Origin of the sequence: Novimethylophilus sp. (assembly GCF_036504375.1) — a bacterium.
Lineage (GTDB): Bacteria > Pseudomonadota > Gammaproteobacteria > Burkholderiales > Methylophilaceae > Novimethylophilus.
The window spans coordinates 1-56,010 of sequence record NZ_DASXVH010000038.1; the positions used below are offsets into that span (position 1 = coordinate 1).

Annotated in this window: 59 protein-coding genes (1 of these 59 only partly in view); 22 read left to right on the forward strand and 37 right to left on the reverse strand. The window is 62.6% G+C overall.

Annotated elements, in window-relative coordinates; all coding sequences use genetic code 11:
- The 16 genes from VGK14_RS04950 to VGK14_RS05025 all read left to right on the forward strand — a co-directional run.
- On the forward strand, positions 1 to 1,184 hold a 1,184-nt coding region (locus tag VGK14_RS04950), incomplete at its 5' end, for a hypothetical protein (protein ID WP_331507823.1).
- Positions 1,185 to 1,186: 2 nt separating this feature from the next.
- Positions 1,187 to 2,212, forward strand: coding sequence for a cytochrome c biogenesis protein ResB (locus tag VGK14_RS04955; RefSeq protein ID WP_331507824.1), 1,026 nt, complete (start codon positions 1,187 to 1,189; stop codon positions 2,210 to 2,212).
- A 23-nt stretch (positions 2,213 to 2,235) separates the two neighbouring features.
- Positions 2,236 to 3,009 (forward strand): formylglycine-generating enzyme family protein, encoded by a 774-nt coding sequence (locus tag VGK14_RS04960; RefSeq protein WP_331507825.1) that lies wholly within the window; start codon positions 2,236 to 2,238, stop codon positions 3,007 to 3,009.
- An 8-nt stretch (positions 3,010 to 3,017) separates the two neighbouring features.
- Complete coding sequence (locus VGK14_RS04965; protein WP_331507826.1) at positions 3,018 to 3,965, forward strand: formylglycine-generating enzyme family protein; 948 nt, start codon at positions 3,018 to 3,020, stop codon at positions 3,963 to 3,965.
- 85 nt (positions 3,966 to 4,050) lie between these two features.
- The gene (locus tag VGK14_RS04970; protein WP_331507827.1) at positions 4,051 to 4,803 is read left to right on the forward strand and encodes a tetratricopeptide repeat protein; all 753 of its coding nucleotides are present in this window, start codon (positions 4,051 to 4,053) and stop codon (positions 4,801 to 4,803) included.
- Complete coding sequence (ccsA, locus tag VGK14_RS04975) at positions 4,800 to 5,621, forward strand: cytochrome c biogenesis protein CcsA (protein WP_331507828.1); 822 nt, start codon at positions 4,800 to 4,802, stop codon at positions 5,619 to 5,621. Before VGK14_RS04970 ends, ccsA begins: the two co-directional genes overlap by 4 nt.
- Positions 5,621 to 6,604: a MoxR family ATPase gene (locus tag VGK14_RS04980; protein WP_331507829.1), complete on the forward strand. Its 984-nt coding sequence runs from the start codon at positions 5,621 to 5,623 to the stop codon at positions 6,602 to 6,604. The genes ccsA and VGK14_RS04980 overlap by 1 nt, the downstream gene beginning before the upstream one ends.
- Positions 6,601 to 7,533: a DUF58 domain-containing protein gene (locus VGK14_RS04985; protein WP_331507830.1), complete on the forward strand. Its 933-nt coding sequence runs from the start codon at positions 6,601 to 6,603 to the stop codon at positions 7,531 to 7,533. The genes VGK14_RS04980 and VGK14_RS04985 overlap by 4 nt, the downstream gene beginning before the upstream one ends.
- Positions 7,530 to 7,997 (forward strand): DUF4381 domain-containing protein, encoded by a 468-nt coding sequence (locus VGK14_RS04990; RefSeq protein ID WP_331507831.1) that lies wholly within the window; start codon positions 7,530 to 7,532, stop codon positions 7,995 to 7,997. The genes VGK14_RS04985 and VGK14_RS04990 overlap by 4 nt, the downstream gene beginning before the upstream one ends.
- Positions 7,994 to 8,950, forward strand: a complete 957-nt coding sequence (locus tag VGK14_RS04995; RefSeq protein ID WP_331507832.1) for a VWA domain-containing protein — start codon at positions 7,994 to 7,996, stop codon at positions 8,948 to 8,950. Before VGK14_RS04990 ends, VGK14_RS04995 begins: the two co-directional genes overlap by 4 nt.
- The gene (locus tag VGK14_RS05000) at positions 8,878 to 10,416 is read left to right on the forward strand and encodes a vWA domain-containing protein (RefSeq protein WP_331507833.1); all 1,539 of its coding nucleotides are present in this window, start codon (positions 8,878 to 8,880) and stop codon (positions 10,414 to 10,416) included. The genes VGK14_RS04995 and VGK14_RS05000 overlap by 73 nt, the downstream gene beginning before the upstream one ends.
- On the forward strand, positions 10,410 to 11,630 hold the full coding sequence (locus tag VGK14_RS05005; RefSeq protein WP_331507834.1) for a hypothetical protein: 1,221 nt from the start codon (positions 10,410 to 10,412) through the stop codon (positions 11,628 to 11,630). Before VGK14_RS05000 ends, VGK14_RS05005 begins: the two co-directional genes overlap by 7 nt.
- Positions 11,631 to 11,723: 93 nt before the next feature.
- Entirely contained in the window at positions 11,724 to 12,416 is a 693-nt protein-coding gene (locus VGK14_RS05010; RefSeq protein ID WP_331507835.1) for a hypothetical protein, read from the forward strand.
- Positions 12,417 to 12,574: 158 nt separating this feature from the next.
- Positions 12,575 to 15,004 carry a cyclic nucleotide-binding domain-containing protein gene (locus VGK14_RS05015; protein WP_331507836.1) on the forward strand — a complete coding sequence of 810 codons (2,430 nt, stop codon included), beginning with the start codon at positions 12,575 to 12,577 and terminating at the stop codon, positions 15,002 to 15,004.
- A 2-nt stretch (positions 15,005 to 15,006) separates the two neighbouring features.
- Entirely contained in the window at positions 15,007 to 15,837 is an 831-nt protein-coding gene (locus VGK14_RS05020; protein ID WP_331507837.1) for a hypothetical protein, read from the forward strand.
- Positions 15,838 to 15,839: 2 nt separating this feature from the next.
- Positions 15,840 to 17,507, forward strand: coding sequence for a cytochrome c3 family protein (locus VGK14_RS05025; protein ID WP_331507838.1), 1,668 nt, complete (start codon positions 15,840 to 15,842; stop codon positions 17,505 to 17,507).
- Between the two features lie 58 nt (positions 17,508 to 17,565).
- Here VGK14_RS05025 and VGK14_RS05030 read toward each other — a convergent pair whose 3' ends face one another.
- The 8 genes from VGK14_RS05030 to pqqA form a co-directional block, all read right to left on the reverse strand.
- On the reverse strand, positions 17,566 to 17,985 hold the full coding sequence (locus VGK14_RS05030; protein ID WP_331507839.1) for a DUF1924 domain-containing protein: 420 nt from the start codon (positions 17,983 to 17,985) through the stop codon (positions 17,566 to 17,568).
- A 150-nt stretch (positions 17,986 to 18,135) separates the two neighbouring features.
- A complete protein-coding gene (locus tag VGK14_RS05035; protein ID WP_331507840.1) occupies positions 18,136 to 18,354 on the reverse strand; it encodes a hypothetical protein in 219 nt (72 codons plus the stop codon).
- Positions 18,355 to 18,412: 58 nt separating this feature from the next.
- Positions 18,413 to 19,615 carry a multidrug effflux MFS transporter gene (locus tag VGK14_RS05040; protein ID WP_331507841.1) on the reverse strand — a complete coding sequence of 401 codons (1,203 nt, stop codon included), beginning with the start codon at positions 19,613 to 19,615 and terminating at the stop codon, positions 18,413 to 18,415.
- Positions 19,616 to 19,686: 71 nt separating this feature from the next.
- Positions 19,687 to 20,847 carry a pyrroloquinoline quinone biosynthesis protein PqqE gene (gene pqqE / locus VGK14_RS05045; RefSeq protein ID WP_414691703.1) on the reverse strand — a complete coding sequence of 387 codons (1,161 nt, stop codon included), beginning with the start codon at positions 20,845 to 20,847 and terminating at the stop codon, positions 19,687 to 19,689.
- Entirely contained in the window at positions 20,825 to 21,115 is a 291-nt protein-coding gene (gene pqqD, locus VGK14_RS05050) for a pyrroloquinoline quinone biosynthesis peptide chaperone PqqD (RefSeq protein WP_331507843.1), read from the reverse strand. The genes pqqE and pqqD overlap by 23 nt, the downstream gene beginning before the upstream one ends.
- Positions 21,093 to 21,848, reverse strand: a complete 756-nt coding sequence (gene pqqC, locus VGK14_RS05055) for a pyrroloquinoline-quinone synthase PqqC (protein WP_331507844.1) — start codon at positions 21,846 to 21,848, stop codon at positions 21,093 to 21,095. The genes pqqD and pqqC overlap by 23 nt, the downstream gene beginning before the upstream one ends.
- 16 nt (positions 21,849 to 21,864) lie before the next feature.
- Complete coding sequence (gene pqqB / locus VGK14_RS05060; protein WP_331507845.1) at positions 21,865 to 22,779, reverse strand: pyrroloquinoline quinone biosynthesis protein PqqB; 915 nt, start codon at positions 22,777 to 22,779, stop codon at positions 21,865 to 21,867.
- A gap of 128 nt (positions 22,780 to 22,907) precedes the next feature.
- Entirely contained in the window at positions 22,908 to 22,979 is a 72-nt protein-coding gene (pqqA, locus tag VGK14_RS05065) for a pyrroloquinoline quinone precursor peptide PqqA (RefSeq protein ID WP_081774944.1), read from the reverse strand.
- Positions 22,980 to 23,144: 165 nt separating this feature from the next.
- Here pqqA and VGK14_RS05070 point away from each other — a divergent pair, with 165 nt between their 5' ends.
- Positions 23,145 to 24,698: a mechanosensitive ion channel family protein gene (locus VGK14_RS05070; RefSeq protein ID WP_331507846.1), complete on the forward strand. Its 1,554-nt coding sequence runs from the start codon at positions 23,145 to 23,147 to the stop codon at positions 24,696 to 24,698.
- 82 nt (positions 24,699 to 24,780) lie between these two features.
- On the opposite strand, the gene VGK14_RS05075 is transcribed toward VGK14_RS05070, so the two are convergent.
- From VGK14_RS05075 to VGK14_RS05095, 5 genes are all read right to left on the reverse strand, one after another.
- Positions 24,781 to 25,089 (reverse strand): HU family DNA-binding protein, encoded by a 309-nt coding sequence (locus tag VGK14_RS05075; RefSeq protein WP_331507885.1) that lies wholly within the window; start codon positions 25,087 to 25,089, stop codon positions 24,781 to 24,783.
- 103 nt (positions 25,090 to 25,192) lie between these two features.
- Entirely contained in the window at positions 25,193 to 25,354 is a 162-nt protein-coding gene (locus VGK14_RS05080) for a hypothetical protein (RefSeq protein WP_331507847.1), read from the reverse strand.
- A 5-nt stretch (positions 25,355 to 25,359) separates the two neighbouring features.
- Positions 25,360 to 26,040, reverse strand: coding sequence for an SPOR domain-containing protein (locus tag VGK14_RS05085; protein WP_331507848.1), 681 nt, complete (start codon positions 26,038 to 26,040; stop codon positions 25,360 to 25,362).
- A complete protein-coding gene (locus tag VGK14_RS05090; RefSeq protein WP_331507849.1) occupies positions 26,037 to 26,771 on the reverse strand; it encodes a type III pantothenate kinase in 735 nt (244 codons plus the stop codon). Before VGK14_RS05090 ends, VGK14_RS05085 begins: the two co-directional genes overlap by 4 nt.
- Complete coding sequence (locus VGK14_RS05095) at positions 26,768 to 27,745, reverse strand: biotin--[acetyl-CoA-carboxylase] ligase (protein ID WP_331507850.1); 978 nt, start codon at positions 27,743 to 27,745, stop codon at positions 26,768 to 26,770. Before VGK14_RS05095 ends, VGK14_RS05090 begins: the two co-directional genes overlap by 4 nt.
- 84 nt (positions 27,746 to 27,829) lie before the next feature.
- Between VGK14_RS05095 and VGK14_RS05100 the strand changes: the two genes are divergently transcribed.
- The 4 genes from VGK14_RS05100 to VGK14_RS05115 all read left to right on the forward strand — a co-directional run bounded on the left by VGK14_RS05100 (position 27,830) and on the right by VGK14_RS05115 (position 31,591).
- On the forward strand, positions 27,830 to 29,596 hold the full coding sequence (locus tag VGK14_RS05100) for a glutamine--tRNA ligase/YqeY domain fusion protein (protein WP_331507851.1): 1,767 nt from the start codon (positions 27,830 to 27,832) through the stop codon (positions 29,594 to 29,596).
- A gap of 8 nt (positions 29,597 to 29,604) precedes the next feature.
- Positions 29,605 to 29,964, forward strand: coding sequence for a hypothetical protein (locus VGK14_RS05105; protein ID WP_331507852.1), 360 nt, complete (start codon positions 29,605 to 29,607; stop codon positions 29,962 to 29,964).
- On the forward strand, positions 29,961 to 30,518 hold the full coding sequence (locus VGK14_RS05110) for a flavin reductase family protein (RefSeq protein WP_331507853.1): 558 nt from the start codon (positions 29,961 to 29,963) through the stop codon (positions 30,516 to 30,518). Before VGK14_RS05105 ends, VGK14_RS05110 begins: the two co-directional genes overlap by 4 nt.
- 89 nt (positions 30,519 to 30,607) lie before the next feature.
- Complete coding sequence (locus VGK14_RS05115) at positions 30,608 to 31,591, forward strand: GGDEF domain-containing protein (protein WP_331507854.1); 984 nt, start codon at positions 30,608 to 30,610, stop codon at positions 31,589 to 31,591.
- Positions 31,592 to 31,648: 57 nt separating this feature from the next.
- Here the strand turns inward: VGK14_RS05115 and VGK14_RS05120 are convergent, their stop codons facing one another.
- The 6 genes from VGK14_RS05120 to VGK14_RS05145 are packed head-to-tail and all read right to left on the reverse strand — an operon-like array spanning position 31,649 to position 37,011.
- On the reverse strand, positions 31,649 to 32,155 hold the full coding sequence (locus VGK14_RS05120; RefSeq protein WP_331507855.1) for a hydrogenase maturation protease: 507 nt from the start codon (positions 32,153 to 32,155) through the stop codon (positions 31,649 to 31,651).
- A gap of 2 nt (positions 32,156 to 32,157) precedes the next feature.
- A complete protein-coding gene (locus VGK14_RS05125) occupies positions 32,158 to 33,642 on the reverse strand; it encodes a Ni/Fe hydrogenase subunit alpha (RefSeq protein WP_331507856.1) in 1,485 nt (494 codons plus the stop codon).
- Positions 33,643 to 33,697: 55 nt separating this feature from the next.
- A complete protein-coding gene (locus tag VGK14_RS05130; protein WP_331507857.1) occupies positions 33,698 to 34,252 on the reverse strand; it encodes an NADP oxidoreductase in 555 nt (184 codons plus the stop codon).
- 1 nt (position 34,253) lies between these two features.
- Entirely contained in the window at positions 34,254 to 34,970 is a 717-nt protein-coding gene (locus tag VGK14_RS05135; RefSeq protein ID WP_331507858.1) for a 2Fe-2S iron-sulfur cluster-binding protein, read from the reverse strand.
- On the reverse strand, positions 34,967 to 36,769 hold the full coding sequence (locus tag VGK14_RS05140; RefSeq protein WP_331507886.1) for an NAD(P)H-dependent oxidoreductase subunit E: 1,803 nt from the start codon (positions 36,767 to 36,769) through the stop codon (positions 34,967 to 34,969). The genes VGK14_RS05135 and VGK14_RS05140 overlap by 4 nt, the downstream gene beginning before the upstream one ends.
- Before the next feature lie 53 nt (positions 36,770 to 36,822).
- Positions 36,823 to 37,011: a hypothetical protein gene (locus VGK14_RS05145; protein WP_331507859.1), complete on the reverse strand. Its 189-nt coding sequence runs from the start codon at positions 37,009 to 37,011 to the stop codon at positions 36,823 to 36,825.
- 315 nt (positions 37,012 to 37,326) lie between these two features.
- Between VGK14_RS05145 and VGK14_RS05150 the strand changes: the two genes are divergently transcribed.
- Positions 37,327 to 38,007 (forward strand): helix-turn-helix transcriptional regulator, encoded by a 681-nt coding sequence (locus tag VGK14_RS05150; RefSeq protein WP_331507860.1) that lies wholly within the window; start codon positions 37,327 to 37,329, stop codon positions 38,005 to 38,007.
- Between the two features lie 83 nt (positions 38,008 to 38,090).
- Here the strand turns inward: VGK14_RS05150 and VGK14_RS05155 are convergent, their stop codons facing one another.
- The 18 genes from VGK14_RS05155 to VGK14_RS05240 all read right to left on the reverse strand — a co-directional run.
- Complete coding sequence (locus tag VGK14_RS05155; RefSeq protein ID WP_331507861.1) at positions 38,091 to 40,121, reverse strand: TonB-dependent receptor; 2,031 nt, start codon at positions 40,119 to 40,121, stop codon at positions 38,091 to 38,093.
- Positions 40,122 to 40,169: 48 nt separating this feature from the next.
- Entirely contained in the window at positions 40,170 to 40,976 is an 807-nt protein-coding gene (locus VGK14_RS05160) for a nickel transporter (RefSeq protein ID WP_331507862.1), read from the reverse strand.
- A 210-nt stretch (positions 40,977 to 41,186) separates the two neighbouring features.
- Positions 41,187 to 42,536: a sensor histidine kinase gene (locus tag VGK14_RS05165; RefSeq protein WP_331507863.1), complete on the reverse strand. Its 1,350-nt coding sequence runs from the start codon at positions 42,534 to 42,536 to the stop codon at positions 41,187 to 41,189.
- 5 nt (positions 42,537 to 42,541) lie between these two features.
- The gene (gene nikR / locus VGK14_RS05170) at positions 42,542 to 42,988 is read right to left on the reverse strand and encodes a nickel-responsive transcriptional regulator NikR (protein ID WP_331507864.1); all 447 of its coding nucleotides are present in this window, start codon (positions 42,986 to 42,988) and stop codon (positions 42,542 to 42,544) included.
- 10 nt (positions 42,989 to 42,998) lie between these two features.
- Positions 42,999 to 44,447: a nickel-dependent hydrogenase large subunit gene (locus tag VGK14_RS05175; protein ID WP_331507865.1), complete on the reverse strand. Its 1,449-nt coding sequence runs from the start codon at positions 44,445 to 44,447 to the stop codon at positions 42,999 to 43,001.
- 157 nt (positions 44,448 to 44,604) lie between these two features.
- Positions 44,605 to 45,690, reverse strand: a complete 1,086-nt coding sequence (locus VGK14_RS05180; protein ID WP_331507866.1) for a HupU protein — start codon at positions 45,688 to 45,690, stop codon at positions 44,605 to 44,607.
- Positions 45,608 to 47,068 carry a sigma-54 dependent transcriptional regulator gene (locus VGK14_RS05185; protein WP_331507867.1) on the reverse strand — a complete coding sequence of 487 codons (1,461 nt, stop codon included), beginning with the start codon at positions 47,066 to 47,068 and terminating at the stop codon, positions 45,608 to 45,610. Before VGK14_RS05185 ends, VGK14_RS05180 begins: the two co-directional genes overlap by 83 nt.
- Positions 47,065 to 48,786: a hydrogenase maturation protein gene (locus VGK14_RS05190; RefSeq protein ID WP_331507868.1), complete on the reverse strand. Its 1,722-nt coding sequence runs from the start codon at positions 48,784 to 48,786 to the stop codon at positions 47,065 to 47,067. Before VGK14_RS05190 ends, VGK14_RS05185 begins: the two co-directional genes overlap by 4 nt.
- A gap of 1 nt (position 48,787) precedes the next feature.
- Entirely contained in the window at positions 48,788 to 49,840 is a 1,053-nt protein-coding gene (hypE, locus tag VGK14_RS05195) for a hydrogenase expression/formation protein HypE (RefSeq protein WP_331507869.1), read from the reverse strand.
- Positions 49,837 to 50,976, reverse strand: a complete 1,140-nt coding sequence (gene hypD, locus VGK14_RS05200; protein ID WP_331507870.1) for a hydrogenase formation protein HypD — start codon at positions 50,974 to 50,976, stop codon at positions 49,837 to 49,839. The genes hypE and hypD overlap by 4 nt, the downstream gene beginning before the upstream one ends.
- Positions 50,973 to 51,197, reverse strand: coding sequence for a HypC/HybG/HupF family hydrogenase formation chaperone (locus tag VGK14_RS05205; protein ID WP_331507871.1), 225 nt, complete (start codon positions 51,195 to 51,197; stop codon positions 50,973 to 50,975). Before VGK14_RS05205 ends, hypD begins: the two co-directional genes overlap by 4 nt.
- Positions 51,198 to 51,200: 3 nt before the next feature.
- Positions 51,201 to 52,355 carry a carbamoyltransferase HypF gene (locus VGK14_RS05210; RefSeq protein WP_331507872.1) on the reverse strand — a complete coding sequence of 385 codons (1,155 nt, stop codon included), beginning with the start codon at positions 52,353 to 52,355 and terminating at the stop codon, positions 51,201 to 51,203.
- An 8-nt stretch (positions 52,356 to 52,363) separates the two neighbouring features.
- On the reverse strand, positions 52,364 to 53,299 hold the full coding sequence (gene hypB, locus VGK14_RS05215) for a hydrogenase nickel incorporation protein HypB (RefSeq protein ID WP_331507874.1): 936 nt from the start codon (positions 53,297 to 53,299) through the stop codon (positions 52,364 to 52,366).
- A gap of 12 nt (positions 53,300 to 53,311) precedes the next feature.
- The gene (gene hypA, locus VGK14_RS05220) at positions 53,312 to 53,653 is read right to left on the reverse strand and encodes a hydrogenase maturation nickel metallochaperone HypA (RefSeq protein WP_331507875.1); all 342 of its coding nucleotides are present in this window, start codon (positions 53,651 to 53,653) and stop codon (positions 53,312 to 53,314) included.
- Positions 53,646 to 54,725, reverse strand: a complete 1,080-nt coding sequence (locus tag VGK14_RS05225) for a nickel-dependent hydrogenase large subunit (RefSeq protein WP_331507876.1) — start codon at positions 54,723 to 54,725, stop codon at positions 53,646 to 53,648. Before VGK14_RS05225 ends, hypA begins: the two co-directional genes overlap by 8 nt.
- Positions 54,726 to 54,727: 2 nt before the next feature.
- On the reverse strand, positions 54,728 to 55,246 hold the full coding sequence (gene hybE, locus VGK14_RS05230) for a [NiFe]-hydrogenase assembly chaperone HybE (protein WP_331507877.1): 519 nt from the start codon (positions 55,244 to 55,246) through the stop codon (positions 54,728 to 54,730).
- The gene (locus tag VGK14_RS05235) at positions 55,243 to 55,455 is read right to left on the reverse strand and encodes a rubredoxin (RefSeq protein ID WP_331507887.1); all 213 of its coding nucleotides are present in this window, start codon (positions 55,453 to 55,455) and stop codon (positions 55,243 to 55,245) included. The genes hybE and VGK14_RS05235 overlap by 4 nt, the downstream gene beginning before the upstream one ends.
- A 2-nt stretch (positions 55,456 to 55,457) precedes the next feature.
- On the reverse strand, positions 55,458 to 56,010 hold the 3' portion of the coding sequence (locus tag VGK14_RS05240) for a hydrogenase expression/formation protein (protein WP_331507878.1). It continues 308 nt past the right edge of the window; 553 of the gene's 861 nt are visible here — the last part of the coding sequence; its start codon lies off the right edge, out of view — the gene reads right to left on this strand; the stop codon is at positions 55,458 to 55,460.

Here is a 56,010-nt window from a genome sequence, read left to right on the forward strand (position 1 = left end):
GCACCCACAAGGCGGGGGGGACAGCAGGCAACCTGGGAGCGGACGGCAACGTCGCCTCCGGCGTGCTGCGCGGCATGTGGGGCGTGGAGCCAAATTACGGCGCCCAGACCACCTGGCCGCAGGCACCGACGAGCTATACGGTAAAAAGCGGCGTCCCCAGCGTAAGTACAGTCCGCAGCTCGACCTATCTTACCCGCGAATACCAGCTGTGTTTCAAATGCCACTCCGACTACAGCAATAGCCTGGTCGCGGCGAGTTTTCCATTGCTGCGCGGCGCCGTCTATGGCGGAACGCCATCAGGCATCAGCGGGAACGGGTTGACCGTCTATACCAACGTGGCGGCCGAATTCGCCGCCAGCACCACGGCTACGGACCCACCCTCGACGGGAACCGACCAGGGCGAAAACGGCAACGACCCGGCCTATACGCCGAGCAATCCCAACGGCGCTCCAATTGGTGCCCCAACCAACCACCGTTCCTGGCATCCGGTGGTCATGCCGACGGGACGCACCAGCTATGAGCGCACGGGCAACAACGTTACCGTTTTTTCCAACATTCGCGCCCCATTCAACACCGCTGCCAACATCGGCAAGCAAACCATGCAATGCAGCGACTGTCATGGCGAACCGACGTCATGGACAGTCGGTACCGGCCCGGATCTCACCAAGACTCAGGGGCCGCACGGATCGAGCGAAAATTTCCTGCTCAAGGGCAAGTGGGACATCACGCAAACAATTACCAGTGCGACCGGCGCCAGCCCGACCGCTGTCTGCGGCCGTTGCCATGACCCATCGGGCAACGGCGGGTTCAACAGCGGCGACGCCGGCCATACCACGAACTCCGACCATCAGGCGATGGCCAGATGCCAGTTTTGCCATATTGCCTTACCGCACGGCTGGAAGAACAAGGCGTTTCTGGTTAACTTGAACTGCCTTGGCCCCGAGGCGGGCAAGCCGACCGGGTGTACGAGTGCCTTTGGCGGAACGACCGGTGACACGAGACAGCTCTGGGCTGCTCCGTACTACAACGGAGCCTTGCTGCGGGTTTCCACCTGGCAATCGAGTACCGCCTGGACCGAAACGTCGTGCGGCGGTGGCCGAAGCTGGATGGACGCAGCATGTGCGGGCGCGGCGACCACGCAGCAAGCCCAGACTCCCCCATTACCGGCTGCGGGGGGCTATTAAGCATGGCCGCGTGGCTCGGATCGGCCGGTCAGCATTATTCCAGAGCGCTGGCTTCGCCACGCCTGACTGTGAGCTTCTTCGTGCTCATGGCGGCAGGAGCCCTGCTTACCGTACACGGCGACGCCGACCCGACGCTCGCCATGCTGCCGCCTTTCGCCCTGCTGGCGCTTAATCTGGCCGCGGCAATCGCCACCAATGTCCGCTTTCGCGCCGATCTGCCGCTACTGTTCTTTCACCTCGCCCTTCTGGCTTTGGTGGCGCTGCTGGCGGTGGCGCGACTGACTTATTTCGATGGCGCAACCATTCTTACTTCCGGCACCGCCTTCGAGGGTAATCTGGTGCGCGACCAGCGGGGGCCGCTGCACGGCGATGCGGTGCGCTCCTTGCATTTCGGCAACGAGGGATTTACCGAGAATTTCCCGGAACGCGGCAAGTTTCATGCGACCTACAACCGTGTACGCTGGTGGGACGAGGAAGGAAAAAGCCGCTTCGCCGAGATCGGCGACGATCGCCCGCTGGTGCTCGACGGCTACCGTATTTATGCGACCAGCCGCCGCGGCTTCTCGCCGCTTTTTTACTGGCAGCCGGCGACCGGCGCTGCGGGATACGGAACCGTGCAGCTGCCTGACAGCGACAGTGCCGGGCTTGGCCCGACAACCGAATGGCCTTTGCCGAATGGGCCGAAGGTTTGGGTAATGCTTGAACTCGATGCGCCGTCTGCACAGCTACGGGTTGGACAGCGCGCCGACCTGGGCGCCCAGAAGATGCGCCATCATCTGGTCCTGCGTGTCGGTGAGCGGCGCCTGGAGTTGCGCCCGGGTGAATCGGTCGACGTTGACGGCGGGCGGCTGACCTATGTGCGGCTCGCCTCCTGGATGGGCTATCGCATCGTCTATGATCCGACCGAGCCTTGGCTGGTGGCGACGGTCATCGTAGGAATTGTTAGCTTGTTGTGGTTCTACGCACGACTTCTGCGTCGGTCGGGTGAGTGCGTGCTTTTAGAGGTCAAGCAGTTATGCGACAGATAATTTTTGCAATCGGGATGCTAACGATGAGCACCGGCATCTGGGCCGGGGCGGCAGCGAAAACATGGACCGAGCCGGCGACGGGAATGCAATTTGTCGCGGTGCCGAAGGGCTGTTTCCAGATGGGCAGCGCCAAGCCGGTGCCACCGCCGGCCGATTCATACTGGGCGCAAATCGGCTTTGCGAAAAGTCTTTCGGAGGATGAAGTGCCGCAGCACGAAGTCTGCGTTGATGCGTTCTGGATGGGAAAATTTGAGGTGCGTATCAAGGAATGGCAGCAGATTATGGCCACGGCCGATGCGCCCGGTGACGGCAAGGACCTTCCTGCTGCGAAAGTGACATGGGCGCAGGCGCGCGATTTTGCCGAGCGTCTGAGTACGCGCTCAGGCGGCAAGTACCGCTTCCGCTTGCCGACCGAAGCGGAGTGGGAGTATGCGTGCCTTGCCGGCCGGAAGTATAAATTTGAGCCCAGACCCGATCCGCAGGAGCTTAACAAGGTTGCCTGGTACCAGTTCCGCACCCCGAAGCCAAGCGTAGTCGGCGCCCTGAAAGCCAACGCTTTCGGCCTGCACGACATGCAAGGGAATGTCTGGGAATGGGTGGGTGACGGCTACCTCGCCGACGGCTATACGCGGCACGCGCTCTACAATCCGCGCGTCGAGGCAGACACTGGGCCACGCGTCATACGTGGCGGGAGCTTCCGCACTGAACTCGAGCAAACGCGGTGCGCCAAGCGCGGCCATTATCCGGCCGACGACGCCCTCGATTCAATCGGCCTTCGCCTCGTGCGAGAACAATAGGAACTTCCATGCGCACTTTTTTTCTGGCGGCAATGCTGGCTGCCATTTCGGTGTTCAGTACCGCCGGTGTAGCCGATACCGCCGGCGCGCCGCGGCAGCCGGATTTGCCACGCGAAATCATCATTAACGGTGTCGAGTTCGTTCTTGTCCCTGAAGGCTGGTTTTGGTACGCCGTCGAAAACGGCGAGCGCGAAAAAGCGGTGCAGAAGGGCAAACCCTGGTTCCGCGATGTCAAGGTCTGGCTGGACAGCTACTACATTGCCAAGTACGAAGCCCGTGCGCGCGATCTCAAGCGTTTTCTGGATTCGCGGGATGTCAAGCACCGGACCGAATACGGTAGCGGCGAAACGAAAGGCTGCGCGGTACGACGCAACGAGGCTGGCGAATATTACCTGACCGAGCCCGAGCGCGATCTGCCGGCGACGCATTTATCGTGGAACCTGGCCGACGAATTTACGCGCTGGATGGGCTTTCGCATGCCGACCGAGGCCGAGTGGGTCAAGGCGGCACGCGGTACCGACCGTCGCCTCTGGCCGTGGGGCGACGAGTACCCGGACGATACCTATGCCGGCTTCCGGGCATTCGGCGGCTGTACGCCGGCACCGGTGACGTCGTTCAGCAACGGCAAGTCGCCCTACGGCGCCTACAACATGGCCGGCAATGTCTTCGAATACGTGGCCGACTGGTACAACGAACAGTTCGACCTCGACATAAAAGACGGTGACCGCAATCCGGTACCGGCCGCTACCGGAACGCTAACCGAGGGCATTCCGCGCCCAGTGAAGATACTCAAGGGTGGGCGCTGGGCTTCGAGCGCAAGCTTCATCCATGTCTATGCGCGTACAACGATGCGACCGGACGAGAATTTCCGCTGTTTCGGCGTCCGCTTTGCAGTCGATGTCGAGACTGCGCGCACTCACCTCGAAAACGGCACGGCCACCATTGTCGAGCCATAACATGAGGCGGGTGGCTTCCAGGCTGATGATTCCAGAGCGCGCCACAGTTCGGCCCAGCGGGGCTGTACGTAAGGATTATCGCCGGTTGGCGTTTGCCTCCCTGGTCGCCGTGATTATGGGACTTGGCTACCTCGTCAAGCTGTTGCCTGGCCGCGGCATCGAGGCATCGAGGCAGCCCACCGCGACCGACCGGACAGCATTCGCCGGCCTGCGCGAAGTAAGCCCGGAATTGCGGGCACCACACGCCGAGGCGCCGGAGATGCCAAAGCCGGATGGGCAAGGCGATGAACTCAAGAACGCGCTGAAACAGGCGGAGTCGTTGAATACTGCCGGGAAATATGACGACGCGATCAAAACCATGAACCGGGTGCGCCCACTGGCCGGTAATTCGGCCCGGGCTTATCTGCAGCTCGGGCGTGCCCTGCAGGGCAAGGGGGATCATGCGACTGCGCGCGATTTTTTTACCAAGGCCATCGATCTTGACCCCACGCTCGCGGAGGCCTACTTCGATCACGCCACCGCGTCCGAAAGTCTGGGCGACCTCGAAACCGCGCTTGGCGGTATGCGCAGCTTTCTGCATCTGGTGAAGAATCCGGACCCCTACCGGCTGCAGGTGGCGCAGGCACGCTCGGCGATATGGGAATGGGAGGCCAAACTCGGCCGCGGCCCGTGGGGGCCGACCAAAGGTATCCCGCCCGGCTTTACGGCCGACGAGATCAAACGCGATGGCAAGGGAACCGCCGTCAAGATGCCGAAGCCGGAAACATTGCGTCCGGACGGCACGATGGATTATGAAATCAAGGCGGGCAACCACTTCCCGGATCTATGGAAAAAATGAATATTCTCAATATTGAACTCGCCTCTTTCTGGGCCGCGCTGGTCGGCTATTCCATCGCCACCGCCCTCGCGCTGTGGGGCCTGGTGTTTCGCAAACACCCCGAACGCACGCTGCTGGCCCTGATGACCGTGGCCTGGGGGCTGCATACAGCAGCCATCATTGCCCGCTGGATACGCATCGATCACCTGCCGGTGGGCAGCACCTTCGAAATGCTGTCCGCCAACATCTGGGGGCTGATGGCCGCGGTAGTGCTGGCGTACTGGATCAATCCCCGCCTGCGCGCTTTCGCCGCCATCGTGCTGCCGATCATCATCATCATCATGGGCTGGATGATCATGGTGCCGCGCGATGCATCGTCTTTGCCGCCGACTTACAACACGGTCTGGCTGTTCATCCATATCGGCTTCATCAAGCTGTTTCTGGGCTCGGCATTCGTCGCACTGGGGATAGGCGGCATCGTGCTGCTACGCGCCGCCGACATCGGCCGCGACCGCTTCGCGCGCCTGCCGGATGATCTGTCGCTTGACGGGACCGCCTACCGCTGCATGGCGCTGGCGTTGATTTTCGACACCCTGGGCATCGTCGCCGGCGCCATCTGGGCGCAGGATGCCTGGGGCCGCTACTGGTCGTGGGACCGGCTGGAAGTATGGTCGCTGATTACCTGGCTGTCGATCGCGCTCACGCTGCATGTGCGCACACCGTTCCGCACCACGCCGCGCACCAACTCCATCCTGACCATCGCCACCTTCATCCTCGCCTTCATGACTTTCTTCGGCATCCCGTTCGTGTCCAAGGCCTTGCACCAGGGGCTGGTGTAATGGGCACAACCCTGCCCGCCGATGACCTGTTCCGCCAGTTGGCGGCGCGTCTGGACGCCGCGGTTCTGGGGCAGAAACAGCTCACCGAGCGGCTGCTGATCGCGTTGCTCGCCGACGGGCACCTGCTGCTCGAAGGCGCGCCGGGGCTGGCCAAGACCCGGGCCGTCAAGGTGCTGGCGGCGCTGCTGGCCGGCAGTTTTCACCGCCTGCAATTCACCCCCGACCTGCTGCCGGCAGACCTGACCGGCACCGAGGTATTCCGCCCGCAGGATGGCAGTTTCCGCTTCGAGCGCGGGCCGCTGTTCCACGATTTCGTGCTCGCCGACGAAATCAACCGCGCGCCGGCCAAGGTGCAATCCGCACTGCTGGAAGCAATGGCCGAACGCCAGATCACTGTCGGCCAAGCCACTTACGCCCTGCCGCAACTGTTCATGGTGATGGCGACGCAGAATCCGATCGAGCATGAAGGCACTTATCCGCTGCCGGAAGCGCAGCTAGACCGTTTTCTGATGCACGTCCGCATCGGCTACCCGGATGCCGCGACCGAACAGGACATTCTCGCGCTGGCCCGCGCCGAAGCACGCGCCGGTCTGGCCGCAAGCGATGTGCCGGCGCCGCCGGCGATATCGCGCGAGCAGATTTTTGCGGCGCGGCGCAGCGTGCTCGACCTCTACCTCGCGCCCGAACTGGAGCGCTATATCGTACAACTGGCTGCAGCCACCCGTCATCCCGAAGCTATAGATACCGAACTCGCCGGCATGGTACGTTTCGGCGCCAGCCCGCGCGGCAGCATCGCGCTCGAACGCTGCGCTCGTGCCCATGCCTGGCTGGCCGGACGCGATTACGTCTCGCCGGCGGATATCCAGGCGTTGGCGCCAGACGTGCTGCGCCACCGCGTACTGATGAGCTACGAGGCGGAGGCGATGGGCATGACGCCTGACCGGTTGATCACGACGCTGCTGCAACGCATGCCGGTGCCATGAACTTTCCCGGCGACAACGCTGACTTCGGCGTGGTGGCGTCGCTGCGCGAGTTGATCGCTCTGCGCGAATGCGTGGGCACCGCGGCGCTGCTTCGCCTGCCGCTGTCCGCGTTATCCTCGGGTAGCCCTGCGGCGACGCTCCGCAGCCGCGGCATGGAGTTCGCCGAAACCCGACCTTACCAGACCGGCGACAGCATGCGCACGGTGGACTGGCGCCAGACGGCGCGACGCGGCCGGCTCTACACCAAGCTGTTCGAGCAGGAACACGAGCGCCAGGTGCGCCTGCTGATCGATCTGGGCACCAGCATGCGTTTCGGTACGCGCGTCGCATTCAAGTCCGTGGTGGCCGCGCGCGCTGCGGCCTTGCTGGCATGGACGGCGGTCGGCGCCGGCGAGCGCGTCAGTGGCCTGGTGTGGGACGGCGACGTCCAGCACGACATCCGGCCCAGAAACCGCCGCTACGGGGCATTGCCGCTATTGCATTGTCTTGCTGCCGCGTCGGCGTCCGTGCCGGCCGCGCGCGAAGCGACGCTGACGGTGCCGCTGCGCACGCTGGCAAATAACTTGCAACCGGGCAGCCTGACGGTGCTGATCAGTGACTTTGCGCCGCTCGACGTCGAAACCGAACGCCGGCTTGCCGCGCTTGCCCGATCTACCGAGCTGGTGCTGATGCAGGTCTACGACATATTCGAAGCAGAACCGCCGCCCGGCTGCTACCGCCTCACCGATGGCCGACGCCACCTGACGCTGGACCTGCGTAGCGCTGCGGCGCGCGCCGCCTACAGTTCGGCCTTCGCCGCACGCCGCAGCGCGCTGGAGCAGCTGGCGCAGCGCAGCGGAGCAACCTGGGTACCGCTCGCCACACATGTCGAACCGCAACGGGTGCTCTCGTGCCTGCCAGGTTTTTCAGTCAAGCGCCACGCGGCATGACAGCGCCGGCTCTCAGCGCATTGCGCGACATCCACCTGCCGCCGCCTCCCTTGCTCGCTTCGCCCTGGCTCATGGCCATAGTCATAGTAATGGCCATCGCGCCGGCCATAGCCGCCTGCTGGGTTGCATACCGCACGCTGCGCAGGCGCAGGCTGCGTGCCGCGCTGCGCGAGCTGGCGCGTCTCGAAACCACCTACAGCCGCGATGGCGACACTACCCGACTGGTCAGCGGGCTTTCGCAATTGCTGCGGCGCCATGCGCTGGCCTGTTTTCCCCAGCCCGCTGTCGGCGGGCTTAGCGGCAGCGACTGGCTGCGCTTTCTCGATAATACCGGGGGTGGCGGCAAGTTTGCCAGCGGCGTCGGCACCGCGCTGGCGTCGCGCCCCTACCGCAGCCATGGCGCAGTGGACGAGGCCGCGCTGATCGCGCTGGCACGCCGCTGGCTGAAGGAAAATCCGGCGTGAGCTTCGCCTGGCCCTGGTGCTTTCTGGCGCTGCCTCTGCCGTGGCTGGTACGCCGCCTGCTGCCGCCCGTCGATAGCGCTATGGCCTTGCGCGTGCCCAGCCTGCCTGCCATCGGCGGCGCCAGGCCGGAAACGCCCGCTGGCATGGCGCTATGGATCGCCGTGCTGGCCTGGCTGCTGCTGGTCATCGCCGCGGCGCGCCCGCAGCTACCGGCGGATGCCGCATTGCAGCCGGCCAGCGGCCGCGACCTGATGCTGGCATTCGACGTATCGGCGAGCATGGCAACGGCCGACCTGCGCCTCGGCCGCCGTTCCGTCACCCGACTCGATGCCGCGCGCGCGCTTGCCGACGACTTCCTGCGCCAACGCCAGGGCGACCGCGTCGGGCTGATCGTATTCGGCACGCAGGCCTATCTCCATACGCCGCTGACGTTCGATCTTGCAGCTATGCATGCGGCGCTCGCCACGATGGAAGCCGGTTTTGCCGGCGCCGAAACGGCGCTGGGCGACGCCGTCGCGCTCGCCGTCAAACGCCTGCAGCCGCTTGCGGAGCATGACCACGTGCTGGTCGTGCTGACCGACGGCGTCAATACCGCCGGCACCCTGCCGCCGCTGCGGGCGGCCTGGCTGGCGCGCCGGGCGGGCGTGCGCATCCACGTCATCGGTATCGGTTCCGCATCCTCGCCAGCCGGCAAGCCGGAGCGCGGCCAGGCAGACGGCGTCGATGCAACGACCCTGCGGGAAATGGCGCATCAAACCGGAGGCATTTACCTGCGCGCGACCGACAGCGCAGCCATCGGCGACTTTTTCCACCAGCTCGACCGCATCGAACCGATGGCCCGTGGCGCGGCTTTCATTCGCCCGGTCCGCGAACTCTATGCGTGGCCGCTGGCCGCCGCGCTTGCGCTGACGTGCTGGCTGACGCTGCGCCGTACCAAGACAGCCGCCGCATGACGCAATCGGAGTGGTTCCTGCTTTATCCGTGGTGGCTGCTCGCATTGCCGCCTTTGGGCATATTGCTGTGGCGGATGTCGCGAATATCCGATAACGGTTTGGCGCACTGGCGGCGGGTGATCGATGCGCATCTGTTGCCGCACCTGATCGACGGAAACCAGCCGCGCCGCCGGCAGCCATCAGGCGTAGCCTGGCTCGCCTGCGGTTCTGTTGCCACCGTGGTGGCGCTCGCCGGTCCCGCATTCCAGCGCGAGTCGCAAACGGTTTATCAGCCCGACATGGCACGCGTGCTGGTAGTCGACCTGGCGGCGCAGGACATGACGCCACCCCGCCTGGAACAGCTCAAGCTGAAAATCCTGGAATTGTTGCGGACGCTGCCGGAAGGCCAAACCGCGCTGCTGGTATATGCCGGCGAGCCTTATCTGGCAGCGCCGCTGACGACGGATGTCGAAACCATCGCGCACCTCGTCCCCGAACTTGCACCCGATATCATCCCGGTAGCCGGAAATCGCCCCGAGCTTGCCGTGCGCATGGCGCGCAACATCCTTGCGCGCAGCGCTGCCACGCAACGCGACCTGCTGTGGGTAACCGCCGGAGCGGGGCCTGCCCCGTCGCCGTCGGAACTGGCGGGCCTGCGCCTGTCCGTCCTGCATATGACAGCGGCAGACGATCCGGCATTGGCGGCTACGGCCCGAGGCAGCGGCGGCAGCTATGTGCGGCTGCAAGCCGACAATCGCGACATCCGCCAGCTGATAGCCGCACTCTCGGCCGATCGGCGCTGGAATACGGTTACCGAATCATCGTCGGGCAACAAAGTCGACGCCGGCTACTGGCTGCTGCTTCCGCTGCTGCCGCTCGCCGCCTTGGCGTTTCGTGCGGGCATCCTTACGCTGCTCGCAGCACCGCTGCTCCTGGCACTGCTGTCCGCACCGCAGCCGGCGGCGGCGCTGGATTTATCGTCGCCGCTGGCCGATTACCGCGCCTGGCGCCTGCTCCAGTCAGGCGCCGCTGCCCGCGCTGCAGACGGTTTTTCCGATCCGCGCTGGTGCGCTGCTGCCAGCTATCGCGCCGGCCGCTACGACCGGGCGGCCATCCTGCTGCAACAGGCTCATGACGCCGATTCGCTCTATAACCGGGGCAATGCACTGGCGATGCAGGGACGCTTGGTCGAGGCGCTGGCCGCCTATGACGCAGCGCTCAAGCAGCATGCGGACAAGGACACAAAATACAATCGCGACTTGGTACAGCGCCTGCTGAACCAGTCTGCCGGCAACAGCGCTACCGGCGGAGCACGGCCTCCGCCGGTAGCGGCCGCATCCTTGCCGGCCGGCGATGCCGAACGCGAGGCCGCCGCCGCCGCGCAGCAATGGCTGCGCCGCGTACCGGATGCACCCGAGGGCCTGTTGCGCCGAAAGCTGCTGATGGAGCATAGGCGCCGTCTCGCCGGCGGCGAACGATCGTGGTGAAATATCCCGCCTTTTTGCTGCTTGCGGGAGCCGTGTTCGCGTTGCCGGCCGACGCCGGACCCGGGCAGGATTTGCTGCTCGAAGCGCAAATCGAGCCGGCGCAGGTCTATGTGCAGGCACAGGCGATTTACCGCTTGCGTTTTTATCAGGCTGTGGATGTACGCGATCTGCGCATCGACGGCCCGTCGGCCCGACTGGCGGATATCCGGCCGATCGGCCAAGGTCGCATCTATCAGGAAGTGCGCGGGAACCGGCGCTACCGGGTGCACGAACGCAGTTATGCGGTGCTCCCGTTCGCCAGCGGTCCGCTCGAACTTGCCGGAGCACATGCTGCCGGCCGGGTCGCCACGCCCGGCGCTCAATCGTCCGGTGGGCGCCATGCCGTCAGTGTCGAAGCCTCACCGAGGATAATGAACGTGCTGCCCGCTCCCGAGACGGCAAAAGCATCCTGGCTGCCGGCGCGGCGGCTGACGCTGACAGAATCCTGGATGGCGCCGGACCCCGCACGTATCGGAGCTGCATTTAAACGCACCATACGCATCGAAGCCGCGGGGGTCGATGCCGCGCAGCTTCCCGAACTGCAAGTCGTCGCCCCCGGCATCGCGGTTTATGCCGAACCGGCACGACTGAAGAATCGTTTCGCCGGCGAACTCAATATCGGTTCACGTGAACAGTTATTCAATATGGTGCCGCAGCGCACAGGCGACATCGTCGTGCCTGAATTGCAGCTGCGCTGGTGGGATACAGCTACGGCGATGCCGCATATCGCAAGCCTGCCTTCTCATCGCTTGCATATCGCCGCCGATACGGTGCAGACCCTGCCTGCTTCTGCCGTGCCGCAGCAGGCCGGAGCGCTTATGTATCTCCTGATCGCGGCCGGAATCTTCTGCCTGATTCTGCTTGCAATATATGCGGCACGCCCTTACCTCCACCTCGCATGGCGCCTGTACCGGACCTGCAGGGCCGAGGATGCGCGGGGCGTGCGTGATGGCCTGCTGGCGTGGTCGGCCCTCATCTGGCCTGCTGCGCCGCCGCTGACGCTTGTCGCGCTGGCGCAGCATATCAACGATCAAGCCGCCCGCGATGCCCTGATGGACATCGATCGTCGCCTCTACGGTGGCTCCGACCCCGACAATTGCGATGCAAGCCGACTGTTGCGCGTGGTAGCGCATATCACACGCCAAATCGGGCGAACCGCGCATCGCCCCGGCTGATGTCTTGCCCCCTTGGTGACCACATTTACAAATAGGATATGCAGATATAAAATTCTTATATTTATTAAACACCCTCATTACAAGGACAGACCGATGAAACTGCTGAATCTCTGTCGCGGTTTTCTCATCCTGCCGGCCATACTTCTACTTCCACTTGCGGCGCAGGCAGAGATACATCCGGTGCTGTTGAAGGATGATCCCGAAATGTATGCTCGGGTATATTTCGGCATGCCTTATGAAGAATTCATATCCAGGCTGGGGAGCAGCATTGCCGAATGCAGGCAAAGCATCGATAAATCGGTCGCGGATATCGCATGCAAAATCGGCATCCGCTTTGGCGACGAGCAGCTGGGCGAAGCAACCAGTCTTTTTCGGCACAACGCACTGGTAGCCGTTATCGGAAAATTTGACACTCAACATCCCGAAACGGTCAGGACCGCGCTGACGAATATTTATGGGGATCCGTCTCAGGTGGTCGCTAACAGCGAAAAAAAATTTCGCTCAGTCTCATGCCGCCAACAGTTCATGATCTGGTCATATCAGGATTACCTGATGTATTTTTCCAGGCCGACCAGCACCCAATATGATAAAAACCATCCTGACTTCATGCTGGCCATCGAAAGCGCCGACAGTGGTTTTATCGAAAAAATACGCACCGAATCCCTGCGCAGGTCAGGCGTTGAATTGCAAACCAGAATGGTGAACGTCCGGTTCAAGGCCATGGAAACTCCGCATACACTGCTGCACGCCTTGTCTGTGCCACAGGAAAACACAATTATTCATTGACGCAAAGGGTGCCGGGCGCGATAAAATCGCGTTTCCATGGCTGAACCGGAACCCACCCGCATGCGGCCGCCTTGCGGATCCCACGGTGCTCAATTGCGGGCACAGGTTATGCTAGTATCCATAGTCGATCATATTCAAGAGCCCTGAAAAACCCTTCGGTGATAACTGAACATTTCAAGATAGCTATCATAGGCTCCGGCCCCAGTGGCCTGTCTGCAGCCGCGCACGCTGCGGAACTCGGTATCTCGCACATCCTGCTGGAAGCCGAGCAGCATCCCGCCAACACGATTACCAAATACCAGAAGGGCAAGCTGGTGATGGCCGAGCCCAACGCCCTGCCATTACGCAGTCCGATGTCGTTTGCGGTCGGCACGCGCGAGAAGGTCCTGGAAACATGGATTGACGAGCTGCAGCAATATCATGTCAATTTGCGCCTGGGTGCCCAGGTCGCCTCGATCACGGGCGGACTCGGCGCCTTCAGCATCACGCTCGCGTCGGGCCAGGCATTGAAGGCCGAATACATCGTGCTGGCGATCGGCCTGCAAGGCAATATCCGCAAGCTGGGAGTTTCCGGCGAGGATCTGCCAGGAGTGCAATACCAGCTGGACGATCCTGACGAGTTCGAAGATGAAACCATAGTCGTCGTCGGCGGCGGCGATACCGGCATCGAAAATGCGCTGGCGCTGATGAAGAAAAACCAGGTGATCCTGATCAATCGCCAGGAAGGCTTCATCAACTGTAAGGAAAGAAACTACACGCAACTCAAAGCCGCACTAAAACAGGGCGAGATCGAGTGCCGCCTGGACACCGGCGTCGAAAACGTCGAGTTGGCGGAAAACGAGCAATTCCCGCTGAAGTTCGTCGCCCGCACGCAGCAAGGCATTGAGAGAATCGGCTGCCATCGCGTCATCGCGCGGCTGGGCGCCGATCCCCCGCGCCAGTTGCTGGAAAGCTTCGGCGTGCGCTTCCCCAGCGACGACCCGGCCTCGGTCCCACAACTGTCGGCCAGCTACGAATCCAACGTGCCTGGCCTGTATATCGTCGGCGCATTGGCGGGCTATCCGCTGATCAAGCAGGCGATGAACCAGGGCTACGAAGCGGTCGACCATATTCTTGGCCGGCCGGTGGAACCGGCGGATGAGATACTGCTGAGGGAAAAATTCTCCAGGTGCCAGGAGTTGGGCACGGTGGCGGAAAGCCTGGCCAAAATCCGCCAGAATGTGCCTCTGCTCTCGCCGCTGTCCAATTTGCAGCTGCGCGATTTCCTGCTTGAAAGCAATGTCCTGGCGCCTAGAGAAGGCGAAATCGTCTTCCGGCGCAACGACTACAGCACGACATTCTTCTGCATCGTCGCGGGATCGGTCGAAGCCTGCATCCATGATGATGCAAAACCCAATTTCAAGCTCAAGGCCGGCGACTTTTTCGGCGACATGGCGCTCATTTCCGGACGCCGGCGCGCCGGCACGATCAGGGCCGGGAAAGACTGCCTGCTGATAGAAACCCCGCGCCACTACATGCTCAAGCTGATCGATTCGCTGGAGTCGGTACGGCGCATGATCGACGAGGTCGCGCTCAAACGCGCGGTTCGGGTATATATCGGCCTGTCGCTGTCGGAGAGCGATCTGAATTACCTGGTGCACGACGCCAAAGTCAGGCATTACGCCGCCGGCGATGTATTGTTCTACGAGGGCGCCAAGCCCGACGGCCTGTACCTGATCCAGCGCGGCTCGGTGACGATCTCGCGCATGATAGGCGGCAAGGAAGTGGTGCTGTCGTACGTATCGGCCGGCAATTACGTCGGCGAAATGGCGCTGGTGTCGGGCCAGCCGCGTTTCGGCACCGTGCGCGCCGCTGTCAGCATCGAGGCCATTCATCTCAATTGCGACCGCGTGGCCGAGGTAATGGCGCGCAACCCGGACATCCGCAACGAGATGCACGAGCGCTACCTCACCCACATGCAGGATGAGCATATCGGCGCCACGCTGCAATCGGGCAACGACGCCGGCAACCTGATCTCGTTCCTGGTACGGCAGGGCATAGGCGAAGCTACCGACGTGCTCCTGATCGACGAATCATTGTGCACGCGCTGCAACAACTGCGAAAAAGCCTGCGCCGATACGCATGACGGCACTTCGCGCCTGGATCGAAAATCCGGCCCCACGTTCGACCAGATTCGCGTGCCCTCTTCCTGCCGCCATTGCGAGCATCCGCACTGCATGAAGGACTGCCCGCCCGATGCCATCCGGCGCTCGGTCAACGGCGAGGTGTTCATCAACGACACCTGCATCGGCTGCGGCAACTGCGTCGCCAACTGCCCTTACGACGTGATCCAGCTGGCGTCCATCGAAGTCCACCGCAAACGCCCCAGCCTGTGGCAATGGCTGATACTGGGCGTGGGCACGGAGCCGGGCACCAAGGGCGACCTCTCGGACAAGGCCACGACCAAGCTGGCGGTGAAGTGCGACATGTGCAAGGATCTTGCCGCCGGTCCGGCATGTGTGCGCTCCTGCCCCACCGGCGCCGCGATTCGGGTCGGCCCCGAAGAATTCCTCGATTACGCGGTCTGGCACAACAATAAAATCGCTTAATAATGCAACATAACACCCTGCTCGAATACAAACGCTACCGCTACCTCAAAGCCGCTCTGCTGCTGGCAGGACTGGCAAGTGTGGCCTATCTGCTGCAGCGCCCGCCCACCGGCGCCTACGGCGGCACCTGGCTCGGCTACGCGCTGGGTACTGCTTCCGCAGTCCTGGTAGTGCTGCTGCTCTGGCTGGGGGTCCGCAAACGCCAGTATCTCGGCCCGGGAACCATGCAGGGCTGGCTTTCGGCCCATGTCTATCTCGGCATGTCGCTGGTTATCCTGGCAACCTTGCATACCGGGCTCCAGTTTGGCTGGAATGTCCATACGCTGTCTTATCTGCTGCTGCTGGCAGTGATTGGCAACGGGTTCTACGGCCTCTACGCCTATCTGCGCTTTCCGCGGATGATGACGGAAAACCTGGGCGAAGATAACCTCGACTCGCTCCTGCTCAAGATTGCCGATCTCGATGAACTGGCACGCACGAACGCGCTCCAGTTGCCGGACGAGATCAACCAAATCGTGCACAAGGCCAGCCGGGAAACCCGCATAGGCGGCGGCGTTATCGAGCAGTTGGCCGGCCGGCAGCCGAACTGCCCGACTTCCGAGGCCGTGCGCAAACTGCATTACCTGGGCAAAAACCTGAAGGGCGCCCAGCCCAAGCTGCACCGCGAACTCTATTCGATCATGCTGCGCCGGGAAGCGCTGGTGGCGCGCGCGCGCAAGGACATCATGCTCAAGGCCAGGCTGGAGTTCTGGCTGTATTGGCATATCCCTCTGTCCATCGGGCTTCTGGTGACGCTCATCGCCCACGTCACCGCTATATTTTTCTATTGGTAAAGATGATCCGCTGCCTGTTAGTCCAAGTCACCCGCAACCAGCGCGCTCAAGCCATCCGCAAGGAGCGCCGGATCGCTGGGGATATCATCGGTATCGGCCGTGCATCGGAATGCAAGATTCACTTGCTCGACCATCGGGTCAATCTGCACCATGCCGTCATCAGGGCCGAGGATGATGGCAAACTGCATATCGAAGCGGAAAATACCGCGCTCAACATCAATGACGAATATGATCAGAATGCCGAACTGACGCCAGGCATGCGCATTCTGATCGGCCCTTACCAATTGATCGTCGAGGCTATTGCCCCCGGTCACGAACTGACTCTCACCTGCGAACTTATCCATCCGATATCCGGCAGCAGCGAAGCTGCCGCAACAAGGATGCCGACGACCCTGAGCGGCGCAGGCCTCTCGACCCGTAAATTCGCGCTCTGGCTGACGGCGGCGCTCACGCTGGCATTTCTGGTTCTGCCGATTGCCCACAGCTTTTTTCCCGCCTTGAATAAATGGGAAGAACGTCTGCCGGTCGCGCTGGAGGAATCCTGGAATGCGGGTCAAATGTCGCCGGGACACCGCGCGTTGAGCATGAAGTGCGAAACTTGCCACCAGCGCCCGTTCACGCCCGTCGCCGACACAGCCTGTATCAGCTGCCACAAGAACATCGCCAACCACATCAAGGACGACGCCTTGCATGCCAAGGTATTCCGCAATGTGCGCTGCGCGGAATGCCATCTCGATCACCGGGGCAAGACCGGGCTGGTGCGTCACGACACCACGCAATGCGTTGCCTGCCATGGCAATATCAAGGCCAGGCATGCCTCAACCAAGCTGTCGAATATTCATGACTTCAGCACGGATCACCCCGCATTTCAACTGACGGTCAGGACCGCTCCCGGAGACTCTGGCCTCCAGCGCATCCGGCAGACCGACAAAAGCCGCCTCATCGAACAATCCGGACTCAAGTTTTCTCACAAGGAGCATCTGGACAAGGCGCTGATCGAACTCGGAGCGCCTGGCAAAACCAGGGATATCCAGTGTGACGACTGTCACAAGATGGACGATGCCGGCGCCCGCTTCAAGCCCATGACCATGTCGATGACCTGCCAGCAATCGCGCTGCCATGCCCTGGATTTCGAGCCCAAGGTGGCAGGACGGCAGGTGCCGCACGCCGCGGAGCAAACGGTAATGACGACGCTGCGCGAGTTCTATGCAAGCCGGGCGATCAGCAAGACTTATGCCGACGGAGTCACCGTTGATGACTTGCGACGCGCGCGCGACTGGGCCTCGGCACAGGCTGCCAGGAACGCCAGGTTGCTGTTTGCCACCAGCGGCGAAGGCACATGCCTGGAATGCCACGAGGTTTCATATAACGCCAGGAACAAGGAAGTACCGTGGACAGTGGCGCCGGTCGATGTTACCGATCATTGGCTGCCGAAATCGAGGTTCCCTCACATTAAGCACCAAACGGCCAAGTGCACGGACTGCCATAAAGTCGCCGACTCCGACAAAAGCACGGATATCGCCATCCCTGCAATCAGCAAATGCCGCGAATGCCATGTCGGCAGCAAACAGACCAAAACCCAGGTCAGCAGCAACTGCGACACCTGCCACAGTTTTCACAATGCGAATGCCCAACCCGCCCGTCAAATGGCAAAGGAAACGGAAGAATAAAAAACGGCCCACATTGCTGTGGGCCGTTGATGATCGCTACTATGTATGCTGCGCCGGATTACTTGACCGTCAACAGATAGGTAATGTAGTCAGCCTTTTCCTGAGCGGTGCAATCCTTGCCGATCACTTCCAGGCAGTGCTTCTCGAAATTGGTTTCCACCTTGTCCAGATCGCTGAAGCGTTTGGGATTGACCGAAGGTGCCAGCGGCTTGATAGGCTTGCCGTCCTTGACATGCTTACCCTGGTTCGCAGGATTGTCGGTATGGCAGGAGGAGCAGGAAACTTCCTTGCCGTGCACCAGGATTTTTCTCGTAAAGAATGCGCGCCCCGCTTCGGCGGAAGGCTTGGCGCTGGGGTTGATGGTCTTGGCAATTGTAGCATATTTGTTTGCGAGCTTTTGCGCAGATGCAACATCCGCCTGTGCAGAAAGACTGGCAACTCCGAGGGCGATTAGCAGGGTATAAGCAAGTTTATGCATCAGGGACTCCGTAGGTAAAGTTAAATTCGCACTGCTGATTTCATTTTACAAGAATCGACTTGAGCAGAGATTATATCAGACGTTGAACAGCCACCATGCTATATCCATGGCAAAACGAAAACACGGGCACAACGAGAAAACGATCAAGTTTTAGGCGTAAATGCTCAACTTTGTACCGATATCGACCATGGCCTGCTTGGCCAATGTCGATTTCTGAACCTCTTTCAGCGCATTGTCGGTTACCTTCTCCTTGGTCGCGTCTATCGTATGCTGGCTGGCTTCTATCATGCGGCCAACAGCCTTGCCCTGATCATAAAGGCTTTGCGACATGGCTGCCGAATAAGATCCAACGCTGTGAGCTTCAGACATTTGATGTCCTTATAAATTGCTTCGTGACAAGCCGGTAACGTCCGACCACAAAAAAACTTTAATTTTTTATTAATGCTTGCGGCGCAGAGTCTTGCCAGGGCTCGGTTTTGCGGGCGCAATGCCAACCCAACAACGCATATGCGCTCATGCCCAGCGCAAGCCCGATGAGATGATCCCACAACAGCGGAATCAGTGCGCCGGCCGACAATGTGGAAAGCAGCATCTGCAGGAAAGCCTGGCCTGACGCCGCCGTACCGCGCAGGCGCGGATGGCGGTCCAGCGCCGCTACGGACAATATCGGCATCGCCAGCGCCATGCCGATATTATAAAGCGCTATCGGTGGGATATTCACCCAAAACGAGGGCGGCAGAAACAAACAGACTGCGACATTCAATGTCGCGGCACCGGCCATCCACAGATAGGCCAGGCGCAGGATACGGCCTGACGCCAATTTTCCGGCGATGCGTCGGGCCAGCCATGACCCCAGCACCATGCCGCAAACGGTCGGAATGAACATGAAACCGAACTGGTGGGCATTGAGGCCGAGATGCCGTATCAGGAATACCGGCGCAGCCAGAACATACACAAAAAAACCGGCAAAATTGGCGCCGGAGGCGAGTGCCAGCCGCATGAACTCCATGTCGCCGAAAACCTGCTTGTATCCCGTCAACACCTGGCGTGCGGAAAGCGGAACGCGCCGCTCCTCCGGCACGGTTTCGGGCAGCCATTTCAATGCTGCGATCAACGTCAGGAGCGCATACAGCGCAAGGAACACGAAAATTGCCTGCCAATGGATTGCCAGCAGCAATCCCCCGATAATGGGCGCGATTGCCGGCGCCAGCCCGAAGATCATCTGCACCTGCGCCATCACCCGTTGCGCCGCTACGCCTTCGAACAGATCGCGCACCAACGCCCGCGCAACCACGTTGCCGGCGCCGGCGGAAAGCCCCTGCAGCGCGCGGAAAAACCACAGGGTATGCGCATCGGGCGCCAACGCGCAACCAATCGAGGCCAGCGCGAACAGAGCCAAGCCCCAGCACAGTGCCGGCAGGCGGCCGATCGCATCGGAAATGGCGCCATGCCACAGCGTCATCAGCGCATAGGGCAACAGATAGGCCGTCAGGCTTTGCTGCAATTGCAGCGGGGTCGCAACCAGGTCGCCGCCGATTGCCGGGAAAGCCGGCAGATAGGTATCGATGGCAAAAGGCGCGAGCGCGGCCAAGCTCGCCAGGATGACGGCAATCAGATTTGAGGAGGGCATGACGGGATTTTAAGCCATGCAGGCATTTGCGGCTATGCCGCATAGCCCTTATCCCCCATGAGCATGAGAAATTACGGCAGCGCGTGGAACGGTGCGACCAGTTCCGGCACCTCGCCCTCGGCCAGCCGGCGCGAGTTCTTGTCGTTGCGGAACAGGATCGGCTGCGCGGCCAGCTGCGGATTCTTGGCGTCCTCGATGGCCTGCAGGATCACGTTATGCGCGGGCGAGAGACTGCACACCGGATCGGCCAGCTCGGCATCGCCGGTGAGCAAGTAAGTCTGGCAGCGGCAGCCGCCCAAATCCTTCTCTTTCTCGGGGCAGGAGCGGCACGGTTCCTTCATCCAGTCGTCGCCGCGGTACTTGTTGAACGCGGGAGAGTCGTTCCACGCCCATTCCAGGCCGTTCTCGCGTACGTTGGGGAATGTGAGCCCAGGCAGCGAGCGCGCCGAATGGCAGGGCAGCACATCGCCGTTGGCGGTGACGATCATGAACACCTCGCCCCAGCCGTTCATGCACTTCTTGGGACGATCGGCGTAGTAGTCCGGCACCACGAAGAACACCTTCATCTTGTTGCCGACACGCTCGCGGAACTTGTTGGTAATGGCCTCGGCCTTTTCCAGCTGTTCACGGGTCGGCATCAATTGCGGGCGGTTCAGCAGCGACCAGCCGTAATACTGGGTGTTGGCCAGCTCGACGTAATCTGCGCCGATCTCCTCCGCCATTTCCAGGATCTCGCCGATGTGCTCGATGTTGTAGCGATGGATCACCACGTTGAGCACCATCGGGTAATCGTAACCCTTGATCATGGCCGCCACCTTCTTTTTCAGCTCGAAAGTGTTGGTGTCGGTGATGAAGTTGTTGATTTCCTTGGTGATGTCGTGCATCGACAGCTGGATGTGATCCAGTCCGCCGCGCTTGAACTCGGCGATGCGTTTTTCCGTCAGGCCGACGCCGGAGGTGATCAGATTGCTGTAATAGCCCAGGCTGCCCGCCTCGGCCACCAGTTCCTCGATATCGTCACGCAACAGCGGTTCGCCGCCGGAGATACCCAGTTGCAGGGCGCCCATCTTGCGCGCCTCGCGCAGCACTTTGAGCCAGCCGGCTGTATCCAGCTCGTTCTGCGTGTGGGTGATGTAATCCGTCGGGTTGTAGCAGAACGCGCAATGCAGCGGGCAGCGGTAGGTGATTTCCGCCAGCAGCCAGAACGGTTTAGAAATTTGTTTTGTGTTCAATCCAGGCCTTTCCATACGCCAACTCCAGCATCGCCATCACATCGCCTTCCAGATCGGGTACATCGGGGAAAGCGGCTTTCAGTTCGTCCACAATTTCGCCGGCAGTCTTTTTGCCGTCCACGCGCTTGAGCACCTCGCCGGCTCCGCCATTGAGCTTGACCATGCCTTCGGGGTACAGCAGCACGTAGCCCCCCTGCGCCTCTTCCCACTGAAAGCGGAAGTGGCGCGCCAGGGCAAATACAGCATTAGACCTGATCTTGTCGGACATATTGCGTCCCGCCCTCGATTTTCACGTCGCAGCACTGCAGCATGATGGCATCCGCCAGCGCCCACAGTACATCCAGCTTGAATTGCAGGATTTCCAGCGCACGCTCCTGCATTTCGCGCGACTTGCCGAAATAATCCAGCGTGATGTCGAGCCCCTGCTTCACGTCGCGACGCGCCTGCGTCAGACGGTTCTTGAAATACTGCATGCCCTCGGGCTTTACCCAGGGATACTTGTCCGGCCAGGATTCGATGCGCTGCTGATGAATATGCGGCGCGAACAGTTCGGTCAGCGAGGAACACACGGCTTCCTGCCACGGACGCTGGCGGCAGAAATTGATATAGGCATCGACGGCAAATTTCGCCGCCGGCGACACCAGCTTGAGCGAAGTGACTTCCTCGCGCGTCAGGCCGACCGCCGCACCCAACTGGATCCAGGCCTCGATGCCGCCCTCGCCGCCCTCGTTGATATGGCCGCTGCCGTCATGGTCGAAAATACGCTGAATCCAGCCGCGACGGAGCTCGCGATCCCAGCAGTTGGACAGAATTGCCGCATCCTTGATCGGAATGGCGATCTGGTAATAATAACGGTTGGCCACCCAGCACTGCATCTGCTTCTGTGACAGCTTGCCCTCGTACATCAGCACATGCAAGGGATGATAAATATGGTAGCCCCTGCCCTTTTCACGCAGATTGGCCTCGAACTCTTCGCGGCTCCAGGGTTTGTTGTCACTCATTTCATTTTCTCCAGGATCAAAGGGTAATTTCCATGCCGTCGTAGGAAACCTCGATGCCGACAGCTTCCAGCTGTTTGCGCTCGGCGGATTCCTCGTTCAGGATGGGGTTGGTATTATTGATGTGAATCAGCACGCGGCGTGCCTTGGGATAGGCCGACAGCACTTCCATCATGCCGCCCGCGCCGGACTGCGGAATATGTCCGATGTCGCGCGAAGTCTTGTCCATCAGGCCGAGATCGATCATCTCGGCATCGGTCCAGAAGGTGCCGTCCACCATGATGCAGTCGGCCTGCGCGAACAGCGGCGGCAGATGCGGCTCGATCTCGCCCAGGCCCGGCGCGTAAAACAGTTTCTTGCCGTTGGTGGTGTCTTCGATCAGCACGCCGATGGTATCGCCGTCATGGCTGTCGTAGCGGTGCGGAGAGTACGGAGGCGCCTTGCTTTTCAGGGCCACCGTGGAGAAGCGCAGGTTGGCCGCGCCGGCAATTTCGAAACTGGTGCCGTCGATCGGCACGTTATGCCAGTTTACTCCGCAATAATGACCAAGAATATTGAATAGCGGATTGCCCGTGCTCAGGTCGTTCTTGACCATGTCGGTACAGTAAATTTCGCGCTTCTGCTGGCCTTCGCGCAGCATCAAGAGGCCGGTGGTATGGTCGATCTGCGCATCGATCAAAATAATGCCCACCATGCCGGTATCGCGAATCGCACGTGCCGGCTGCATTGCGGGGAAATCCTGGAATTGCTTGAGTACGTCGGGCGAAGCGTTGAACAGCACCCAGTTGGTACCGTCGCCGCTCACCGCGATCGAAGACTGAGTGCGGGCGCGGGCCTTGATGGTTCCTTTGCGCAGGCCGTCGCAATTGTGGCAGTTGCAGTTCCACTGCGGGAATCCGCCGCCGGCGCCTGAGCCAAGCACATGTATCAGCATGGGTTCTACCTAAAAATTCGGATTAAAAAAGGCGCTTCGCGCCCCCGGTTTTGGATCATCGGGCTGCCCCGAAAGCCAGCCCGTACATCAGCGACTTAACAGTCGAGATGTATGTACGATCTGCAAATTTAACGATTGCAAACGTACATGGTCACTTCAAAGCCGAAACGCATTTCGGTAACTTCTGGCTTGGTCCACATGGTTATCTCCTAGTTTAAGAATGATCGATTGAGAACGCGTTTACGTTCAAGCGCATTGTGGCTGCCTCACCCCCGGTTTGACAGCGGAAAAATGCGGAATCTCGCCTCATGAAATTCATGATAACCGAATACCCATTACCGGTATTTTGGTTTTAGAATGGGCTCATGAATCAACCATTCCCGGAGCTATGGAACAGCGTGCGCGCCTTCGCCTGGCACGAAGACCTGCTGGCCTTGCTGCTGCTGGTCGGGTTTATCGCCGTGCTGGTAGCACGGTATCGGCCGTCAGACCGCCACAAACTGTTCTCGACCTTGCTGCTGCTGGGTTTCAGCCTGCTCGGGCAGTTGGCCGCCGGCATTACCGCCGTAACCGGGTTCCCCACTATTGGCGCCGGGCTGCTGGAGGCGTTCCTGATCCTGGAAGGCATAACGGTCATCAGCCTGCTGGGGCTGTTCGTATTCAGGCTGGCACTGCCGCTGCTGCGCATGAACCCGCCGCGCATCCTGGAAGATATCGCGGTGTTCGTCGCCTATATCGCCTGGGGCTTCGTCCGGCTGCATGCCGCCGGGCTGGATTTATCCGGCATTGTCGCCACCTCGGCCGTCATCACCGCGGTACTGGCATTCTCGATGCAGGATACGCTGGGCAATATTCTGGGCGGACTGGCATTGCAGTTCGACAGCTCCGTCGAAATCGGCGACTGGGTCAAGGTGGACGATATCGTCGGCAAGGTCGTCGAAGTCCGCTGGCGCTATACCGCGGTAGAAACCCGCAACTGGGAAACCGTGGTCATCCCCAATAGCCAGCTGATGAAGGGCAAATTCGCCGTGCTGGGTCGCCACGGCGACGATGCCGTGCAATGGCGACGCTGGGTGTGGTTCAACGTCGGCTACCAGACCACGCCTTCGCGGGTCATCGACACCATACAGAAAGCCATCCGCCATGCCGATATTCCGAATGTTGCCAAGACGCCGGAACCCAGCTGCGTGCTGATGGATTTCACTGAAAGTTTCGGCCGCTATGCCATCCGCTACTGGCTTACCGACCTGCAAGCCGACGACCCCACCGACTCCGAGGTGCGCGACCACATCTATGCCGCGTTGCAGCGCGCCGGCATACGCCTCGCCTTCCCCGAGCACAACGTGCATATGACCAAGGAAAGCGAAAAACACGCGCAGGCCAAGCATATCCGGCACATTCAGGAACGCATGGAAGCCTTGCGCAAGGTCGAGTTGTTCAGTACCTTCCACGAAGACGAACTGCAGGCGATCGCCGAAAAACTGGTGCATGCGCCCTTCGCCAAGGGTGACGTCATTACCCACCAGGGTGCCGTAGCGCACTGGCTATACATGCTGGTTGAAGGCGAAGCGGACGTGTTTCTGGAAGTGCCTGACCAGGACAGGCGCAAGCTCAGCACGTTGCTGCCCGGCAATTTTTTCGGCGAAATGGGCTTGATGACAGGCGCCCCGCGAACGGCCACGGTAATTGCAGCCACCGACGTCGAATGCTACCAACTGGACAAGGCGTCGTTTCAGGAGGTGCTGCAGAACCGTCCGCAACTGGCCGAGGAAATCTCCCGGATTCTGGTATCCCGCCGCTACGGCCTGGACAGCATGCAGCAGGACATGGACGTCACCGCCCGCGCCAACCAGATGGCGCAACAGCACCAGGATATCCTGGCGCGCATCCGTAATTTTTTCAGCCTGAAGACGGCTTAGCGGCGAGGCCCGACGACAGCGCCAGCCAATAAAAAAGGCCGGAAATCCGGCCCTTTTCAACAGCAACGCCTGGTTTCCAGACTTACTTGTTTACCGCGTCCTTCAGCGACTTGCCGGCGGAAAATGCCGGGGTCTTGGAGGCAGCGATCTTGAGCTTCGCGCCGGTTTTCGGATTGCGGCCTTCGCGGGCAGCGCGCTGGCGGGTTTCGAAGGTGCCGAAACCGATGAGTTGAACCTTGTCCCCTTTTTTCAGTGCGCCGGTGATGGTGGCCACTGTGGCATCCACAACTGCAGCGATATTGGCTTTGCTGACACCATCCACCTTGGCGGAAATAGCATCGATCAGTTCAGTTTTATTCATATTGTGTCCTCTCTGGTTGGATTGAAATATTGATTGTATGAATCAGATCTTACCGGCCTGAGCATCAGGCATTTGCTTGGCCCGGCGGCAACGCGACACCCTAGCACAAAATCCGGCGGGGCTGGAAGTTTATTCACGCCTGGCGTGCCGATTTGGCGCTTTCGGCTTTTTTCGACACGGCCTTTATTACTCTCCCGGCAACCTTGGCCGCTATCTGCTTGCCGCCATAAATCGCCGCCACGAGCAATGCCTTCCTGGCAAGTTTTCCCACATGCTTTCCGATAATTCCCATCATGGCTCCTATTGGCAACTGACCTGCTTCAACTCGCTGCCCGGAAAATCGGGCTTGAGCTTGTCGAACGCATCCGCTTGGGTCAGCGATGCATTCCTGATCGTATAGCTGGTTTGCCCGCCTTCGTGATTACGGCGGCCTTTTACCGCGGAGCGCACCCCGCGATTGTGCAAATCGTCGAGGAACCGGCTCGCCAGCGCGTCGTCCTTGAAGACGCCCAGCGACACGGCAAAACGCCATAATGGCTCTTGCACGATATAGCTTTCCGTGACACCCAGCGCCTTGAGCTCACTGACCTTGATCTGCGCTTCCTCCAGGGTTTTCCTGGGCGGAATATAGACCCAGTAGCGGATCGCGTCCTGGGGAGCCTGCTGCCTGGCGACGGCCTCCAGGCTGAGTTTATCCAGCACGCTCCGGGCTCGCGCGACATCCGCGCCGGCAAAACTGCCCCACTCGTAACAGGTGGCGACGACAGGCTGCGGCGCGACCGGCGGCGGAGCCTGAACCGCGGATGGCGTCTGATCTTTTTTTGGAAGCCCGGACAACTCATCGGGGGTAAGAATTTTTATCTTGCCCGGCTCGATCGCCTCATGTCCGGCCACAGGCTCGACATGAGGCATGGGGTCGAGCCGGAAATAGCCCAATAGCAATGCATTCACCAGCAATAACAGCCAGACCAGCCATTTCATGACGAGATTTCCCTTGCGAGCAGCACCAAACCTTCCAGCACCAGATTATCCACAATCTCGCAGGTGGGGGATAGCACCGGCCGCAACGTCGCTGCGTCGCCGCCGGCAAGCAGCAGCGCCGGCGCACCGGCTTCGCGGCGGGCCAACTCCTGGTATAAGCAGTCGACCGCGCCCGCCATCGCCTGCAACGCGCCGCTATGCACCGCATCGCCGGTGCTTGAGGGAAATGCGCATAGCCGGCCGTCTTTCATATCGGCCAGGCCTGCGGTATTGGTATTGAGTGCGGTTTTCATCAGCGACAGGCCGGGCACGATCAGGCCGCCGAGGAATTCGCCGCGCGAGGACAGCGCATCGACCGTCAATGCCGTACCCGCACACGCCACCACGCAGGCTCCCTGCTGTCTGTGCCATGCAGCCACCAGCGCTGCCCAGCGATCGCTGCCCAGTTGCGCGGGAGTGCCATATTTATTGCTGACGCCGCATGCCCGCGGCACAGCCCGCACCCAATGGGCCGCGATGCCGGCCTCGTCCAGCATTGCCTGCAGCGCCGCTGCCACACCGGCCCCCGCAACATTGGAAATTACCGCCTGCCGGATGCCGGAAAAACTGCGCAAGGCCGCAGCCGTCCGATTGAGTCCGTCATGGCCGGCCGCATCCTGCGCCAGCCATGCCCGCCCGTCATGCACGCCCCATTTGATACGGCTGTTGCCGGCATCCACCGCCAGTATCATGCTACGCCGCGCAAGCTGATTTCAGCGGAGGAAAAACGTTGCAAGCCGTGGCCGGCGTCGGCCAGCAAGGTCCCGTCGTCGGCCACACCGAGCACGGTCGCGTCCATGCTGCTGCCGTCCGGCAGCAGCAGCCGCACCGGCTGGTTGTGATAAGCGTGCTGGCTCAGCCATTCGTCGCGCAACGGTGCGAAACCCTCGCGCTCGAATTCGCCCAGCACGTCGGCCAGATGGCGCAGCACGGTGGCCATCAATTGATTGCGCTCTACGGGCTTGCGGGTGATTCTGTCGAGATCGATCACCGGCTGGCCGATGGTGGCGATGGCTTCGTCCGGCACGCGGATATTGAGGCCGATGCCGATCACCGCAACGCTCGGCCCCAGCATCTCGCCTTGCAATTCGATGAGGATGCCGGCGAGTTTGCGATGACGATGCAGCACGTCGTTGGGCCATTTGAGTACGATATCCTCGGCGCCCGCTTCCCGCAGCGCCCGCGAAAGCCCGACGCCCACCGCCAGGCTGAGCCCGCTGAGCGCGCCGGCGCCTTGGCCGAAGCGCCACAGCAGCGAGAATGTCAATCCGCTGCCCAGCCCTGAAAACCATGTCCTGCCGCGGCGGCCGCGGCCGGCCTGCTGCAGTTCGGCGGCCACGCAGGTGCCATGCGCCGCGTCTTCGGCGGCGTGGCGCATCAGCAGGGTATTGGTCGATTCGATGCAGTCGTGCAGTTCCAGCGTGAACAGGCCGGCAGACGCGCCCAGCGCGGCGGCGATACGGTCGCGGTCGAGAAAATCCACCGGTTGCGGCAGGCGGTAGCCCTTGCCGCGCACCGAGTAGATTTGCACGCCGAGTTCTTCCGCCTGCTGCACCGCATTCCATACGGTGGCACGGGTGACGCCGAAATGACGGGCCAGCGCTTCGCCGGAGCGAAAACGCCCATCCGCCAGCAGGCGCAGTATGGGGAAAACGTTGGAAGGCACCGCCCAATATTAGCACAGCAGGAGACAAACCCCGCCTGCCCGGCGCAGTGTAAAATAACGCCAATTAACTCGATACGCACCGCCATGTCCGAAAACAACAACGCCGCCCCGCCCGCCTCCAACTTCATCCGCCAGATCGTCGAACGCGATCTGGAACAAGGCACCTACGCCGGCCGCCATTGGGCCAAAACGCCGGGCGATGCCGCGCACCATGCCGCCGGGCAGCCGGACCCGGCCAAAATCCGCACACGCTTTCCGCCGGAACCCAACGGCTACCTGCACATCGGGCATGCCAAGAGCATCTGCCTTAACTTCGGCCTGGCACGCGACTACGGCGGCGTATGCCACATGCGCTTCGACGACACCAACCCGGAGAAGGAAGAGCAGGAGTACGTCGACAGCATCACCGATGCGGTGCAATGGCTGGGCTTCGGCTGGGAGGCGTTCGGCGCTTCGCACCTGTATTACGCCAGCAACTATTTCGATTTCATGTACCGCGCCGCCGAGCATCTGATCGAATCCGGCCATGCCTACGTCGATGAGCAGAGCGCCGAGGAAATGCGCACCAACCGCGGCACGCTGACCGAGCCGGGCAAGAACTCGCCGTGGCGCGACCGGCCGATCGAGGAAAACTTGCGCCTGTTCCGCGAGATGCGCGACGACAAGCACCCGGACGGCGCGATGCTGCTGCGCGCCAAGATCGACATGGCCTCGCCCAACATCAACCTGCGCGACCCGGCGATTTATCGCATCAAGCACGCCACCCACCACAATACCGGCGACAAATGGTGCATCTACCCGATGTACACCTACGCCCACCCGCTGGAAGACGCTGTAGAAGGCATCACCCATTCCATCTGCACGCTGGAATTCGAAGACCAGCGCCCGTTCTACGACTGGGTGCTGGAGCGCCTGGCCGAAGGCGGATTATTAGCCCATCCGCTACCTAAACAATACGAATTCGCCCGCCTCAACCTCACCTACGTCGTGCTGTCCAAGCGCAAGCTGATCGACCTGGTGGAAGGCAAGCATGTCAGCGGCTGGGACGACCCAAGAATGCCGACGCTGGTCGGCGCGCGCCGCCGCGGCTATACGCCGGAAGGCTTTCGCCTGTTCGCCGAGCGCATCGGCGTGTCCAAGGCCGATTCCTGGATCGAATACACCATCCTCGAAGACTGCATGCGCGAGACGCTCAACGAGAGCGCCGAACGCCGCATCGCGGTACTCGACCCGGTCAAGCTGGTGATCGACAACTATCCTGAAAATCAGAGCGAAGACTGCTTTGCTCCCAACCATCCTCAACAGCCGGAACTCGGCCGCCGCGTGGTGCCGCTGGCGCGCGAGCTGTGGATAGAGCGGGAGGACTTCATGGAACAGCCGTCCAAGGGTTATTTCCGCCTGTATCCCGGCAACAAGGTACGACTGCGCTACGGCTACGTGGTCGAATGCATGGACTGCGAGAAGGATGCCGCCGGCAACGTCACAGTGGTGCACTGCAATTACCTGCCAGACACCAAATCCGGCACGCCGGGTTCGGATTCGGTCAAGGTCAAGGGCAACATCCACTGGGTTTCGGCGCGGCACGCCTATGCCGCCGAAGTGCGTCTCTACGACCGCCTGTTCAAGGACGCCCACCCCGGCGCCGGTGACCGCAATTATCTCGACGACCTCAACCCGGATTCGGTCAAGACCATCACCGCGCAGCTGGAACCGGCGCTGAAGGGCGCGCAGCCGGAACAGCGCTTCCAGTTCGAGCGTCACGGCTATTTCATCGCCGACCGCAAGGATTCGCAGCCCGGCGCGCCGGTATTCAACCGCACCGTCACCCTGCGCGACGCCTGGCAGAAGTAGGCCTTACCATGCGCCGACTGCTATCCGTCACGCTGCTGTGCCTGCTGCCTTGCCTCGCCGCCGCCGACGAGGCAACCGATATGCGGCAAAACTTCGACCTCCGCTACAAGGCCTTCCTCGGCGCCGACAGCCAGGTGCTGCTGCCGTTTGCCCGGCTGGAGCCGCAGGACTGGAAAACCCTGCAGCAAAACCGGCACTTGCAGCGGGTTTTTACCGAGCCCGACGTGTTCTACAACAACAAGACCTATAGCTTCACGCTGTACCGGGCGGACGACGGCAATTACTACCTGGACGCCAAGGGCGGATTCTGGGGCATGGATCAGCTGTTCTACGGACCGATAGACGCCGGCCTGCTGCAACCGCTATGACGCCAGCCAGCGTACCCTTGCCACAGGCCTATCGCCTGCTCAACCACGGCCCGGTGGTGCTGGTTTCCGCTGCGCACCAGGGCAAGCGCAACGTTATGGCCGCCGCCTGGAACATGCCGCTGGATTTCGACCCGCCCAAGGTGACGGTGGTGATCGACAAGAACACCTATACGCGGGAACTGGTCGACGCCTCCGGTCAGTTTGCGCTGAACCTGCCGTGCCGGGCGCAGGCGGAAACGGTGCTCGCGGTCGGCTCGGATTCCGGGCGCGACGCGGCGCAGGACAAATTCGCCCGTTTTCAACTGGACACTTTCGCCGCAGCCGCTATCGAGGTCCCGCTGCTGCAAGGCTGTGTGGCATGGCTGGAATGCAAGGTGATCCCCGAGCCGCATACCCAGCAGCGCTATGACTTATTTATCGGTGAGGCGGTGGCGGCATGGGCGGATGCACGGGTATTCGCCGACGGCCGCTGGAATTTCGACGGCAACGACGACTTGCGCACGCTGCACTATATCGCCGGCGGCGCCTTTTTCGCGACCGGCGCGCCGATCTAATACGCGATCCGCATAAAATCCCGAGCAGGGAAGCGGCGAAGCGCATAGAATTTTGCTGTGCCACGTTAGCCGGGAAGATGGTAATAAGTATGGATCCGAGAGATTTCGCCTTGATTGCGCAGAACCTGCTATTCCGCGGCGTGGATTTCCCAAGCATCGATTACATGCTGGAGCACTGCTCCATCCGCGAGCTGGCTGCCGACGAGATGCTGCTGCAGCCGGAAATTCCCAACCACCATCTTTACCTGATCCTCGAAGGCGAATTGAGCGTACAGCTTGCCGCCCAGACGCAGGAGCCGCTGAAGCATACGACGCTGGCAGCCGGCGTGTGCGCGGGCGAAATTTCCATCGTCGACGGCAAGCTGCCCTCCGCGCTTGTGGCGGCGACCAAACCTTCCCGCGTATTGGCCGTTCCACACGATACGGTATGGTCGCTCGTCGATCATTCGCACGAAGTAGCGCGCAATCTGCTGGGCATCGTCGCCGGCCGCATGCGCTACGACAACGCAGCGCTCATCACCTCGCAGAAGCACAAGGTGCAGTTTGAGCACCAGGCCTACGTCGACGCGTTGACCGGCTTGCACAACCGCCGCTGGATGGACGATGCTTTCCCGCGCACCCTACAGCGCTGCCTGCTCGACCGGCAGCCGGTCGCACTGATGCTGGCGGATATCGACCATTTCAAGTGCGTCAACGATACCTACGGGCACCTGGTCGGCGACGTCGCGCTGGAAATCATCGCGGAATGCATGACCAAAAACCTGCGGCCCAACGATCTGCTGGTACGCTACGGCGGAGAGGAGTTCGTCATTTTGCTGCCTGGCAGCGACCTCGAAGAAGCAGAACTTATCGCCGAGCGGCTGCGGTCCGCAGTCGCAGACTGCGCGGTACGCAGCGACGATTTCATCATCCGCGTCACCGTCTCGATCGGCATTGCGCCGGTAAACGGCGAAAGCGGGCTGCAGACGCTGCTGGACGCGGCGGACCAGGCGCTTTACCGCGCCAAGCAGTCGGGGCGCAACCGCGTGGAGGTACTCAGCGCGCCACCGCTTGAATCGGCAGCCCGCCGCTGATCTGCATCCGGTGCAGTGCGAGGTGCCTGGGCGTCCAGGCCAGCGCCGCGCGCCAGCTCAAGCATGCGCCGGAGCCATTGCCGCGAGGCCTTGCCATGCCGTTTGCCCGCCACTGTCGAACAACCGGCAGGCAAACTCGAAAGCCTGCTGCAGATATTGCCCGGCCCGTGGCGAGAGCGGTTCTCCCAGTTCGAATCGTTCTCCGGCGACACACAGGATGAACGCGGGCGGCGCAGGTTTGGTATGCACCAGCGCATACACCCCCAGCAGCGTCTCGGGAGAGACGGCATGGCTGGTGTGGCCTTCGAGCCGCCTGGGGACGGCCTGGGAAAAAGTGAACGGCGCGGAGGTGTGGTGGCCGGCGTCGATGAACAGCACCCGCTCCCGCCCGGCAAGGTCCAGCGTGTGCTCCACCTGCAACTGGAACTCCTCGATCAGTTCGACCTGCTCTGCCAGCCCCTGCGCGTCCAGCCAGGCTTGCAGCCGCCGTAGCAGCAACGGCCCCAATGCATCGTCGCCGCGGCTTTCGTTGCCCACCGCCAGGATTAATACAGGGGCTGGCATGCTCAGGCCGAAAGCAGACCGTCCGCCGACTTCACCAGGCGATGGATGACGAGGCCTGCGGCATCCGCCAGTTCGATCTCCAGCGGCATTTTTCCCAGCGCGTGCGTGGCGCAGGACAGGCAGGGGTCGAAAGCGCGTATCGCTACTTCGATATGGTTGAGCAGGCCCTCGGCGATTTCCCGCCCGTGCAGGTAGCGCCTGGCGACCTGGCGCACCGCTTCGTTCATCGCCTGGTTGTTGCTGGTGGTGGAAACGATCAGGTTGCACATCGTCACCAGGTCGTCCTCTCCTACCCGGTAATGGTGGAACAGCGTGCCGCGCGGCGCTTCGATGACGCCGACGCCTTCGCGCTGGCGTTCGCCGTAGGCCATCAGTTCACCGCCCATGATGTCCGCGTCGTGCAGCAGGTCCTTGATGCTCTCGGCGGCGTGCAGCATCTCGATCATGCGTGCCCAGTGATAGGCCAGCGGCGCATGCATGGGCATGTCGCCGGCGTAATCGGCGAACTGCCGGCGCTCGGCTTCCGCCAGCGGCGTCGCGATGTGGTCGCAATTCTGCACCCGCGCCAGCGGGCCGACCTTGTACCAGCCGTGTTCCTTACCCAGCGACTTGATGAAGGGGAACTTCATGTAGGTCCAGGACTTGACCTCCTCTTCGATATGCTGGCCGTAGTTCTGGTAATCGACGCCGTCGAAAATGATCGCGCCGTTGTCGTCCCGCGCGCGCAGGCTGCCATGGTAGAGATCGAGCTCGCCGTTGTGCCCCACCAGCGACATCATGTTGGAGCGGAACAGGCCGAAGCTGTCGTACAGCGCGGGATTGGTTTCGTGCAGCTGTTTCACCAGATGCACCGCGTCCCGGCCCCAGCCGACGATCTGGTAGATATCCTCGAGCAGCATATCGCGCTCTTCCTGCGTTACCGCCTTGTTGACGCCGCCGGGGATGGCGCCGGTGCCGTGAATGCGCTTGCCCGCGGTAATGCGGATGACCTCCTGCCCGAAGCGGCGCAGCAGCACACCGCGCCTGGCGGTATCCGGATATTTCTCGGCGACGCCGACGATGTTGCGCCGGGTCGGCTCCGAATCGAAGCCGAACAGCAAATCGGGCGAGCATAGATGAAAGAAATGTAGCGCATGCGATTGCAGAATCTGCCCGTAGTGCATCAGCCGCCGCACCTTCTCGGCGGTCGGGGTAAGGGTTCTGACGCCGAGGATACGGTCGAACGCCTTGGAAGCCGCCAGATGGTGCGACACCGGGCAAATGCCGCACAGGCGCTGCACCATCACCGGCACTTCCCAGTAGGGGCGTCCCTGGATGAATCTTTCGAAGCCGCGGAACTCGACGATGTGCAGCCGCACCTGGTGCACCTTGTTGTGGTCGTCGAGCAGGATGGTAACCTTGCCGTGGCCCTCGACGCGCGACACCGGATCGATGGCGACGCGCTTCAGGTTTTCGGGGTGTTCGGCGGTTTCCAGATGGGAAGTCATGGCTGTCATTTACTCCACAACAGAAATAAGCCGCAGATGGACGCGGCTGGTCTTGTTAATCATAATGCAGCAACCCGTGGCCCAAGGCTGGCTCCCTGCCGGCCAGCAAATCGGTCAGCACCTGCCAGATCGCATCGCTGGAAGGCGGACAGCCGGGAATGAAGTAGTCCACCTTGACCACTTCGTGAATGGGATGCACCTTGTTCAGCGGCAGCGGCAGCTCCGGGTCGTCGGGAATCATGCCGCCGTTGCTGAGTCCCGGGCCGGTGCGGTAAACCTCTTGCAGTATCGTCGACAGCGGGATGGGGTTGCGCTGCGCCGGCAAGCCGCCATTGATCGCGCAGGCCCCCACTGCCACCAGCACCTTGCAATGCCGGCGGAATTCGCGCAGCACATGCACGTTCTCCGCGTTGCACAGCCCGCCTTCGATGAGGCCGATGTCGCACTCGCCCACCGCTTTGATGTCGGTCAGCGGCGAGCGGTCGAACTCGATATGCTGCAACAGTTCGAACAGCCGCTCGTCGATATCCAGAAACGACATATGGCAGCCGAAACAGCCCGCCAGCGAGGTGGTGGCGACCCTGAGCTTGCTTGTTGCCGGCGCATCCATGTCAATGATCCTTGGCGGGAAGACGCGTATCGACATATGCCGAGATCGGCTGCCTGTCGAAGGTGCGCTGACCGATCGGCACTTTGAATCCACAGCGCTTGGGCAGGATGACCCCCACCGGGCAAACATGTGCCGCCTTGTCGTCATTGGTGAAATCGGTATCCGCCAGTTTGCCGGATCTGGCGTTAACCATCAGGTGGGTCTTGATGCCGCGCCCGGCCAGCGCGAACACGTTCTTGCCGTCCACGTCGCGGCTCGCCCGCACGCATAGCGAACACAGAATGCAGCGGTTGAAATCCAGCAGAAACTCCTGGTGCGTGGCATCCAGCGGCCGGTTGGGGAAAAAATGATCATAGTGCGTGGTCATCATGCCGAGTTGGTAGGCGGTGGCCTGCAACTGGCAATCGCCGCTCTTCTCGCACGACGGGCAGAAATGGTTGCCCTCGACGAATAACATTTGTGTTAATGCGCGGCGTTCCGCATTGAGTTCCTCGATGTCGCTCTCCACCGTCATGCCCTCGGCCGCCTGCATCGTGCATGAGGCAGTCTGGCGGCCGTTGACCTTGACCGTGCACAGCTTGCACGAACCGTGCGGCTTGAACTCCGGGTGGTAGCACAGGTGCGGGATATAGACATCCGCCGCCTGTGCCGCCTGGATGATGGTCTGGCCTTCGGTAAAGGGGATCGTTTTGCCGTCGAGCGTGAAAGTCTTGCTCATCGTGGCTCCTGTCGGTCGTGCATATGGGCGCCGCTGTCGTCGCGTCCGGTCATCCGGCGCGCTGCCTGCAGCGACCAGTCGAGATTGAAGGCAGGCGTGAATTCCAGCTGCTGCAGCCGCTGCTCATAGGCCGGGCGGAACTTGGCAATGGTGTCCAGCACCGGGTTGCAGGCGGTGTGGCCGAGGCCGCAGTGGCTCATCGACAGCAGGATCTGGTTCAACCGCTCGATTTCGGTAAAGTCATATGGCGAGCCGTGGCCGTTGTGCAGCTTGTCCATCAGGTTTTTCAATAGCGAGGTGCCGACCCGGCACGGGGTACAGAAACCGCAGCTTTCGTGCGCGAAGAAATGCACGAAATTGCGCGCCACCTCGAACATGTCGCGCGTGGCGTCGAACACCATGAAGGCGCCGGCGGTAGGCAGGTCCTCGAACGCGATCCTGCGTCCGAACTCGTGCGCCGCGACAGTGATGCCGGAAGGCCCGCTCACCTGCACCGCCTGGGTGTCCTTGGCGCCGCAGTCTTCCAGCACCCGCTGCACGCTGACGCCGAACGGATATTCGTAGATGCCGGGCCGTTCGCAATCGCCGGAAACGGAAAGAATTTTGCTGCCGGCCGATTTCCCGGTGCCGATGCCGGCATACCAGGCGCCGCCCTTTTGCGCGATATGGCAGGTGGCGGCAAAGGTTTCGACGTTATTCACCACCGTCGGCTGGTTGAGGTAGCCGTGCGTCACCGGGAACGGCGGACGGTTGCGCGGCGTGCCGCGCTTGCCTTCCAGCGATTCGATCAGCGCCGATTCCTCGCCGCAGATATAGGCGCCGGCGCCAAGGTGGATTTCTATATCGAAATCGAAGCCGGTCTGGCCGAGAATGCCGCTACCCAGCAGCTTCTGCTGCCGGCGCCGCTCCAGCACCGCATTGAGGTGCTGGAGCAGATAATGGTATTCGCCGCGCAGGTAGAGCATGCCCTTGCGAGCGCCGATGACAAAGCCGCACAGCGCCATGCCCTCGAACACCTTGTCGGCGTAGGAAGTCAGCAGCACACGGTCCTTGAACGTCCCCGGCTCGCCCTCATCGGCATTGCACACCACGTAGTGCGCCTCGCCCGGCGCATTGCGGCAGGATTCCCACTTGACGCCGGTGGCGAAGCCCGCGCCGCCGCGGCCGCGCAGGTTGGAAACCTGCACCTCGGCCAGCAGCGCCTCGGGGCCTCGTATCAGCGCCGCAGCCAAGGCCGCTCCGGAAATGAAACTGTCGTCCAGCAATATATCCTTGCGGCGGATGTTATCGGTTACCCGGAAAAATTCCTGCGGCCATTGAGCCAGCGGCACCTGCTCGCGGATAAGGTCGCAAATTTCGTCCACGCGCCCGGTATCGAGACGGGTAATTGCAATATTGTTCACCAGCAGCGCCGGCCCCTGGTCGCACATGCCGGTGCACGAGGTCAGGTCTATGCTCACCAGGCCGTCTTCGGAGACTTTGCCCGGCTCGACCCACAGCTGGTTGCACATGCGCTTCATCAGCGCGACGTTGCCCAGCATGCGGTCGGTGATGTTATCGGAAAACAGCACGCGATATCGCCCCCGCGACCGCAGGTAGAAGAAGGAATAAAAGCTGGCGACGCCCTCGATCTTGGTGCGGGGTATCCGCAACTCGGCCGTCAGGTAATCGATGGCATCCGGATGGAGATAATCGTAGCACTCCTGCGCTTCGCGCAGGATTTGCATCAGATGGGTAGCCTGATAACGATACCTGGAGAGAATCGGATTCAGATAGGATGCATGATCGTTTTCGGGCACGTCCAAGGCAGGCACTCCTGTTGTGTGTGCGATATCCGTCTCGAAATGACGCTTCAAGCCGTCGTGTTGATGATGGACCCCAGCGTGGACAAGGGTGAAGCTGCGGCCGGCTGCGCGGCATCGGCTGGCTTCACCTCCGCCTGCTGAAGCGCTTTTTTATCTTCGGCTTCCTTGGCGGGGTTCGGTCGCTGAATATTCGTCGCAGATATAGACGCTGAATTGGTAGCGCTGCTGATAGCCATTTCCATCTCCTAATTTAACGCGAGATTCGACTCTCACTCCGGTTGGCATGGATACCCTGCATTTGCAGGCAAAAAATACCGCTCAGAGCCCAAGGACCCGAGCGGCATCAAAGCCACACTTCTTACAGGGAGCATTACATAAAAAAACAAGACTACAGCATCTCATTATATATATTCTAATATCCATGTTGCAATCCCAGATTCCTTGACACATCGAACAATCTATTTCTAGACTTGCAGCATTGCCTGCACTCATAATCAAACCGTTCAAGCAAACCCTGTGCCGGCACTCATGAGCCAAATAATAAAAATGCCATGGCAGGCCTGGAAATTGCGCCGATTACGGCGACTTACCAACGAAGGGACAGCCTAATGACTACACTGGGCGACCGCATCAAAACTCTCCGTGTAGAGAAGCAGCTTACGATTGATGAGTTGGGCAAGCTCTCCGGCGTATCGCTGGAGATCATCAGCACGATAGAAAAAGGAGAGCCGTTAAGCCTCACTTCCGCTGCACTTCTCGATATTGCGAAAGTGCTGGAAACCGATCCTGAGAAACTAGCCGGAACAATCCCGGCGGTTTCCTTCACCTCGTCGCTAGCCCAACGCATCAAGGCCGCACGCGAAGCGGCAGGTCTGTCGCAGACTGCATTGAGCCGGCTCGCCGGGGTTTCGAGCCCGGCCATCGCCGAACTTGAATCGGGTCTTAACCAGCATCCCGCATCGAGCTTGATCGCCGGGCTGGCGAAAGCGCTGGGCGTAACGCGCGAATGGCTGCAGCACGGAACCGGCAAACCGCCGGCAGCATTGCTGGGAAGAGATCCGGAAAAAGAACTCGAGGCAGTTGTTCAAGCCTTGGATAAGACCAACAAGGCGATATTGTTATCCATCGCCCAAACGCTTCTGACCTACCAAAAACCGCCCGAAAAAGACCTGCACCTGGAAAGAATCAAAGGGATGCTGCTCGCGGAAGGAATCGTGCTGGACCTGTCATAAGTCCGTGGCAAAATGGCGATGGGCCTAGTCCCTTGCCACATTGCGTTGGCCTGTTGCTCAATGACTTCGATGAAGTTGCCTCCTCAGTAAAGGTATTGCAGCGTCAGGCGCAGGGTGCGCGGCTCAGCAGGGTGCGTGTGAATATCCGGCACCGGCGCGGCTTCCCCGGCAAGCTGCGATTCGTAGTAATAGTCGATGTCGGAAACCTTGCGGTCGAACAGGTTGAGCGCGTCCAGCGCAACCGTGACATTCTTGCTGTAGCGGTAGCCCAGGCGCCCGTTGACCAGCAGCGAGCCCTTGGAGCGTACGCTGTTGTCCTCTATCAGCGGGCGCGGGCCAAAATAGCGCAGCCGTGCAGAGCCGGACCAGCCAAGCTCGTGCTCTACCGCAACGCCAATGGACGCGGTTTTCTCGACAGCGCCGGGGATATGGCTGCCCGCCGGGTCGGCGTCGGTGAAACGGGCGCGCGACACGGCAAAATCAGCATCCACATACATCCAGTTCAAAGGCCGGTAGTGGTTGGTCCACTCGACACCCTCACGCCGACTTGGACGGCTGGGCTCGGTAGTTCCCGCATCGCCGGTAAACAGTAGTTCCGAATCGATGTTGAGGCGGAACAGCGCCAGGGTAGTATGCCAGTTGGGCGACCAGGCCGCGCGCAGCCCAATTTCTTCACCTGTCGCACGAACCAAGGGATTCACCGGGCTCACAGGTATTCCGCTTTGGGGATCGACGCGAATGGTGGCGCCGCGCCCGTCGTTGCTGTGAAAATCGCGCCCCCAGTTTAAGTAGAGGTCGGTATCGCGGCCCGCGCGCCAGGCCAGGCCGAACTTGGGGCTGACGATGGCGCCATTGGTTTTTCCGGAGTTGAGCGGATTATCGCTCGTCACGTCGAAATCGTAGCGGTCTCCGCGCAGCCCCAGCGTAGCGCGCAGCCGTTCCGTCGCCTGCCAGTTGGCCTGCCACCACAGTGCCGCCGATATCTGGTCAACGCGGTCCTGGCGCACCGTGCCGATGCGCCGGCGTGCGACGGTGTGATATAACCCTACTGTAGCAATGCGGTCATAACGCGCCTGCATGCCGAACGACTGCTCCAGCGGCCGGCCGGCCAGATCCATCTCCCAGCGGCGCATCGCCGAACCTCCGTATACGCGACGCTGATCGAACTGCTCGAACTGGTCGCCGTTGACCGGATCGTCCAGGAAAAAAGTGAAGTTGGAAAACAGGTTCAGCCGGTAGTCGATGACATAGGCATTGACCTGCCACGGGCCGCCGCGCCAGTCGGCGGACAGGCTGTAGCGGTGCGTGTTCCCGCCGTCGGTAGGGTCGAGCGCGCCTAACCGTCCGATCAGCCCGGAATTGATTGCACGCAGCGGAATCTGGTCGCTGGAATCCCAATGCGCACGATAGGCCATGGCCAGCAGGTCGAAGCCGTGTTCGGCGTCGCCGCTGCTCCAGCGTAACAACCCGTTCAGCTTGCCGAGGTTTTCCGGGTTGTCCCACGGGCCGTCGTAGGTGTGCGCCTCCAGCGCGTAAGTCAGGCGCCCGTCGGCTGCCTGCTGCGGCGAACCTGCGAACAACAGGCGGCGGAAGCCGTCTTCGCCCCAGCCCATGCTGGCGATGGATTGCGGCAGGTGGCGAGCGTAATAGACATGCGTCGCCCCCGCCGCCGAGAAATCGCCCTCGTCGGCGAAATACGGCCCTTTCTTGAATTCGATCCTGTCTATCAGTTCCGGGATGAGAAAATTGGCGTCGGCATAACCCTGTCCATGCCCGTGGGTCGGCATGTTGACCGGCATGCCTTCCAGCCAGACGGCAAAATCGGTGCCGTGGTCCAGATTGAAGCCGCGCAGGTAGTACTGGTTGGCCTTGCCAGTGCCGGAGTGCTGGCTGACGATCAGCCCCGGCGTCTGTTCCAGCACCTCGCCCGGCCGCAGCAGCGGCACATTGGCAATGCGGTCAGCCGGCACGACACCCTGGCTGGCGCTGTCCGCCACGCCGATCAGGTTGATCCGCGTCGCCGTCACCTCCACATCGTTCGTTGTCAGCGACTCGTTCGCCTGGGCGTGAAACGCAGCGGCGAGCAGCAGTAAGACAAAACAGTTTTTCTTCATACCGCTTTCCGCAGCATTGCCAACGGCAGTTGCATGACAACGGAAAAATCAGGCGATAGCCGCAGCTCGGCGCGGCCAATAGCGGGCGAGCAGAAAAGCGGACGCCACGATGCAGATGACGGCGGCACCCAGCGCCAGTTCGCGGCCTTCCTGCCAGGCGGCAGCTTCGAGCAGGTAACGGCGCGACAAGCCCAGTCCAGCCACGGCAAGGCTGAGTACAGCCACGGTCAATCCCATGATACGCGAGGCGGCACGGGCGGTGGCGTCGGCACGCTTGAGTAAATGCGAAATCCACCAGCCATTGGCGGCATCGGTCGCCATCATGCCGAGCATGAAAAACATCGCCGGCAGCAACGCGTATACCATGCCGCCGCGGTGTGCGGCGGAAGCGGAAAACAGCGCCGCCTGGGAGAGCGTATCAAAGGAAAGCGCAAACAGCGCGCCCACCAGCGCCACCATGGCCGGATGGCCGGCGCACTTCAGTCTTCCCAGCCAACGCCCCTTGACGCCGACCAGGCGCACCACTTCATGATGGGGGGTGGAAAACACGGCATGCAGGTTGAGCGCGCCCAGCAGCAGCAGGAAAAACGCCGACACCCAGGCGCCCACCGCGTCCATCCAGCCCGGCACCGCTGCCTGGCTGAACAGCAGTCCGGCGGCGACTGCCGCCACGCACACCACGGCGCCATGCCCCAGCGAGAACAACAATCCGCAAAGACGCGCCAGACGCAGGCGGCCAGCAGCGGCATTGAAACGGGTCATGCCGTCGATGGTCGCCAGATGGTCGGCATCCAGCCCGTGTTTGGCGCCCAGCACAAAGGCCAGCACGATCAGCGGATATAAGGTGTTGTCCATGCCCGACTCCGGTATGAAGTTTTATCCATATCTTCATAACAAGAAGCATGCCAGATAACTGCGCTGCAATCAGGGGCATGAGATGATTGATAACATGCTGGTTTATAAACAATCACAAGTAATTCTAAATTTAGGGTGAAGATATTTTTGGCAGATAACAAATCCTAAGGTTACCAATATGGTGCGTAAAACGGAAGGAAACTTTCCGATTCAGCAGGTCACCGCAGGCAGGCGCAGTACGAATTCCGCGCCGCCCTCCGGCAGATTGCCGGCGGAGAGCCGGCCGCCGTGGCGTTCGACGATGCCGTAGCTGATGGACAACCCCAGCCCGGTACCCTTGCCGACCGGCTTGGTGGTGTAGAACGGGTCGAAAATCTTGTCCAGCGCTTCGGCGGCGATGCCGGGACCGTTATCGTGGAACGCTACCGCGATCTCGCCGTTTTCCTGCCAGGCACACACCGTTAGCAAGGGCTCAGAAATCCCGTCAGTAGCGTCGGCGGCATTCTGCACCAGGTTAATGATGACCTGCTGCATCTGCCCCGGCGACCCCGCCACCGGCAATCGTTCCGGCAGTTCCAGTTCGACGCGGAAGCCCGGCGGCGTGGCGCGCGTCACCCAATGCGCGGAGCGCTCGATGATCTCGGCCAGATTGAACTGTACATTTTCATTACGATCGGCGGCGGAAAAGCGCTTGAGGCCGTCCACGATGTCGCGCGTACGCTCCGCGCCTTCGATGGCGCCGTCCAGCAGCGGGGCGAGATCGTCGAGGATGCGGTCGATGTGCAGTTCTTCGCGCAACCCAGCCAGCGCCTCGTGGCTGGCGCCCGCATGCACCGCATCGAGGTAGCGCTTGAAGCGCGGGGTGTAGCGCCGCATGGCATGCACGTTGCCCAGCACGAAACTGATCGGATTGTTGAGTTCATGCGCCACGCCTGCCACCAGCCGTCCCAATGACGCCATTTTTTCCGATTGCAGCAACTGCTGCTGGGTGCGCTTGAGCGCATCATGCGCCTCGCGCAATGCCCGATAGGCGCGCCGCAACTCGCCTACCGGCCTGCCGGTGATGACCACGCCGAGCAGCTTGCCGGCGCCGGACAGACGCGGAGTGAAGTTGAGCGCCACCGGCGTGGCACCGCCGTCGCGGGTGCGGAACTGCAGTTCCAGATCGTGCGCCGGTTCCGACGCCAGCCGGGCGATCACACGCTCCGCCGACTCGCGGGAACCGGCTTCGGCGAACAGCGAGGCCAGTTTCGCGCCTTTGAGCTGCGCCTCGCTTTTGCCGGTGAAATTGATGAGCGCCTGGTTCACCTCCTCGATCACGGCGTGGCGGTCGCACACCACCAGCAGATCCGACATCGAGGTAAGCACGCTGAAAATGAACTGCTGCGACTCTTCCAGCGCGGCGTTCTTCTGTTCCAGCGCCACCTCGTATTGCAACAGCTCGTTGTACACCTCGTCCATCTTGCGGATCACCTCGATCCAGGTGGCCTCGGACAGGGCCTCCGGCGGCGTTGCCTGCGCCAGGCTTTCAAAGGGAGAATTGCCGCTGTCGATGCTCATTCGGGTTACGTCGTCGGATGACTGTGGGCATGGTGATGATGGCCGCCTTCCATCTCCACCGGCACCAGGTTGAGCTGCCCGTGACGCACGCCGCGCTGCGCCGTGACGGCATCGGCAAAGCGCCGCACGTCCTCGGTCGCCCCGCGCAGGATGGCGGTTTCCAGGCAGTCGTCGTGATCCAGATGGACATGGGTAGACGCCACCACCAGGTCGTGGTGCTGGTGCTGAAGCTCCGTCAGCCGCTCCGCCAGGTCGCGCTCGTGATGGTTGTAGACATAGGACAGACTGGCCACGCAGAACGGCGCCTGCGCCTGCTGGATGCGCAGCGCATCCAGCCTGCCGCGCAGCAGGTCGCGCATCGCCTCGGAACGGTTCTGGTAGCCGCGCTCGCGGATCAGCCGGTCAAACTCATTGGCCAGCTTTTCGTCGAGGGAAATGGTGAAGCGTTGCATATGGCGCCTATCAGTGAACAGTACACACCATGCACGGATCGAACGAGCGCACCACGTGCTGCACCGCAACCGGTGCGCCTTCGGTATGCTCTTCCGCCGCCACGCCGATCAGCGCCAGTTCCAGGGGGCCGGGCGCACCTGCGGCATCGCGCGGGGAAAAATTCCAGGTAGTGGGCGCGACGATCTGGTAGTTATGGATTTTACCCTCGCACACCTCCAGCCAGTGCCCCAGGCTGCCGCGCGCGGCTTCGACCAGACCCATGCCGCGCGCGTTATCCAGTGCCGTGGCGGGAAAGCAGAACGCTGCGCCGGGATGTATCTGCCTGACCCAGTTTTCCATCACCGGCAGCACACGCGCAAATTCCAGCAGCCGCGCCACCACGCGCGCAGTGACATTGCCGCCGTGGCGCGCCACCAGATCGCGGATCAGGGGGTGCCCGGCCACCATCTGCCGCGCCAGCGCGCCGGTCTCTACCACGCGGCCGTCCAGCCTGGGCGCCTTGCACCAGGAATACGCGCCCGGCTTGCCGGGCTGCGGCAGGGTATAGCCTTCGGCCGGCGCCAGCGCGGCCTCACCGGTCATCCAGCTGTGCGAGACATCCTCGCGGATGGAAGATACGTCAAGCGCCTGCAAGTCGCCATCCCACACACCGGGTGGGAACAGAGGCGCCGCGCCATCATGATACGCACCGTAGCTCATGAAGCGGTCGGTCGCCCGCCCCAGCCGGTGCAATTCCAGATCGCGCGCCATGGCGAGAAAGCGCGGGAAATCGGCCTGTGTCGCGCGGGGTTCCATCCAGCGCAGCAATGCGGCTTCCGAATCCAGCGCGGCCACTGCCTCCAGCCGGTCGCCAAACAGGGTGCGCTCCAGAAAGGCACGGAATTCCGCCAGCAGGATAACGAGCCGCAATTTCTCCGCCTCTTCCAGCGGGCGCGCCGAACCACCCGGCTGCAGGGAGAGCGTGTGCGGCCATTTGCCGGCCAGATAGCCCATCATGTGCATGAACTTGGCGCGCGCCGGCAGCACGTCAGCCGTGGCGCTGCCCGTGACCGCCTTGAAACGCGCCTGCGCATCGGCGAACCACGACCGGTCGCGATAAGCCGCGCGGGCGAAATCAGGCATGAAGAACAGGTAGAAATGGCTCAGATGGTCGGCCAGGTTCTCCGCCGCCAGCGTGAGGTTGGATGCCAAACGGCCATTCTCCGGGGCTTGCAGCCCCATCGCCTGCGCCAGCGCCTGGGCGGCCGCAACTGACTGCGCCACCGAACAGATGCCGCAAATGCGCGGCACATAGACCAGCGCATCGAGCGGATGCTTGCCCTTGAGAATCTGCTCGAAGCCGCGATACATCGGCGAATTGACGTAAGCCGATTGTACCCGCCCATCGGCGATCTCCAGCGTCAGTTCGAGATCGCCTTCCACGCGGTTGAAAGGGCCGACCACGCGGCGCGTCGTCATAGGCCACCCTTATCGAAAGTTGTTCCAAAAATGTAGCGAGCGCAACCAGTTTGGGGGCGCCCGGAGCGCAGAAACCGGAATGTACAAGTAGTACATGAGGATTTCGAGCACCGCGCAACCCCAAACTGGTAAGCGCAATAATTTTGGGAATAACCTTTCATTTCCAGCGCGTCTTTTTTACCGCCGGCGTCACCACCTGATGATCGGCCACGGCATTCTCCTTGACGCGCTTGGGCGTAGCCGATTTGGACAAGGACGCCAGCGCCACGAACCAGGCCTTCGGCATGTCGGTGGGCAGGCCGACCGGGATGCCGGCGATCTTGGGCGTTTCGGCGAACGGATGGCCCGGCTCCTCGAAACCGGGTTCGGTGCAGGACACGCAGGCATAGCCGCCGCGCGTGCAGGAGCCTTCGCCGTTCCACAGGCGGATGTTGCAGTCCGCATGGGCCTGCGTGCCCTTGCAGCCCATGTTTTCCATCAGGCAGCCAAGATCGGACGGTTTGTGCGCGCTGGCCTTGAACTCGTAGTACTCGTTGCGGGTGCAGCCGTGGTGCACCAGGTGGTCGGCATACAGGCGCGGACGCTGGAAAGCGTCCAGCCCGGAGGCATCCAGCAGGCCGGAAGCCAGCGCGGCCAGGGTTTCGATCACCCAGTTGGGATGCGTCGGGCAACCGGCAATGTTGACCACCGGCAAGCCACTGTGCGCCCGGTAATCCTTGCCCAGCAGCCCACCGGGAGTATCGGACTCGAATTGCAATCCACACGCGTCCGCCGGGTTGCAGCCGCCGGCGGTGACGCCGCCGAAAGCCGCACAGCTGCCCACCGCCACCGTATGCCGGGCGACACGCGCCAGCCGTTCCACCAGCGCCATCATGGCATCGCCGCCGGTCGTGCGATGATAGCCGCCGCCGCCGTGCGGGCCGCGCAGCACCGCGCCTTCCAGACAGAGAATATCGAGCCGCGTGGCACCGCTGGCGCAGTCGGCCATGATCCTGCGTGCTTCCTGCGCGCTTTCCTCGGACAGGGAGGGATGCCACAGCAGGCGGATGCCGAAGCCCTCCAGGGTGTCGAACAGGTTGCGGCAGTCGGCGTTGAGCAGCGACAGCGTGCAGCCGCCGCAGCCGCCGGATTGCAGCCAGAGCAGGTTGAGGGGGGCGGCGCTATTCAGTTTTTTTCTCCAGACCGTAGCGCGACAGCTTGCTGCGCAGCCCGACGCGCGACAGGCCCAGTTCGCCCGCCGCACGGGTCTTGTTCCAGCGGTGGCGGATCAGGGTTTCGCGCAGCACGCGCGCCTCCAGCGCCTCCATGCGCTCCTTGAGGCCGCCGTCCAGGCCGGCCAGCACGCTCATGTCGGGGGCATCTTCCTCGGGCGCCGCACGCAGCACCTTGGGCGAAAACAGGTGCGCGCCGACATGCGACCCGTCGGCCAGCGTCAAGGCGCGCAGGATTTCATTGTGCAGCTCGCGCACGTTGCCCGGCCAGTGGTAGCGCGCGAGGCAGTCCAGCGCCTCCGGGGTGAAGCCCGCCGTATCCTTGCCCATGCCCCGCGCTGCCGCGCCCAAGAGGTCGAAGGCAATGAGCGGGATGTCCATCTTGCGTTCGCGCAGCGGCGGCACCTGCAGCACGAACTGGGTCAGGCGGTAGTAGAGGTCTTCGCGGAAACGCCCGCGCCGCACTTCCTCTTCCAGGTCGCGGTTGGTGGCGGAGAGCACGCGCACGTCCACCTTGCGCGAACGCGAGCTGCCGACCGGGCGGATCTCGCCTTCCTGCAAGACCCTCAACAGTTTGACCTGAAACGCCGGCGAGGTGTCGCCGATCTCGTCCAGAAAAATGGTACCGCCGTCGGCCTGCTCGAACAGCCCGACACGGTCCTCGAACGCCCCGGTGAAGCTGCCGCGCTTATGGCCGAACAGTTCCGATTCCAGCAGCTGGTCGGACATGGCACCGCAGTTTTCGATCACGAAGGCGCGCCCGGTGCGCGGACTGCTGTAGTGGATGGCGCGTCCCAGCAGCTCCTTGCCGGTGCCCGATTCGCCGGAAATATGCACCGCGATGTCGCAACCCGCGACACGTGCCGCCAGCTCCACGACCTGGTTGAGCGGGCTGGCCGCAGCGCGGGTGATGCGCGCAAACTCGTAATGATCCTTGAGCTTCTCCCGCTTTGCTTCCACGCGCTGCCTTAGCACCGGTTCGGCGGTGCGCAGTTCCAGGTTCATGCGCTGGGTCTGCTGTTGCAGATCGTACAATTGGGCGGCGGCGCGCACCGTCAGCAGCAGCGCGTCCGGGTGCCAGGGTTTGAGGATGTACTGGTAGATGCCGGCGTCGTTGATGCCGGCGATGATATCCTCGGTTTCCGTATAGCCGGAAATGATGAGGCGCACCGCGTCCGGCCAGCGTTCGCGCACGATCTTCAGGAATTCGACGCCTGTGGTTTCCGGCATGCGCTGGTCGCACAGCACCACCTGCACGAACTCGCCTTCCATGATGGCCTGGGCTTCCCGCGCGCCGGAAGCGGTCAGTACGGTGAATTCTTCTTCCAGCGTGCGGCGCAGCGCTTCCTGCGAGCGCACTTCGTCGTCCACGACCAGCACTGCGGGCAGGCTTGTTCGATGGCCGTTCATGTCGGCTCCGCGACCAAAGCTTCCAGCCCCGGCGGGACCTGCGGAGCCAGATCGCGGTGCAGCGCCAGGTGGCGCGGCGTCCATGCGTGCGGCTGCTTGAAGACGAAATGCTGGCGCGCATAGTGATAGCTGGGGTCGAAGCCGTAGAAATTGCGCCGCATCTCGGCCAACTCCTCGGCGCGGTAGGCGGCCAGCGGTTTTTTTGCTTCATCGCAGACCCTGCACGCGCCCTTGGCGGCCAGCCGTTCTGCGTAATCCGGCGCGGCGGCCAGCGCTTGTGCCCGATGCTTCACTGCGGTGCGAAACGCCGCCGGCTCGGCGTCCAGGCAGGCATCCAGCAGATGCTCCTCCGCCGCGCCTTTGGCGGAAAGCGGCAGGCGGTTATGCATGATCTGCTGCGCCCGCTTCATCCCGACGCGCCTGGGTAGCAGATAGGTCCAGTATTCCGAACCGTACAGATTGCCCATATTGCGGTAGTGCGGGTTGAGGACGATGCCATCGCGCGCCCACGCTTCGTCCGCCGCCAGCGCCAGGAAACAGCCGCCGGCGCCGGCATTGCCTTGCAACGCGGCCACCGTCAGCTTGTCGTGGGTTTGCAGGATAGCCAGCGCCAGGTCGTCCATCGCCTCGATGTTGCGCAAGGACTCGTCCGCCGGGCTGTCGGCGGCCTCGATGCGGTTGAGGTGGATGCCATTGGACCAGAAGTCTTCTCCGCCCATCAGCACCAGCACCCTGGTCGGCCGCTCCTGGGCGGCGGCAAAAGCGGCGCACAGCCGCAGGCATTGGCCGCTGGACATCGCGCCATTGTAGAAATCGAAATGCAGCAAGCCTACCTCGCCGATTTCCTCATACCGGATATCGTCGGCCCCGCCCAGTTCCGGCAACACCACCGCCTCGTCGGCAAAGGCTACCGCCGCGGGCAGCTTGATCGGCTGCGGCCGGTCGGGACGTCTTGCGTGGCCGATCCATACCGCACCATCGACGGTAGCGCGCAGCAGGAAAGCGCCGGAACGGCCCAGCAATGCTCCGGGCTCACCCGCGTAATGCGCCAGCCGCGCATCGAACAGCAGGCACGGCTGACCAAACAGGATGTCGCGCACACCGGGCGAGCCGTCAGCCGCATGTATCTTGCGCAGCACGGTAGTCGTATCATCGTGCTGCCAGTCGATTTCCCGATCAGCCTGCCGCATCGCCGGGCGTTCGCGCCCGCGCACCGCGGCATCGCCGTAGTCAAGCGGCATCGGTCGCCAGATGCCGCGCTGATAGTCTGGCCAACAATCCAGCGCGGACAGTACGCCGCGCACCGCCGCTTCCGTCACCTCGTTGCGGTACAGGCTGGATTTTTTCGCCGGCCGCATGGAGAAAGTCTCCGCCGCCCAGATATCACCGCCGTCCATCACCGCGTTGGCCTGCAGCACGGTGACTCCCCACTCTGTCTCGCCTTGCTGGATCGCCCAGTCCAGCGATGACGGCCCACGATCGCCGACGATGCCAGGATGCACCACCAGGCAGACGTGGCGCGACCAGATCGAGGCCGGAATCGCGCGCTTGAGGAAAGGCGCGACGATGATATCCGGCCGCCACAACGCGACAGCCTCCTCCGTTACCGTGTCGGCGATGTCGAACTCAACCGAAACTTCGTGGCCGCGAGCGGTCAACTCCAGCCACAAACGTTGCGCAAGGCTGTTGAAGCTGTGGGTGAGAAACAGGATACGCATTTCAACAAATCCGCGGCAGCTGCTCGCCGGCCAGCCAGTCCACATTGCGATGACCGCCGAAGCCGGTTTTCATTTGCACGAAATGGTGCCGATCCTCGTGCACGGTGCCGATGACGGCGGCCTCCCGCGCCAGCGGATGCGCCCGCATTGCGGCCAGCAGGCGTTCGGCATCCCGCGCCGCGCAGATCGCCACCAGCTTGCCCTCATTGGCGACATAAAGCGGATCCAGGCCGAGAAACTCGCAGGCTGCATCCACCACCGGCTTGACCGGGATGGCGGCTTCGTCCAGCAGCATGCCGACCCCGGACTGGGTGGCAATTTCGTTGAGCGTGGCGGCGAGCCCGCCCCTGGTCGGGTCGCGCAGGCAGCGGATGGCGGCCCCGCATTCCAGCATGGCCTCGACCAAGCCGTGCAGTGCGGCGGTATCGGATTCGATCGGCACGTCGAACGCCAGGTTCTCGCGCCGGCTCATGATGGCAATGCCGTGATCGCCGATGCTGCCGGAAACCAGGATGGCATCGCCGGGGCGGGCATGGGCGCCAGATAAATCGATGCCGTCGGCCACGACGCCGACGCCGGTGGTGGCGATGAATATGCCGTCGGCGCTGCCTTGTTCCACGACTTTGGTATCGCCGGTGACGATGGACACGCCGGCCTCCCGCGCTGCCGACGCCATCGATTGCACGATGCGCTGCAAATCGGCCAGCGGAAAGCCTTCTTCCAGCACGAAGGCAGCCGACAGGTACAGCGGCCGCGCGCCCATCATCGCCACGTCGTTGATGGTGCCGTGCACCGACAGGCTGCCGATGTCGCCGCCGGGAAAGAACAGCGGCGATACCACGTGGGCGTCGGTGGCCATCACCAGCCGGCCGTGAGCCTGCGGCAGCAGCGCGCCGTCGTTGCCCTGGCGCAGGAAGTCGTTGTCGAACGCGCGCCCGAACAGTTCCTCGATCAGTTGCGCCATCGCCCGCCCGCCGCTGCCGTGGCTCATGTCGACGCGGCCGTTCCGGATGTCCAGCGCACGGACGTAATGCTTTTTAAGCTTGCCGTTCATGCCGCCGCCACCGCGATGTCCTTGAACCGCCCGTAGGTGTAATGCGCCGCGCAGGCGCCCTCGCTCGATACCATGCAGGAACCCATCGGTGACTCAGGCGTGCAGGCGGTGCCGAACAGCTTGCAGTCCTGCGGCTTTTTTACGCCGCGCAGGATGGCGCCGCACTCGCAGGCCCTGTTGTCGGCCACCGGAATATAATCCAGCCCATAGCGCGTCTCGGCATCGAACCAGGCAAAGGCCTGACGCACTTTCAGCGCGGAATACGGCACTTCGCCCAACCCGCGCCATTCGAAGCTGCGCCGCAGCTCGAACACTTCCGAAACCAGCGCCTGCGCCTTCACGTTGCCGTCGCGCGTGACGGCGCGGGTAAATTCGTTCTCCACTTGCGCGCGGCCGTCGTTCACCTGCCGCACCAGCATCAGGATGGCCTGCATCACGTCCAGCGGCTCGAACCCGGCGATCACCACCGGCTTGCGGTATTCCTCGGCGAAATGCTCATAGGGCCGGCTGCCGATCACGGTGCTGACATGGGCCGGACCGATAAAGCCGTCCAGCGGGACGGTGCCGTACTGCCTTACTTCCGGCGACTCAAGAATGTGGGTGATGGCCGAGGGCGTCAGCACGTGGTTGCACAGCACGCTGAAGTTGGACAGCCCCTCGGCGGCGGCCTGCCTGATCACCAGCGCGGTGGGCGGGGTGGTGGTTTCGAAGCCGATCGCGAAAAACACCACCTCGCGCTGCGGGTTGTCGCGGGCGATCTGCAGGGCATCGGCGCTGGAATACACCATGCGCACGTCGCCGCCGCGGGCCTTGGCCTTGAGCAGGGAAAGATCGTCCGACGCCGGGACGCGCAAGGTGTCGCCGTAGCTGCACAGGATCACACCGTGCTCCAGCGCCAGCCGGATGGCGTTGTCCACGCGGCCGATCGGCAGTACGCACACTGGGCAGCCGGGGCCGTGAATCATGCGCACGTTGGCGGGCAGCAGTTCGGCGATGCCATAGCGCGAAATGGCATGGGTATGGCCGCCGCAGAACTCCATGAAGCTGTAGCTGCGGTCGGGCAGGATCGCGGCCGTGATGCTGGCAGCAAGATTGCGCGCCAGCTTGCCGTCGCGAAATTCGTCGACGTATTTCATGATGCCACACCATTCAGTTCGGCGAACAAGGCCAGTGTTTTCTCGGCCTCGTCCGGGTCCAGCCGGCTTAAGGCATAACCGACATGGACAATGACGTAGTCGCCGACATCCACGCCTTCCACCAGCGCCAGCGAAATTTCCTTGCGCACGCCCCCCAGATTGACGACCGCGGCATCAGCCCCGCTCATTTCCTCGATGCGTGCCGGTATGGCCAGACACATGCTTCAACCTCCTCGTAAAATCCGTTGCGCCACCCAGGCCTGGCCCAGGGCTATGGCGCTATCGCCGGGCTGCATGGCCCGCGCCGCCAGCATGACGATGCCGCGCGCGGCCAAGGCTTCCCGCAATCCCGCCGACAGCAGCCGGTTCAGGAAACATCCGCCGCCGCAGGCAACCGTGGCGATACCGGTATCCCGCGCCGCCTGCGCCACCCAGTTCGCCAGCGCGGCGACCAGCGTGGCGTGAAACAGCGCCGCGCCCGCCCCGGCATCGCCCGCTTCGGCAAGCTGGCCGAGCAACGGCCGCAGATCGAGCCGGTTGTCGGCGTCCACCTGCCAGCCGCCTGGCAGCGGCTGCGGCATGCCGTGGGTTTCGACATGGCGCGTCGCCGCCTGCTCCAGCGCAATGGCGGCCTGCGCCTCGAATTCCATCCTCCGGCATAGCCCCAGCAGGCCCGCCGCGGCATCGAACAGGCGCCCGGCGCTGGAAGTCGGCGGGCAATTGAGGCCGCGTTGCAGCATGGCGACCACCGCCGCCGCGCCCGGCTCATCGGCGAAACGCACGGAAATTTGCCCGCCGCGGCCGGTTTCGTGTAGCGCCGCCGCGGCCATGCGCCACGGCTCGCGCGCTGCGCGGTCGCCGCCCGGCAGCGGCAGCTGGCGCAAATATCCCAGACGCTCGAAGCCGGCACCATCCACCCGCAACAACTCGCCGCCCCAGGCGCTGCCGTCGCTGCCCAGCCCCACGCCGTCCAGCGCCAGCCCCAGCAGCGGTTCCTCAAAGCCGTGCTCCACCGCCACCGCCACGATGTGGGCGTGATGATGCTGCACCGCGACCAGTGGCACGCCAAGTTCGGAGGCCAGCATGGCCGCACAGCGGCTGGAGTAGAAATCCGGGTGCAAGTCGTGCGCGATGGCATGCGGCTTTTCACCGAGCCAACCGAGCAGCGCATAGGCCATGGCCTCATGGGCGCGGCAGGCTTCGGGGGTGTCGAGATCGCCGGCGCTGCGGCTGACGAAGGCCTGTCGCCCGGAAGTCACGCACAGCGTGTTCTTGAACCACGCGCCCATCGCCAGCACCGGTCTGGATGCGCCCGGCAAGCGGATGACCCGCTCGACGCAGTCCGTCGCCGGTTCGGAAGCTGCCGCGACAGCGCGCATTGCTGCCCTTATCCCTGCACTGCGGCGAGCCGGGCTTCCAACTCGGCCACCCGCTGCTTCAGCGTTTCCACGCTGTGCCGTTTGGCGGCTGCGGCATCGCGGCAGCCGGCCTCGATCCAGGCCAGCCATTCCGCCATACCCTCGCCGCCGGTAGCCGAGAGACGGACAACCTGGATGGCCGGGTTGACGCGGCGCGCGTTCTCCACGGCGAGGTCGGCGTCGAAGTCCAGGTAGGGCAGCAGGTCGCACTTGTTGAGCAGCATCAGGCTTGCCGCGCGGAACATGTCCGGGTACTTGAGCGGCTTGTCCTCGCCTTCCGTCACCGACAGGATCGCCACCTTGTGCGCTTCGCCCAGGTCGAAGCCGGCCGGACACACCAGGTTGCCGACGTTTTCGATCAGCAGCAGGCTGTCGTCGTGCAACCCGAGTCGCTGCATGGCATGCCCCACCATATGCGCATCCAGATGGCAGCCCTTGCCGGTGTTGATCTGCAGCGCGGGCGCGCCGGTGGCGCGGATGCGCGCGGCGTCGTTGTCGGTCTGCTGGTCGCCCTCGATCACTGCCAGCGGCAGGCGGCCGTTCAGGGCTTCGACGGTCTTGACCAGCAGCGTGGTCTTGCCGGAACCGGGGCTGGATACCAGGTTGAGGGTGAAGATGCCGTGGTCGGCGAACCAGCCGCGGTTTTCGCGAGCATAGGCATTGTTCTTGGCGAGGATGTCGCGCTCGATCTTCACCATGCGCGCCTGGCTCATGCCGGGAGCGTGGGTTCCGGCCGGGCCGGCGCCGAAGTGCATCAGGCCGTGGGCATGGTCGTGATCGTGGGAATGATCGTGATCGTGCGCGGTGCCATCCGCATGCACGTGGTAGTGCCTGCCGTGTTCCCGAGGCAGCGCCTCCCCGTCTATCCTGGTTTCACCTGTTCCGCAGCCGCATGTCGTACACATTGCCGTTTCCTCCTATTCCACTTCCAGTTCCTTCACGCGCATTTCATTGCCGCCCGTCACCTGCACCTGATGGCTGCCGCACTGCGGGCAGGCGCCGAACAGTTCGGCGACCGGCACGCTAGAGGCGCATTGCATGCACCAGCCCTGCCCCGGCGTCTCGACGATTTCCAGCCGCGCCTCGTGGGCGATGCTGTCGCGCATCACCACCTCGAAGCAGAAGCGCATGGCCTCTTTTTCGACCCCGGCCAGCGGGCCGATTTCCAGCCACACCGTCCTGACCTGCCGGAAACCCTGGCTGCGCGCGGCATCCTCGATGATCTGCAGCACGCCTTCGGCCAGCGACATTTCATGCATGGCACACCTCCATCCCGTATTCCACACATGGGTCGAGCGACAGCGCGTGAATTCCGGCCAGCTTCACCAGGCGCGCTTCGTCGTTCTCCGTCATCCCGTTCAGCCCCTCCGCCAGCGCGCCGCGCGGATGAAAATTCCATTCGGTGGGCGCCACCACGCAATAATCTTCCACCAGCCCCGCCGCGATGCGCACATGATGCATCAACAGGCCGCGCGCCGTCCGCACCACGGCCAGGCCGGCCCCCTTCTCCGCCGATGCCCGGTCCAGGCGCGGTGCAGCAGTTGCGTCCGCCAGTTCCAGCACATCGTACGCCCGTGCCAGCACGCGCGCCAGTATCCTGGAAGGGCGCCGGTGCAGCATATCGCGCAGCGGCGGTTTTGCCGCGTGCCAGGCCAGCGCCCCGGTTTCCGCCGGGCGGCCAGCCCACGCCGGCCGCGCGGCAAAATCCGGCGTCCAGCTGCCGGCACAGGCAAGCAGCGCGTCGTTTGCGCCCCACGCCGGAAGCAGGGGCGTGCAAACAGCCTGCACGCCGTCGCCTGCTTCGTCGATTGCCGCCAGCAGGTGCGCCGCCGGGCTGTCCGACTCATGCCACCAGGACTGCAAGGCCCGGCAGCTGTCCAGCGTGCGCCACCCGTCGCCGGACATGCCCAGCCAGCCATGCTCCAGTTCGCTCCGCAAGGCGCGCATCTCGCCGCGCCCGGCGGCGATCTCGCGCAGCATGCCATGCCAGCGCACAAATTCCGTCTGCATTCGCGGCAGGCCGAATAGTATCGGCCAATCCAGCAGCAGGCGCCACAGGTGCTCCTGCAGCGCCTCGCAGGCGATGCTGCGTTCGAGTCCTGCCGCATCCGGCAACGCCCGGCCTTGCGCGGCCGCCACTGCGGCGGCCGCTGCCGCGCCCTGCGCCTTGCCGCACAGGCTGAACAGCAGCGGCGCCATCTGCACGGCGTGCTCCGGCGCCCTGGCCCTGAGCAGCTGGAACGCTTGCGGGCGCGAAGAGGCGATTTCCACCTTCCCGACCGCCTTGACATCCCAGTGGATGCGCAGGCTCAGTTTGCCGGTATCGGCCAAGGTCAGTTCCGCAGAAAGGACACACGCAAAAAGTCGCGCCGCGACAGGTTCTTGCGGGCGAGCGATTCACCCCGCAGTCTGGCATCCTCCATCATGCCTGCCAAGTCTTCCCCATGCCCGGCCCGGGTTTCCCTGAACAACGCAGCGATCGCCTCGCGGGCGACGGCCACCGCATCTTCGTGAACGGGGAATTCCGCCACCGGCGAAATCAGCGAACAGATATGGCACGCCCCAAGCTCGTCCTCGTTCAGCCCCATGAACTGGTAGGCGCCGGAAGGGAAATTCCACACCCGTTTCTGGTCCAGAAGCAACGGTTCCAGCGGTGCGCCCGTGCCCGGCAGCAATACCAGGCTGATCGTCCACGGCGTCACCAGCACGCCGATCCAGCGCCCCTCCCACGCGCGGAAACCGACCGCCTCGACGCGCAACGCCGGGTTGAGGATGGGCAGGCCGGCCATGCGCGTGGCGGCAATGTGGGCGAATACCCGCTCCAGTTCCGCTGCCGGATGCTCCCCGTTCACGCCTCCCCCTTCGCCATGAACTTGTGTTTCGGCGCATCGCAGTTGGGGCAGCGCCAGTGTTCCGGCAACGCAGAAAACGGCGTGCCGGGCGGCACATGCGACACCGGATCGCCTACCGCCGGATCGTACACCCACCAGCAGATGCCGCATTCCAGTTGCGTGACAGCACCGATCTTGCTGTCGTCGCCAAGGTACGATCCCTCGAACATGTTCACACGGTTTCCGCCTTCATCGCCGCCAGCCACTCGCCTAGCCGCTCCATGCTGTCGGCGTAGTCCTCGGCGGCGGCCTGCGCCGCTTCGGGCACGTCCACCACCTCGATGGTGTTGAGGATGATCTGGTCCATGCTGTTGAAATACTGCACCCACCACACATGGGCCAGCCGCGTGCTGGTAATGCGGCAGTTGCCGTAGCCGCGCGACAGGATGGTCACCGGCCCCACGCCGAACGCTTCGAACAGGTATTCCATATCTTCCGGCGAAACCGGCAACAGCGAGAAGTTGACCACGTGCGCGGATTGCCCGGCCTGGTGGCTGCGCGATTTATCCAGCAGTTCGTTGAGGATGGCCGGCGCGTTCATGATGCCATCGCGCAGTGGCGGCGCCTTGACGCCGTTTGACGCCGCCAGTTCGGCGGATTGCTGCACCGCGTAGGGAATGGCGCCGGCAACGATGGCATCGCGCTGCAATATCCCCTGCGGCGACAACTCCTGGACGCGCCAGATGCCGGCGAACACCGTCTCCTGGATACGCAGGGTGACCGGC

Excerpts from the sequence above, each read along its gene's own strand:
- VGK14_RS05130 (WP_331507857.1), bottom strand. The coding sequence starts at position 34,252 with ATGGATGCGCCGGCAACAAGCAAGCTCAGGGTCGCCACCACCTCGCTG.
- pqqB (WP_331507845.1), bottom strand. The coding sequence starts at position 22,779 with ATGCTGATACATGTGCTTGGCTCAGGCGCCGGCGGCGGATTCCCGCAG.
- pqqC (WP_331507844.1), bottom strand. The coding sequence starts at position 21,848 with ATGAGTGACAACAAACCCTGGAGCCGCGAAGAGTTCGAGGCCAATCTG.
- VGK14_RS04955 (WP_331507824.1), top strand. The coding sequence starts at position 1,187 with ATGGCCGCGTGGCTCGGATCGGCCGGTCAGCATTATTCCAGAGCGCTG.
- VGK14_RS05105 (WP_331507852.1), top strand. The coding sequence starts at position 29,605 with ATGCGCCGACTGCTATCCGTCACGCTGCTGTGCCTGCTGCCTTGCCTC.
- hypD (WP_331507870.1), bottom strand. The coding sequence starts at position 50,976 with ATGAAATACGTCGACGAATTTCGCGACGGCAAGCTGGCGCGCAATCTT.
- pqqD (WP_331507843.1), bottom strand. The coding sequence starts at position 21,115 with ATGTCCGACAAGATCAGGTCTAATGCTGTATTTGCCCTGGCGCGCCAC.
- VGK14_RS05145 (WP_331507859.1), bottom strand. The coding sequence starts at position 37,011 with ATGGCTATCAGCAGCGCTACCAATTCAGCGTCTATATCTGCGACGAAT.
- VGK14_RS05115 (WP_331507854.1), top strand. The coding sequence starts at position 30,608 with ATGGATCCGAGAGATTTCGCCTTGATTGCGCAGAACCTGCTATTCCGC.
- nikR (WP_331507864.1), bottom strand. The coding sequence starts at position 42,988 with ATGCAACGCTTCACCATTTCCCTCGACGAAAAGCTGGCCAATGAGTTT.
- VGK14_RS05085 (WP_331507848.1), bottom strand. The coding sequence starts at position 26,040 with ATGAAATGGCTGGTCTGGCTGTTATTGCTGGTGAATGCATTGCTATTG.
- VGK14_RS05110 (WP_331507853.1), top strand. The coding sequence starts at position 29,961 with ATGACGCCAGCCAGCGTACCCTTGCCACAGGCCTATCGCCTGCTCAAC.
- VGK14_RS05035 (WP_331507840.1), bottom strand. The coding sequence starts at position 18,354 with ATGTCTGAAGCTCACAGCGTTGGATCTTATTCGGCAGCCATGTCGCAA.
- VGK14_RS04980 (WP_331507829.1), top strand. The coding sequence starts at position 5,621 with ATGGGCACAACCCTGCCCGCCGATGACCTGTTCCGCCAGTTGGCGGCG.
- VGK14_RS04960 (WP_331507825.1), top strand. The coding sequence starts at position 2,236 with ATGAGCACCGGCATCTGGGCCGGGGCGGCAGCGAAAACATGGACCGAG.
- VGK14_RS05025 (WP_331507838.1), top strand. The coding sequence starts at position 15,840 with ATGATCCGCTGCCTGTTAGTCCAAGTCACCCGCAACCAGCGCGCTCAA.
- VGK14_RS05090 (WP_331507849.1), bottom strand. The coding sequence starts at position 26,771 with ATGATACTGGCGGTGGATGCCGGCAACAGCCGTATCAAATGGGGCGTG.
- VGK14_RS05155 (WP_331507861.1), bottom strand. The coding sequence starts at position 40,121 with ATGAAGAAAAACTGTTTTGTCTTACTGCTGCTCGCCGCTGCGTTTCAC.
- VGK14_RS05160 (WP_331507862.1), bottom strand. The coding sequence starts at position 40,976 with ATGGACAACACCTTATATCCGCTGATCGTGCTGGCCTTTGTGCTGGGC.
- VGK14_RS05100 (WP_331507851.1), top strand. The coding sequence starts at position 27,830 with ATGTCCGAAAACAACAACGCCGCCCCGCCCGCCTCCAACTTCATCCGC.
- VGK14_RS05150 (WP_331507860.1), top strand. The coding sequence starts at position 37,327 with ATGGCAGGCCTGGAAATTGCGCCGATTACGGCGACTTACCAACGAAGG.
- hypE (WP_331507869.1), bottom strand. The coding sequence starts at position 49,840 with ATGAACGGCAAGCTTAAAAAGCATTACGTCCGTGCGCTGGACATCCGG.
- VGK14_RS05210 (WP_331507872.1), bottom strand. The coding sequence starts at position 52,355 with ATGCGCGCTGTCGCGGCAGCTTCCGAACCGGCGACGGACTGCGTCGAG.
- VGK14_RS04985 (WP_331507830.1), top strand. The coding sequence starts at position 6,601 with ATGAACTTTCCCGGCGACAACGCTGACTTCGGCGTGGTGGCGTCGCTG.
- VGK14_RS05125 (WP_331507856.1), bottom strand. The coding sequence starts at position 33,642 with ATGACTTCCCATCTGGAAACCGCCGAACACCCCGAAAACCTGAAGCGC.
- VGK14_RS05010 (WP_331507835.1), top strand. The coding sequence starts at position 11,724 with ATGAAACTGCTGAATCTCTGTCGCGGTTTTCTCATCCTGCCGGCCATA.
- VGK14_RS05040 (WP_331507841.1), bottom strand. The coding sequence starts at position 19,615 with ATGCCCTCCTCAAATCTGATTGCCGTCATCCTGGCGAGCTTGGCCGCG.
- VGK14_RS04990 (WP_331507831.1), top strand. The coding sequence starts at position 7,530 with ATGACAGCGCCGGCTCTCAGCGCATTGCGCGACATCCACCTGCCGCCG.
- VGK14_RS05175 (WP_331507865.1), bottom strand. The coding sequence starts at position 44,447 with ATGACGACGCGCCGCGTGGTCGGCCCTTTCAACCGCGTGGAAGGCGAT.
- VGK14_RS04965 (WP_331507826.1), top strand. The coding sequence starts at position 3,018 with ATGCGCACTTTTTTTCTGGCGGCAATGCTGGCTGCCATTTCGGTGTTC.
- VGK14_RS05080 (WP_331507847.1), bottom strand. The coding sequence starts at position 25,354 with ATGATGGGAATTATCGGAAAGCATGTGGGAAAACTTGCCAGGAAGGCA.
- VGK14_RS05165 (WP_331507863.1), bottom strand. The coding sequence starts at position 42,536 with ATGAGCATCGACAGCGGCAATTCTCCCTTTGAAAGCCTGGCGCAGGCA.
- VGK14_RS05185 (WP_331507867.1), bottom strand. The coding sequence starts at position 47,068 with ATGAACGGCCATCGAACAAGCCTGCCCGCAGTGCTGGTCGTGGACGAC.
- hypA (WP_331507875.1), bottom strand. The coding sequence starts at position 53,653 with ATGCATGAAATGTCGCTGGCCGAAGGCGTGCTGCAGATCATCGAGGAT.
- VGK14_RS05190 (WP_331507868.1), bottom strand. The coding sequence starts at position 48,786 with ATGCGTATCCTGTTTCTCACCCACAGCTTCAACAGCCTTGCGCAACGT.
- VGK14_RS05235 (WP_331507887.1), bottom strand. The coding sequence starts at position 55,455 with ATGTTCGAGGGATCGTACCTTGGCGACGACAGCAAGATCGGTGCTGTC.
- VGK14_RS05070 (WP_331507846.1), top strand. The coding sequence starts at position 23,145 with ATGAATCAACCATTCCCGGAGCTATGGAACAGCGTGCGCGCCTTCGCC.
- VGK14_RS05135 (WP_331507858.1), bottom strand. The coding sequence starts at position 34,970 with ATGAGCAAGACTTTCACGCTCGACGGCAAAACGATCCCCTTTACCGAA.
- hypB (WP_331507874.1), bottom strand. The coding sequence starts at position 53,299 with ATGTGTACGACATGCGGCTGCGGAACAGGTGAAACCAGGATAGACGGG.
- VGK14_RS05030 (WP_331507839.1), bottom strand. The coding sequence starts at position 17,985 with ATGCATAAACTTGCTTATACCCTGCTAATCGCCCTCGGAGTTGCCAGT.
- VGK14_RS05020 (WP_331507837.1), top strand. The coding sequence starts at position 15,007 with ATGCAACATAACACCCTGCTCGAATACAAACGCTACCGCTACCTCAAA.
- ccsA (WP_331507828.1), top strand. The coding sequence starts at position 4,800 with ATGAATATTCTCAATATTGAACTCGCCTCTTTCTGGGCCGCGCTGGTC.
- VGK14_RS05205 (WP_331507871.1), bottom strand. The coding sequence starts at position 51,197 with ATGTGTCTGGCCATACCGGCACGCATCGAGGAAATGAGCGGGGCTGAT.
- VGK14_RS05120 (WP_331507855.1), bottom strand. The coding sequence starts at position 32,155 with ATGCCAGCCCCTGTATTAATCCTGGCGGTGGGCAACGAAAGCCGCGGC.